34 protein-coding genes and 3 pseudogenes (1 of these 37 only partly in view) are annotated in these 57,671 nt (G+C 40.8%); 6 read left to right on the top strand and 31 right to left on the bottom strand.

Going from position 1 to position 57,671, the window contains the following annotated elements:
- The 7 genes from AC6B99_RS25640 to AC6B99_RS25610 all read right to left on the bottom strand — a co-directional run.
- Positions 1-827, bottom strand: the beginning of a protein-coding gene (locus tag AC6B99_RS25640) for a glycoside hydrolase family 3 protein (RefSeq protein ID WP_496664539.1). Its footprint begins 1,681 nt before the window's first position; only the first 827 of its 2,508 coding nucleotides appear in the window; the start codon lies at positions 825-827; its stop codon lies off the left edge, out of view.
- A gap of 38 nt (positions 828-865) precedes the next feature.
- The gene (locus AC6B99_RS25635) at positions 866-1,975 is read right to left on the bottom strand and encodes a pectin acetylesterase-family hydrolase (RefSeq protein WP_496664538.1); all 1,110 of its coding nucleotides are present in this window, start codon (positions 1,973-1,975) and stop codon (positions 866-868) included.
- A gap of 349 nt (positions 1,976-2,324) precedes the next feature.
- Positions 2,325-3,482, bottom strand: coding sequence for an alpha/beta hydrolase (locus AC6B99_RS25630; protein ID WP_496664537.1), 1,158 nt, complete (start codon positions 3,480-3,482; stop codon positions 2,325-2,327).
- Between the two features lie 29 nt (positions 3,483-3,511).
- Entirely contained in the window at positions 3,512-5,113 is a 1,602-nt protein-coding gene (locus AC6B99_RS25625; RefSeq protein ID WP_056037702.1) for a carboxylesterase/lipase family protein, read from the bottom strand.
- A gap of 298 nt (positions 5,114-5,411) precedes the next feature.
- A complete protein-coding gene (locus AC6B99_RS25620) occupies positions 5,412-6,962 on the bottom strand; it encodes a tannase/feruloyl esterase family alpha/beta hydrolase (RefSeq protein ID WP_056037705.1) in 1,551 nt (516 codons plus the stop codon).
- 837 nt (positions 6,963-7,799) lie between these two features.
- Entirely contained in the window at positions 7,800-8,033 is a 234-nt protein-coding gene (locus tag AC6B99_RS25615; protein WP_496664536.1) for a hypothetical protein, read from the bottom strand.
- A gap of 503 nt (positions 8,034-8,536) precedes the next feature.
- Entirely contained in the window at positions 8,537-9,043 is a 507-nt protein-coding gene (locus AC6B99_RS25610; RefSeq protein WP_496664535.1) for a TetR/AcrR family transcriptional regulator, read from the bottom strand.
- A 126-nt stretch (positions 9,044-9,169) separates the two neighbouring features.
- On the opposite strand from AC6B99_RS25610, the gene AC6B99_RS25605 reads away from it, so the two are divergent.
- Positions 9,170-10,117, top strand: a complete 948-nt coding sequence (locus AC6B99_RS25605; protein ID WP_056037710.1) for an alpha/beta hydrolase — start codon at positions 9,170-9,172, stop codon at positions 10,115-10,117.
- A 19-nt stretch (positions 10,118-10,136) separates the two neighbouring features.
- Here the strand turns inward: AC6B99_RS25605 and AC6B99_RS25600 are convergent.
- The 6 genes and pseudogenes from AC6B99_RS25600 to AC6B99_RS25575 all read right to left on the bottom strand — a co-directional run.
- Positions 10,137-10,586 (bottom strand): annotated as a pseudogene (locus AC6B99_RS25600) (group II intron maturase-specific domain-containing protein); the annotation flags it as partial.
- A gap of 264 nt (positions 10,587-10,850) precedes the next feature.
- The gene (locus AC6B99_RS25595; protein ID WP_063892598.1) at positions 10,851-11,564 is read right to left on the bottom strand and encodes an acetate uptake transporter family protein; all 714 of its coding nucleotides are present in this window, start codon (positions 11,562-11,564) and stop codon (positions 10,851-10,853) included.
- 120 nt (positions 11,565-11,684) lie between these two features.
- Complete coding sequence (locus AC6B99_RS25590) at positions 11,685-12,614, bottom strand: alpha/beta hydrolase (protein WP_056037713.1); 930 nt, start codon at positions 12,612-12,614, stop codon at positions 11,685-11,687.
- Between the two features lie 110 nt (positions 12,615-12,724).
- Positions 12,725-12,958 carry an MBL fold metallo-hydrolase gene (locus AC6B99_RS25585; protein ID WP_327204926.1) on the bottom strand — a complete coding sequence of 78 codons (234 nt, stop codon included), beginning with the start codon at positions 12,956-12,958 and terminating at the stop codon, positions 12,725-12,727.
- Positions 12,959-13,316: 358 nt separating this feature from the next.
- Complete coding sequence (locus AC6B99_RS25580; RefSeq protein WP_496664534.1) at positions 13,317-14,372, bottom strand: HAMP domain-containing sensor histidine kinase; 1,056 nt, start codon at positions 14,370-14,372, stop codon at positions 13,317-13,319.
- On the bottom strand, positions 14,369-15,046 hold the full coding sequence (locus AC6B99_RS25575) for a response regulator transcription factor (protein ID WP_496664533.1): 678 nt from the start codon (positions 15,044-15,046) through the stop codon (positions 14,369-14,371). The genes AC6B99_RS25580 and AC6B99_RS25575 overlap by 4 nt, the downstream gene beginning before the upstream one ends.
- Before the next feature lie 246 nt (positions 15,047-15,292).
- On the opposite strand from AC6B99_RS25575, the gene AC6B99_RS25570 reads away from it, so the two are divergent.
- Entirely contained in the window at positions 15,293-16,462 is a 1,170-nt protein-coding gene (locus tag AC6B99_RS25570; RefSeq protein ID WP_081419088.1) for a pectin acetylesterase-family hydrolase, read from the top strand.
- Positions 16,463-16,745: 283 nt separating this feature from the next.
- Entirely contained in the window at positions 16,746-17,870 is a 1,125-nt protein-coding gene (locus AC6B99_RS25565; protein WP_056041516.1) for an alpha/beta hydrolase, read from the top strand.
- 52 nt (positions 17,871-17,922) lie between these two features.
- Here AC6B99_RS25565 and AC6B99_RS25560 read toward each other — a convergent pair whose 3' ends face one another.
- Positions 17,923-18,147 carry a TetR-like C-terminal domain-containing protein gene (locus tag AC6B99_RS25560; protein WP_496664532.1) on the bottom strand — a complete coding sequence of 75 codons (225 nt, stop codon included), beginning with the start codon at positions 18,145-18,147 and terminating at the stop codon, positions 17,923-17,925.
- A 267-nt stretch (positions 18,148-18,414) separates the two neighbouring features.
- Between AC6B99_RS25560 and AC6B99_RS25555 the strand changes: the two are divergent.
- The 3 genes and pseudogenes from AC6B99_RS25555 to AC6B99_RS25545 all read left to right on the top strand — a co-directional run bounded on the left by AC6B99_RS25555 (position 18,415) and on the right by AC6B99_RS25545 (position 20,993).
- Positions 18,415-19,709 (top strand): annotated as a pseudogene (locus AC6B99_RS25555) (IS110 family RNA-guided transposase).
- Between the two features lie 396 nt (positions 19,710-20,105).
- Positions 20,106-20,315: pseudogene (locus tag AC6B99_RS25550) on the top strand (phage integrase SAM-like domain-containing protein); the annotation flags it as partial.
- Between the two features lie 12 nt (positions 20,316-20,327).
- Positions 20,328-20,993: a site-specific integrase gene (locus AC6B99_RS25545; protein WP_496664548.1), complete on the top strand. Its 666-nt coding sequence runs from the start codon at positions 20,328-20,330 to the stop codon at positions 20,991-20,993.
- Positions 20,994-21,742: 749 nt separating this feature from the next.
- On the opposite strand, the gene AC6B99_RS25540 is transcribed toward AC6B99_RS25545, so the two are convergent.
- From AC6B99_RS25540 to AC6B99_RS25460, 17 genes are all read right to left on the bottom strand, one after another.
- Positions 21,743-22,039 (bottom strand): hypothetical protein, encoded by a 297-nt coding sequence (locus AC6B99_RS25540; RefSeq protein WP_496664531.1) that lies wholly within the window; start codon positions 22,037-22,039, stop codon positions 21,743-21,745.
- 552 nt (positions 22,040-22,591) lie between these two features.
- The gene (locus AC6B99_RS25535; RefSeq protein WP_496664530.1) at positions 22,592-22,780 is read right to left on the bottom strand and encodes a hypothetical protein; all 189 of its coding nucleotides are present in this window, start codon (positions 22,778-22,780) and stop codon (positions 22,592-22,594) included.
- Positions 22,781-23,246: 466 nt separating this feature from the next.
- Positions 23,247-28,001 carry a DEAD/DEAH box helicase gene (locus tag AC6B99_RS25530; protein ID WP_496664529.1) on the bottom strand — a complete coding sequence of 1,585 codons (4,755 nt, stop codon included), beginning with the start codon at positions 27,999-28,001 and terminating at the stop codon, positions 23,247-23,249.
- Between the two features lie 542 nt (positions 28,002-28,543).
- Entirely contained in the window at positions 28,544-30,775 is a 2,232-nt protein-coding gene (locus AC6B99_RS25525; protein ID WP_496664528.1) for a UvrD-helicase domain-containing protein, read from the bottom strand.
- Positions 30,772-33,639 (bottom strand): PD-(D/E)XK nuclease family protein, encoded by a 2,868-nt coding sequence (locus AC6B99_RS25520; RefSeq protein WP_496664527.1) that lies wholly within the window; start codon positions 33,637-33,639, stop codon positions 30,772-30,774. Before AC6B99_RS25520 ends, AC6B99_RS25525 begins: the two co-directional genes overlap by 4 nt.
- Positions 33,640-33,839: 200 nt before the next feature.
- Positions 33,840-36,086, bottom strand: a complete 2,247-nt coding sequence (locus AC6B99_RS25515; protein ID WP_496664526.1) for a hypothetical protein — start codon at positions 36,084-36,086, stop codon at positions 33,840-33,842.
- Positions 36,083-36,592, bottom strand: coding sequence for a hypothetical protein (locus AC6B99_RS25510; RefSeq protein WP_496664525.1), 510 nt, complete (start codon positions 36,590-36,592; stop codon positions 36,083-36,085). The genes AC6B99_RS25515 and AC6B99_RS25510 overlap by 4 nt, the downstream gene beginning before the upstream one ends.
- Positions 36,585-41,078 (bottom strand): protein DpdJ, encoded by a 4,494-nt coding sequence (dpdJ, locus tag AC6B99_RS25505; protein WP_496664524.1) that lies wholly within the window; start codon positions 41,076-41,078, stop codon positions 36,585-36,587. The genes AC6B99_RS25510 and dpdJ overlap by 8 nt, the downstream gene beginning before the upstream one ends.
- A 10-nt stretch (positions 41,079-41,088) precedes the next feature.
- The gene (locus AC6B99_RS25500) at positions 41,089-41,739 is read right to left on the bottom strand and encodes a hypothetical protein (protein ID WP_496664523.1); all 651 of its coding nucleotides are present in this window, start codon (positions 41,737-41,739) and stop codon (positions 41,089-41,091) included.
- Entirely contained in the window at positions 41,726-44,965 is a 3,240-nt protein-coding gene (locus AC6B99_RS25495; RefSeq protein ID WP_496664522.1) for a hypothetical protein, read from the bottom strand. Before AC6B99_RS25495 ends, AC6B99_RS25500 begins: the two co-directional genes overlap by 14 nt.
- Positions 44,962-45,828 carry a hypothetical protein gene (locus AC6B99_RS25490; RefSeq protein WP_496664521.1) on the bottom strand — a complete coding sequence of 289 codons (867 nt, stop codon included), beginning with the start codon at positions 45,826-45,828 and terminating at the stop codon, positions 44,962-44,964. The genes AC6B99_RS25495 and AC6B99_RS25490 overlap by 4 nt, the downstream gene beginning before the upstream one ends.
- A gap of 20 nt (positions 45,829-45,848) precedes the next feature.
- Positions 45,849-48,452 carry a protein DpdF gene (dpdF, locus tag AC6B99_RS25485; protein ID WP_496664520.1) on the bottom strand — a complete coding sequence of 868 codons (2,604 nt, stop codon included), beginning with the start codon at positions 48,450-48,452 and terminating at the stop codon, positions 45,849-45,851.
- Positions 48,445-51,744, bottom strand: coding sequence for an SNF2-related protein (locus tag AC6B99_RS25480; protein ID WP_496664519.1), 3,300 nt, complete (start codon positions 51,742-51,744; stop codon positions 48,445-48,447). The genes dpdF and AC6B99_RS25480 overlap by 8 nt, the downstream gene beginning before the upstream one ends.
- 387 nt (positions 51,745-52,131) lie before the next feature.
- Positions 52,132-52,563, bottom strand: a complete 432-nt coding sequence (locus AC6B99_RS25475; protein ID WP_496664518.1) for a hypothetical protein — start codon at positions 52,561-52,563, stop codon at positions 52,132-52,134.
- Between the two features lie 240 nt (positions 52,564-52,803).
- Complete coding sequence (locus AC6B99_RS25470; protein WP_496664517.1) at positions 52,804-55,977, bottom strand: hypothetical protein; 3,174 nt, start codon at positions 55,975-55,977, stop codon at positions 52,804-52,806.
- Entirely contained in the window at positions 55,944-56,675 is a 732-nt protein-coding gene (locus tag AC6B99_RS25465; protein ID WP_496664516.1) for a hypothetical protein, read from the bottom strand. The genes AC6B99_RS25470 and AC6B99_RS25465 overlap by 34 nt, the downstream gene beginning before the upstream one ends.
- Position 56,676: 1 nt before the next feature.
- Positions 56,677-57,570, bottom strand: a complete 894-nt coding sequence (locus AC6B99_RS25460) for a queuine tRNA-ribosyltransferase (protein ID WP_496664515.1) — start codon at positions 57,568-57,570, stop codon at positions 56,677-56,679.
- Between the last annotated feature and the right edge of the window lie 101 nt (positions 57,571-57,671).

Here is a 57,671-nt window from a genome sequence, read left to right as displayed (position 1 = left end):
GGGAAAAGCGGTGTTTTGGCTGCGCTGTCAAAATAGCGGTAGCCGACATATACGCCCTCGCGGTAGCGGGTATCGTCCTCTTGGCCGAAATCTCCAATCTGGGAATAATCATCCCAGGCAGACCAGGTGGCAGTCAGCTTGCCGGAGGGATAGCTTTGGCCGAGAAGCACATCCGCGAGCGCATCGCCGGTAACCACGCCCAACTGGGACAAAATCAGGATATTCGGCACCTCTAGCACTGGTGTCAGGTCAACCACACCGCCCACATTCAGCACCAGCATGAAGTGACTATAGGTTTTTGCAAGATTCAAAATGTCACGAATCTCAGTCCGGGTCAGCTTCAAATCACCGTCTATAGCATTACGATCCGATCCTTCCCCCGAAATGCGCGAAAGCACGTAAATCGCCGTATCGCACACTGCCTCAAACGGCAGTTCATATTCCGGTTCCTGCATCACCGCGCCCATACCCAGCATGATCGCTGGAACGCCGGTGGCCTGAGCCTTGGACTTGATGCCAGCAACAAACTCCTGATGAGCCTGCTTCTGCACACGATCGTAACGATCCATCCAGTCCTTGGTGGTGATAGTAAACCCAGCATTCTCCAAGCCTTGCTCCACTGTGACATAGAACCTAGAGTTCACGTCACCTGATCCGGTACCGCCTTTGATCGTCTGGCGCGAGCCACTGCCGTACAGGGCGATCTCACCAATATTTCTAAGTGGGAAATCGCCATTTGTCTTCAACAGAACCATACATTCTGATGCATGATTACGTAAGGTATCGATGTGCTCCAATTCATAGGGGTATAATTCCAATAACGTCATTCTCCTTTTATTAAAAAGTATGGTGGCGTAAAAATTATTTATGCGTCAAGAAGTTCCATACCTACATCGGAAACCGTATCATTCACGGCACTCCATAGCCAATCCCGCAGGCTGATGCCGCCTTTGACTGGACGGGAAAATTCGGGATCGTGGATCAGCGTATGCATTGTCCCCATTAACTCTGGTTGTAAATTCTCAGTCGGGTTCTCGAACAGAAAAAAACTAATGCCGGGGATCTCATTCTTCAGCGTATCAACCATCTCTTTGAGATCCTTCTGGAATTTCAGGCAGTGTTCCCTCGTAATTTCCATAGTGCCACGATCAATATAGTGTTGATACATTGCGAAAGCACTATCTCTAATGGAATTAACATATAGATACCGTACATCATCCCCCTTCTCGGCATAGAGGGCGCGCAGCCAATCAAGAGTAATATTTGGACCCTGAAGCTGCTTCCAAATTTTTTCGTTCGACTGCCAGACATTTTGGGCTATTGTATTCCATTGGTCATAAAGAAGCAAAGCACTGTCAGGGCAGACAGTTACATCACGGCAATTAGGAAAATAACTCATGACGTCTGAGGCCAGAGCCGAAGCACCGAAGGCGCCCCCGCTTGTGCCGGTAATTAGCAGTTTTGCGGGTGTTGAAAGATGCTTTACTGCTTGCTCCATAAGCCCGCTGTAATTGGTGTAGCCATGATGATGCAGCACAGCTGGAGATCCGTCCGGTGCTGTATAGTGATAATCGCCATTCCCCACATGAAAATCACCTGTAGCATAGCTGACAAAGATGCAGCTCCAGTTCCGGAAAGGATTCTCCGGCGCATCATCAAATATTCCCCGGTCAAATGCCACATCGTTAAACGGTAATGAATTCTCGTCAAAATAAAAATTCTCACCCGGTACACTTAGTCGTGTTGGCCGCGCTGCCGTATATGCATTAAGTGATACGCCTCCACCTAAGAAGAACACAATGAGGCCTGACTCTGTTCCTTTTCTCAGATATCCCCAGTAAGGAGATCCTCCTGCACAAGTAGCTCCTGGAACCGGGACTCTATACCACTTTCCTGGATTTGGTACACCCTCCAATACTGGTAACTGATGCTCTTGCAGATACTTTTTATATGCATCAATATTATTATCCAACATAAGCTTCGCTCCTTTAAAGTTATTCTCCAATACAAAAAAGCGTGTTCATAATTGGCTCTAAAATAGAGTTAGTCATTCCGCTCTAACTACACTCTCACTTTTCCTGATAACGCTCCCATCCATACAACTACTTTCCAATAATGGAATCCAAACATGCATATTGTATTTGAAAGTTGCAGCCGATTTCCATTCTATAGACATCGCCAGCCGTTTCACGGATTCTTATAATGAGGGTTATCTCAACTGAAATGGGAGTCTAGCTACCAACCGAAGGAACCAAATTGTTAAATTGTGTACCAGATTCTAATTGTTTACAACAAATGTCATAGAGGGCTTAGTCAATTTTGAATCAAAGCTCACGAATTGCTTTGACAATTTCGAAGGCGCAATCCTCACTCTGTGGAACGATGCCGAATGTACTGTTGCCAACACTGCTATGGGTCTGACCTTTATAACGGATAATCCGCACAGCAACATTCGCCTTGGCCAGCTGGCTGCCGTAAAATTCACCTTGAAGGCGAAGTGCGTCAAATTCGCTGGTTATGATCAGAGCCGGCGGCAGGCCCGTAAAATTTTCTGCCAGCATGGGTGACGCATACGGATCTGATGGATCGGCATCTCCCAGATAACCAGCTATCATGATATCCATATGCGGATCATGTTGGGGGTCCTTAATCTCAGGGACGAACCTTTGTGTCTCAGGTGCAACTGTAAATTGAGACGGATCCCATGTGTAGCCAGCGGCAGCTCCATCCTTTGCTAAAAGAACTGCAGGAACCATCGGAATTTGCAATGCAATCAAGGGAAGACCTTCGTCCCGGGCCCGGAGCGCGAGTGCAGTGGTATAATTGCCGCCCGCGCTTCCGCCTCCTACAGCGATCCTGTTCTTATCAACACCATAAACTTCTGAATGTTCGTGAATGTGCTTCAAGACGTTATAGCAATCATTCAGGCCATTTGGATACTGGAACTCCGGTGACAGGGAATAATCAATATCAAATACTACTGCATCCGCTTTTTCGGCAATGTATCTCAAGAAATTATCGTTCCCTCTGGGATGGCCCGCAAACCAGCCTCCGCCGTGAATATGAATGAAGCAGGGACTTAAATTGTTTTCATTACCCGGCACACTATACCGCCAGAGTCCTACCCGGTTTCCGCTAAGTATCAGTTCCTCCAGTTGTACGTCGATATCGCGTTCGAACCACTCCTCTTTGAAGGTAGAATCAGTAGCTGAACCTTCCATCACATTACGAAGGGCAACCAAAAATTGCTCTGGACTCATTTGGCTCATCATTGCATCCAGTGTTGCGTTTGTGTTCTCTGTAATAGCTCCATCAGCCCGGGTAAGTGCTGCCGGATTAATGGTTTCAATTACCCATGGATCCATATAACCCTCCCGCTCTTCGCCGGGAATCTTTTTGATCTGGATCGTAACTCCGTTTAACTCAACAGTTTCATAATTATCCTGCAAGTGTTTAAGATCGGATTCATCATATTTCCTCATAACTATCCTCCCTAAATAATATTGTCTACTTAAAAGAGTGCCAGAATATCGTGAATAGTTTTATAGGGATCATATTTCCAGGTACATTTCTCGTCAAATAACATTGTTTTCTTATCTTCCACGGTGAATTCAGGCCAATCCAGCTCATCCGTTTCCGGAGAACCGGTCCGGGCAAAAGAAGCAAAGGAATGGGCCAAGAGCCGTGAAAGCTTCTCAGCTTCTTCATGATAAACAGCACGAAAAATCAATGGTAATTCAGCTGTATGCCACGCACAAGCCAAACCTTCCATGCCAGGTATCGGAGTATCATAGGTCGTCATATAATGCCATACCGGCGCAGTCTTTTGCCCTGCTTTTGCAATGGCCGATTTATAGGCTCCCCCTCCTAGAAAATGACGCATGGAAACAATTTGCACTAAAATCTGCCATGGACGTTTTTGGTCGTTGCACGCATTCCGGAAGGTCTGGATTAGCGTGTCTACATTACTTTCTGACAGGCCTTTTAAGGATTGCACCTCCGCAAATTCTTGATTAAGCAGTTCTGTTCTTACATCTTCCCAAGTCATCTTTGGATTCTTTAATAAGTCCATATGCAGTTCTTCCTCTGAAGCACCTACCAGAAGCGGCACCTCTGCTGAAACAGCATAGGCTTTATACTCACGTTCAACATTAAATGGAATATGTACCCCATCCGGTGTTGGATAAAAAGGAGTAGTGTCTTCCTGTATCAACCTTAACCCTCGAAGACTATCCGTTATCGTTTCTGCAGGTAATTCCAGAAGCTTTCTCCAGTCCTCTTTTGCAATCCCCAATTGTTCCAAAACTTTCAAGGTTTCTGCCGTCCCTTGTTCTTTTGTTTTGGCTCCGATCGGAATGGATCCGCTAATATTAATTGCTTTTGAAAAAAGGCCTTTTGCAGCAGGCATCGCCATCAGGTGTCCGATTTTTATTCCGCCGCCGGATTCACCAATTAAAGTAACATTAGCTGGATCACCGCCAAACTTTTGAATATTGTTCTTGACCCACTGCAGAGCCATAACCAGGTCTAACTGCCCTACAAGTCCAGAATTAGCGTATGCCTCATCAAACTCTCCAAGATACAGTCCGCCAAAAATATTTAATCTATGATTAACGGTCACAATCACTACGTCTTCTTCATCCACCAACGAATCACAAATGGCTGCGGTTACTGCACCCGAGCCGGATGTATAACCACCGCCATGAATATAAACCATGACCGGCCGTTTTTTCTCATCAACTCCAGGAGTTACCACGTTCAGTACTAAGCAATTCTCATCGCAATATTCTTTACTCTTGTCAAACGGAATGCCTCCGGTAAAATGATTCCCATAATCCAGCAGTATTTTTCTCACTGGTTCCGGTACTCCTTCAAGTGACCCCTGCTCTTGCATTGCAATAGGACCGTATCGCGTGCAATCCCATATACCGTCCCATTGAAGAGCGGGACGGGGCTCTTTGAAGCGGTATTCTCCATCGCAGTTGTCACCATAGGGAATCCCTAAAAAAACACCATTCCCATTCCGGTTAAACCCTTTGATTTTCCCGGTATTAATCTCTACAACCGGATTAGCTTCCTTAACCAGTGACCACCCTTTTTCTCCATATTTCATAGAAGTAACTCCCCCAATCCTAATCCATCACTTTGGATGAAGTTCTTATTTCCTAACATTTTATATCTTTCACTTTTTTCGTAAACCATCCTACTGCTCCCCTCATTTTCATCGGTCACAATATAATTATAGGTCCGGGTATTTAGCGGTTGATATAGAGGAATATAAACATACATATCTCGTTATTAAGTTGTCGGTACACAATTATAAAAAAAGCTGACGCCATTGTATTTCGGCGTCAGCAAAGCTAGTATCTTTGCCTGTATGATAAATTATCTCATTTAACTGAGTTGTACCATCAAGCCAGGTACTCGGGAGCAGGTTTTGGAAAATTCCCAAAGATCCGTTTCTCTTTCCTATAATTTTCCGGATTATTCGGATCTCCCGATTCATATACCGCTTGGTTCGGATAGGCGTATACAGGCCTTTCATATTCGTATTCGTCTAATAAAAAACCATTCAGCAAAGAGCCATTTTTAAAGGCAACAGGAAGTAGCCGTTCTGGAGCAATCCCCTCTTCTACCCATAAGGAAAGTGCGGTAAGCGCGTCATGCTCTCTATCCTTGGGCGTTGCCCGGAATCCGATTCCAATGTCCTGAACGCCTGGACCATCGAAGACATGAGCAAGCCCCGGGATGATGAAATACCGAAAGAACGATTGCGTATTCTCTAGACCGTTCTGCGCTTCGATCACCCGCTCATAGTATTGTAGGGAGTCCGTGTACGGGATAATCGGGTCGGCCGTGCCGTGCAGCATGATGATTTTTCCGCCGGCGTTCTTAAAATCCTGCAATTCTGTGCTATTTGCATTAAGAATCGGGGCCAACTGTTCGTCAACGAAATCTACATCATGATTAAAATCAAACTTCGTGAAGTCAAAGTCTTTGCCGAAAATCCAGCGGAATAGATAAAGGAAACCTTTAGCAAACTCATCCTTATTGCTTTGAGCGGAAAGCCCCAAAGGAAAACGCTCACTGCCATGTACATTAACCGGAGCAAAAATCCGTTCTCCTGTTACTGGGTTTACAGGACCGTTATAGATGATTTCCAATGCACGGATCTGTGTATCATTCAACAGTTTACCGTCTTTAAAAATATTCGTATTAACGGTTATCTGATCAGGCTGTGCCATAAAATGGTCTCCAGGGATGCATCCGCCTTCGGCGCCGTAATGCGCAAGGATCTGCTCCGTAACGGTTGCAGCCTGTTGTTCGTCAAACCCGGCATCCGGATCCTGTGTTAAGGCCAGCCAATTCCATATGAAAGCAATGTGTAAATGAGTACGATTATTGGCTGGTGCCGTTGCCAGAATCCCATTGTAATCTTCCGGATACCGTTGTGCCTCCATAAGGCCTTGCTGACCACCAGTGGAGCCTCCTGTAAAATAAGAAAATTTAGGCGCTCTACCATAAAACGCTTTAATAATTTCCTTTGCAACGACTGTCATAAGGTGCGTTGCCCGATAACCGAAATCAACCCATCTTTCCGGCTTACCTATAAGCATATCCGGGTCCGGGGAGGTCCCCATATCTGTATTGGCTGTAGCATATCCGCGACGGATTCCATTAATCAATGAAAATCGGTCTATGGTACCTGCGTGGCCCCCGTTTCCAGTCCCGAGGAAGTTACCGTTCCAATCGGTGAGTGGCATCCATACTTCGATCAAAATATTCGATTCGCCTTCCGGGTTCAATCGAACGCAAACGCGACAGTACTCTGGAAGTGGTTGCAACGGCAAGTTAAGACCGAAATCCGGCACACCAGCTTGCACAAATTCGATTTTTGTAATTTCTCCATTTTTAATTATCAGGGATTCCAGTTTCCCTCTTGCTTCGTGTTCAATTAACATGTCTATGCCCCCTCTCGCTTTTTCAATCTAATTTTAAGAGCCTCTTCGCTTTTCTAATGACCTATCACAAAAAATGCTTGTTTTTAAGCAGTAGCTTATTTCTGGACGACAAGGTGGACGTTACCGGACCATGTAATGTTCCCTTTACACGCGAGGATTCTTCATCCATGGACAGAAGCATCGCATCGTACACCTTTGAAATATTCAAGCGGATAATCGGACTCATAGCTCATGTAAGGCATTATCGAACGCAAAGACGCTGCTGGCTCGATTTTTCCATTCACGATATTCAGCTTCTTCGTTGCATCTGGTCTAGCCTCACCCTTCTCGGTCTCGTTACTGATATTTCCATTGTTGCAACTGATTAGCAGTAGTGAGCATCCCAACAGAAAGAACAGCAGCTACCCATTTTGATTTCACTTTCATTCAAACTCCCATTTTTAATTACGCTTTCATTATAGAAACATATTACCAGCCATGAAATAACGGATAAGCAACATTCGATATCTCAATCCAAACAACCATTCGGAAAGTGCTAGCTGCAACTCTTTTAATTTATATTCATTTGTGTTATCTAATTTCTTGTCAATATAAACACGAAGTGATGTGAAAAAACTCCCAATAAACTCATAGCGAGTTCCTCGGGAGCCTTACTTTGGTTAACACCGTCACCTTATAGCGCCGGCTTGAAAGCTGTTATTAAATCATTTTCTTTTAGTTATGGAATAATTTCGGTGTACATCTAAGTCGAACCATTCCTATCTTTAATTAGGGGTCCCGGGTTCGGATATAGTGTTCGTCCAAACGAATCATCGACCACATTGTTTGGCTAATTAGTCATTTATTAAATATATTTTGGAGCAACTCAATTTTATATTGTTCACCTGCTTCGGTATTTTCGATATCAACTACACTAACAGTCTTGCCGTTTTCATCCGTCTTCTCGACCGTATACCCATGATTAGTATCGAAGTATTTAATATTCGTATAAATGCCCACTTTCTCCAAGATCTTTGCATATCGTTCCCCCTGCAAATGAAAACGATCGGGCGTACCTATTCGCGACTTCATGGAAGCAGCTGACTTGAGCCAACCTTGCCGTAAATCGAGTACTCTCCCCTAGTTGGAGTTACCAAACCGCAAATCATCTTGAGAATCGTGGTTTACCCCGCTCCATTCCGTCCAACAAGGATTCCGAACACGTTACTTGGGACCCAGAATTCACTAAGAGCTTGGCAAAAAATGCTGGTGTGTCTTTAAACGTGTATTAACCTGTAACGTAACGATTTGCTAGAACCGAAGTGCAAAGTTAAAAAGTTTCATCTTCATTAGGTAGTATTGGTGCAGGAAAATTATATTTAAATCACTTTTCATAAAATAAAATGCGAGCTCTGAAAGATGATCAGAAGCTCGCATTTTATTTTTGGTACAAGGTCGAGTTAATATACAAATTTATTCTTATAGTTTAACCAGAATGTGAAATGTCATCAGTTAAAACGAATAGGTGCAGGTGCTTGCTCCTTCTTTTAACCGTTTCATAAATATCTTTATGATCTGAAGATATTAAATGTAAATTATTTTTCGTCTTTTTCCTCAAAGAGCCTTAGAATACCTTCTGTGGATTCTTGCATTCCTCTTGCAAACCACTCATTTATCCAACCAAATAAACCATAAGTGAGATATGCGTAGACGTAAGCATTCTTATTAGTTTGGTTCTCTCTTGCCCCCCAAACGGCCTGAATATCTTCTAAAATTAAATATGAAAAACCTCTTTTATAAAGAAGAAGATAAAATTCACTATGTTGCTTATAATGTTCGAAAAGGTCGGCAATAACTAATTTAAAATTAGATGCCTTTACTAAATCGGTTGTGTGTCTCCATTTACTCATTTTTTGCTGGATATAATATCGCAAGATATCTTCTTTGCTTGTGAAATTTCGGTAAAATGAGACCCGACTAACTTGAGCTTTTATGGTGATTTCTTTGATAGATATTTCCGGAAAATCTTTTTCCTCAAACAATCGAAAAAATGCTCGTGCAATTTCTTCTTTTACATAACTAGCCTTATCCTTATTTTTCATGTTACACAATTGCCTTTCTGTTTCATTTTTTCTATAGTAATTGACCTAATCAAAACCATACACTACGATCAATGATATATGTGCAACATGTATTTATCAAATAGACAAAAAAGGAGTACTGTACTGATGAAGAAGGAAGATAAAAAAAATAGAAAATGGTTGAAAAGACTAGGCATTGGTTTTGGGGTTTTTATACTCCTGGTCGCTGGAACAGCCATCTTTTTTGTAACAAATCCTGTACAACTTGCTCGGTTAGTTGCGGGAGATGCGGCTGAAGATAGAGCCCAGTGGGTAAAGTCTGATGATGAGTTGTTGGGAACACGATTTACTGTACCACGAGATGGGGTTGATGATGTAGAAACCATTCTATATCGTCCAAAGGGTAGTGAAGATAAAAAATTACCTGTTATATTCATGGTGCATGGTGGAGGATTTTTTGGTGGGGCAGCAGACATGCTAGATTCATTTAATGCTAGAGTTATGGAAAAGTGGCAGGCGATGATTGTCTCGATTAACTATAAAAAACTGGATGAAAAATTTATTCCTTATCCTGCTGAAGAAATTAGAGACACCATCTATTATTTTGCTGAGCATGAGGATGAGTACAATATTGATTCCAGTAAATTTGCGACTATGGGTTTTAGTGCGGGTAGTTATCATGTAGCAAATGCCTCCCTATTACTGCAATCAGAAAATTTTAAATTGGCAGGACAAGTCCTAGTAGTTCCATACCTAATTGATGTTATTCCAATACTTACGCCAAATTTGATTGAGGAAGGGATCAAGAGTGATTCACAAGTGCCTCTTGCCTCAACTGCTTTTGTCTTAGCCGGTCAAGATGAGATTTCTAATACTGCTAAGCCATATATAGACGTTTTGAATAAGGCAGGCATACCGACTCAGGTATTCTCTTACGAGAAGGCATTCCATCCTTTTATGGATACGTCAGAGGTAATGAAACCTGAAAATGATGAGGAACTAAAATATACAACTGAAGAGCAAAAACAACTCGGGCTTCAAGCAGAGGACGATTTGATTGAAGTATTTAATTCATTCTTTTCAAAGTCAAATTAAATTATTATTCAGATAAACACTAACATCTATCTGTCTGATCGATAGTACAAGTTCTTGTTCCAAAAGGTGAACAAAGTTCTAGATAACGTGAAAGCGAGCTTTTCAGCCCTTTTACTTCCCTATAGGAAGTGAAAGGGCATTATTCGTGTTCCGGGACATTTACCATACGCCTCAACGCGTGTTAGCCATCGCGAAACTTGCCCACTCTGGCACCACAAGTGCCCGGAGTTCAAGGATTCGTGTGCGTTCTCGTTCCCATTGCTTTCATTGACACATTCAGAGTCTCCTTCGAATCCCTTGGTCCAGTTTTTGGAACTGTCTCTTCGCCGAGGCTAGGTGAAAATAGCCACAGGAAACTAAACCCTAAGAACTTCCGGTGCCAGGGTCTGGCTACCGCACTTTCCTCCCGTTTCACTTTTAGCTTTCCTTCTGCAAACCGGCTTACCGATTCCATGAGATGCTTCCCGCTCGCTTACTTCAGGGGCAACGCTCTTTCATCTTCAACCTTCCGAACCACACTTGTCATCATCTTCTTATAGGTACAATTGAGGAAGGAAAGACATAAAGCCTACTCCAACTATCTATATTTACAAATACCATTTCTATATGAACCTACTTCAATTCAATTCATATTGATCAAACGTGTTATCGAATTTCTTGACAATATAAACACGAAGCGATGTGAAAAACTCCCGAGAAACTCATAGCGAGTTCCTCGGGAGCCTTATTTCGGTTAAGCTTCCGCAGCGTCACGTTTCAGCGTCGGCTTGATAGCTGATTTTAAATCAGTTTCATTTAGTAATGGAATATTTTCGATGCACATCTCCCCCAGCATCGAACCTTCCTTATCTTTAATTAGTGGTCCCGGGTTCGGATAGATTTTTCGTCCAAACGAATCATTGACTACAATGGCTGAGGCCAGATAGATTCCACACGTTCCAGCTGCCAATAATAGCCAGCCGGGGATATGGGAAAATCGATACGATAAGACTCCCAAGTCCATTAAAGCCAGTATCGGCAGTGCAACATCCAAAATAACTATAACAAGACATAGAAAAAATGGTGATTTAAAATAAGCTGGAGTACAGAGCAGTAAAGAAATAGAAAGACATAACCATGCCCATCCATCGATACGAGAGTCCAAAAGAATCTGATTATGAGCCATATAAAATTTAAAGAGCTGTTCAGAACCTCCGACTAACATAAAGAAAGCACTAAAATAGAGAAACGTATTGCCTCCCGCTGTATTGCCAGCTTTCAGTTCAAAGATCCCCACCACCAATTGGACCACAAAGCCTCCGATAAGCCACCATCCCAAAAGAGGTTTCGCGGCATCTGTTACTTGATTAGTGAATAAAGCAAAAAAACAGAAGCATGAAACAGCCAATGCAACTAATCCTGCCGGGGCCGGATTGGCCCACGCGTTCAATTGATTTTTTGATTCCATATTATTCCTCACTTTTCCAACAACCCATTCGCTTTAGTTTGCGGTCGTTTCTGTATTGGTTACTACATACTTAGTGCAGCTTTCACAATTTTTTCGTTCTAATAGTCGGAGGATTTTCGTTTAAATGTTCCATTCCCGTCCGGACGAAGCCTTGAAATATTGGGCTAATTGTTGTATGAGATACTCCTTACACTCACACATAATTTTTTCCTGCTCAGGGGACCTAGCGATACTCTTCTCAGCAGCATATTCAGGGTGGTTTACTTCTAAAAAACCATGCTTGGCCTCCGGATATTGTTTGAAACGAACAGGAACACCAACCTCTTCCAGCCGCTTTGCGTATTGAACTGCTTGTGGAAGAAGTTCATCCTCTTCACATACAATAATTGTTGCAGGTGCTAGGCCTGCCAAATCTTCATTTCTTGCCAATACAGGCGAAACTAACGCTTCTCTTACATTTAAATCGGGAAAGAGAACTTCTTCAATCAATCCCATCACCTTTCCCGTTTTATCTATTTTTGCATCGTCTGTTCTACCAAAAGTAAAATCTAGAAATGGATATGCAAGAATTTGACCAGCGAGAGAAAACCCGTTTTCTTTTAATTTCATTGCTGCCCCCGCACATAAATGGCCGCCGGCACTGTAACCAATTAAGACAAACTTTGATGGATCAATTCCATAGTCATTTGCATGATCCGAAAAATATAGAACCGTATCATGCAACTCCATTTGAGGATAGGGAAAGGGATGGACATCAATCTTTTTATAATTTATATTGACGATAAATGCAGGAATTCGTTCTGCCATTTCACTGCAATAAGAATCTAGCTGCGAAGCATCTCCGCCTACAAATCCTCCGCCATGTACATTAAATAGAACCGGAATTGTTTCTGAGCCGGCTGTCTTTGGACGATACAAAATCGTCTCCACTCCATCCAATCCAACTCTTGGGACAATAAAGCGCTCTCCAATAAGATTTTTTTTCATTAGTTTCTTTCGTTTTTTTCTTAATACGTATTTTATCAAAGCTATTTTAAGCCTTTTTACCATCCCGTCTATCCTCCTTGAATTCACAATCCATTATGGCTCGTTGCGTTAATTTTTTTAAGTTCAAACGTAACGGTTATCTTGTTATATGCGAACCGCCCCTGTTTCTTGTCCTATGTAGGAATTTCTACAGCCAGAATTCGGTCGCACGCTTGTTCTAAGTCTCCCCGATTGTCTAAATGGGATAAAAATACAGTATCAAACAAGTTATTTCCGTGAGTATGGTTGATATGGCCGTGTGTATTGACGACCAGCAGCGGGAGAGCAGTGATTTCCCGAATGGCCTGCGGCATGTCGGTCAGGCCATAGCTGGTATCAATCAGCATGGCCTTATCGCTCCCTATCACATTCCAATCCTTTTGCCGTAGTTTTGTGACCTACACAAGCTAGCGTAGACTTATTTTCCCTAATTATAGAACAGGGGCCCTAAGGGTGAAATAAAGGAATTTAAACATATGTATCGCATTCTAAAGTTTGGCAGTCCAAAAATTGTTTAAGTAATTAATACAAGGGGACCGGTCCTCATCAAGCACCACAAAAGAGGTTCCCGATATGCTAGAGAACCTCTCTCTTCTTACTTTTTAACAGAATCATGCCTTGTTGTATCTGCACCAGACGAATTTTTTCTTAGCAGCTATTTAGGTTAAACAAGAATAGGCTAACTCCGTTTTATGCCGAAGCTAGCCTTATTATATTCACGAAAATTTATTTATAAAGGACAACCGTTAATTTACTGCCCTTACCTTGCTCGCTGTGAACGATAATATTGCCTTGGCAAAGTTCTACTATGCGTTTTACCAAAGGAAGTCCCAGTCCATACCCTTTTTTGGAATGAGATGCATCCCCCTGAAAAAACTTATCATAAAGATGGGCTTTCGTATGTTCATCCATGCCAACCCCATAATCCTGGATACTGAAATGAATTTCTTCATTAACTATGGCAAGGGTGATTTCGATCATACCAGCTTTGTGGGAAAATTTAATTGCATTATCCACCAGATTGATCCAAATCTGCTGTAGCATTTCTTCATTGCTACTATAAATAACTTTATCTAACTCCAGATTTATGGTGATGTCTTTGTCTGACCACTTGGGCTCCAATAAAATGATGCTCCTTCTGATCTGTTCATCCAGCCTAAATGGGACTTTATCCATCATAATCTCTAGATTCTCGTATTTTGCCAAAGTAAGAACATTGCTGGAAAGCATGGCTAAACGCTCGGATTCCTTAATGATAATATCCAGATAATCTTGCCTTTCTTCCTCAGATAGCGGATTTTCTTTAAGAATTTTGGCAAAACCGCGAACCGAGACAATAGGTGTTTTGAATTCATGCGAAAAGTTGTTAATAAAATCACTTCGCAGCGTTTCAATACCTGACAGTTCTTTAGTCATTTTGTTGAAGCTCTCCGACAATTCTTCCAACTCTCCAATACCTTTCAAATTCACCTTAACGCTAAAATCGCCATCCGCAACCCTATGGATCGAATCAATGACCTTTCGTATGGGATTCAAGGCTTTTTTGCTGAGAAAAGCAGTAAGTGCGGTTCCTATTAAAACACATAAGCCAAAGAGAAAAAAAATCGAGAGCAGACGTTCACCGAATCCTTGACTCGGGGAAGGCGTAAGTGAAATAACACCGATATACTGTAGCAGAATAGTACAGCCGAACAGCAGGAGAAATGTCGCCACCAGCACACCGAAAACAAACAATACCAAAGTTATCGCCAGACTTATTCTCTTATGAAAAAATTCTTTCATTTGGTATGCAGCACCGCCTTATAGCCAAGTCCTCTAATCACAATAATCTCAAACTCTGGCCACTCTCGAAAACGGTTGCGTAAACGGTTGATATGAACAGTAAGTGTGTGATCATCCGTTTCGGAATCCATCCCCCAGATTTCATCCATAAGCTGCAAACGGGTAAAGATCAGGTTCGGATAAGATAGTAACTTAAACAACAAATAAAATTCCTTGGTGGGAAGAAGGTTAATTTCTTCTTCGCGTGTTGCCGTCAGCGCATCATAATCCAGTACAACTTTCCCGATGGTCAGCTTGTGTTCATTGGCAATCCTCGCTCTGCGCAGAAGAGCTCTAATCCGGAGTATCAGCTCCTCTTCGTCTACGGGTTTTGTCATATAGTCATCCGTACCAGCAAGAAATCCCTGTCTTTTATCTTTCGGCTCCTGTTTGGCTGTAACCATCAGAATCGGCAAATGCTCCGACATTACCCGAAGCTGCCGTGTCAATTCATAGCCGTCCATATTGGGCATCATTAAATCAAGTACAACTAAATCAATGTGCTGTTTTTCTATAATCTCAAGCGCTGTTATCCCGTCTTCTGCCCAGCATGTTTTAAAGCCTCTCGTTTGTAAGACCACACACATCAATTTCCTGGTACTTTCGTCATCTTCAACCACTAATATATTTAACATATAAAGAATCTCCTTCTATCATCAATAAGATGTCTCATTTTACCGTTGAAAAGTAAATTGAAAATAAACATATGCAGTTGAGTTTCAGTTTATATTGTACAGCTACACTAGAGCTGTTGCCACATATAGCGACCGATGAAAAGTTTAAGGAGGAAAGCTATTTATTGAAAAAGATAAAGATACGGCTATAGCTATATAAGAAGCAAATCAATTTCAAAAATAAACTTACAGAAAAGGAAGATTAAAATGAGTAATAAAATCAAAAAGAAAAAAATGAAAAAGAGATGGAAAATATCAGCATTAGTTTTAGTAATTATAGCAATTATTGGTGTTGTCGGTTATGTAGGATTACAAAATTTTCTAAAATGGAAAGCACCAGAATTAAGTGGTGAACCAAAAGTAGGAGAATGGTATCGTATAACTCCAGAAGGAACTAAGTCTGCAAACGGAAAGGATTGGCATAGTTTAATAAAAGTAGGAAAAGAAAACAAAGTAATAGTGTATTTCTTTGGTGGTGGATTAGCAGTAGATGAATACACAGCTGCAAGACCTTTAAATGATGACGGCGGTTTTTATGCAGATTATGCTGACGTTGACTTTGGTGTTAAATTTGGAATAGCAAGTAATAATAAAGAAAATCCTTTCAAAGATTGGACAATATTAGCAATACCTTATTCAACAGGAGATCTTCATGCAGGAAGTGGCGAATATGAATATACAGACTTAAATGGTAATAAACAAATTCTTTATCATAATGGATATATTAACTACACTTCTTTTATGAAAGAAGCGATGAAATATATACCTAATCCAGATACACTACTTATCGCAGGTTTTAGTGCAGGAGGATTTGGTACCTCATTACTTGCAGATGATATTATTACACAGTATTTTCCTCAAGTAAATAATGTAACAGTAGCTGTAGATAGTTCATTACTTTTAACGGACACTTGGCATGATGTCGCTGAAAATATGTGGCAAACGCCAAAAGAGATTTCAGATAGATTAGTAAGTGATAATATTACCTTAGACAGTTTAACCAGCCTATCAAAAAAATATGGTAATAAAATAAAAATTCTATTTGGTAGTTCTTTAAGAGATGAAGCATTAAGCACATACCAATCTTATTTTAGAAATGGAATTTTATCCACAACAAATGAAAATGGCGATATCTATGAAAAAGACCTTGCAAAAATGGTAGCTGATTTACAAGAGAACATTCCTAATGTCGGAATTTATATTTGGAATGAGATAGAGAAAAATAAAGATGGAAAAAATTTAACTCCGCATACCATCTTACCTTCTCCTAATTTTTATGGTAAGAAATATTCAGAAGATAAAAGTATAGCTGACTGGATTGTTAATGCAGTAAATGGAAATATTAATAGTTATGGACTAGATTTATTGGATAAATAGTTCAATGTTGTAAACGGGAATTTGGAGTCACTTATTCACTTCACGGTATCTCCAAAATGATGCAATGACAGCATTATTCCAATCTGATGAAAGAAGCGATGAATATAACAATGATATTCCAGATCATAAGATGGACTCTAAATACAGCAATATAGATAGAGGCATTATGAATGTGCCAAACAAAGAACTGTTGGGTCAGATTAATGAAAATTATGAGAGTGTCTTAAAGGATTAGCATTCCCTGCGATAAAAAAACGATTAATGAACACCAGGAGGAGTCAAAATGGACAAGTCGAATGATAACGTACAACTCGAGAACAAGGGAACGATCTCTGAAATGAGGAATAAAAAACCTAAAAAAAGGAACAAAGTTCTAAAGATTATAGGCATCGCTCTATTATCATTAGCTTTAATATTTAGCGGCATGTTTTTATATGTACGTTCGCATCCAGGAATTATTATTGGCTTTATTCAAGATGCATTATACAAAGGAAATCCGATCAATTCCTTTGAACCTTTTAATCCGCAAGGGAAAATTGTTAAGAGTAATGGCATACTCTATGTGAATGACATCAAGTATGCTGATGAATATCCTAATAGTTATTTGGATATATCATATCCTAATACGGATACCACAATTAAAAGACCGACGATCGTTTACTTTCATGGTGGAGGATATTTCGGAGGAGACAAGGCAATGGGAGATCCTATGGCAGTAAATGATGACGCCAATATGCTATTCAATAGGCTCGTGGAAAATGGATACAACCTGGTTAACGTCAATTATGCTTTAGTGCCGGATTATAAATTCCCGGTTCCTGTTATCCAAATGAATCAAGCGATTAACTTTTTGGTAGATAACAGCGAAAAGTATAACTTGGATATGGAAAATGTTGTTGTTATGGGTAGTTCTGCAGGAGCCATACTTACCAGTCAGTATGGCGCAATCATTACAAACAAAGATTATGCGGACAGTTTCAACATCCATCCCTTACTCACTACTAAAGAAGTAAAAGCCTTAGTTATAGATGATGGGCCTATAAAGACTGACGAACTTAATTTTGCTACAAGAGTAATAGTCGGTCATTACCTAGGTATAGGTACAAATGAATTCAAAAGCAGCAAAGTTGCAGATCAATATAACACGATATTACATGTTACTGGCGATTATCCACCATCTTTTATAACTGCCGCCAATGGAGATGGGTTTCCTAAAGATATGAAGGCCTTATCCGATAAGCTTACGTCATATCAGATAGATAATGACTATTTCTACCTTGATAAGGCACATGGTAAAATCGCCCATGGTTATTTAGCAAATATAAGAACAGACAAGAACGCACAGGAAGGTTTCGGGAGATTAGTGAAATTTATTGATAAGTATACAAAAGGCAGTAGCGCAGAATAGAATCAGGCGGGAAGGGGCCGCAGTTCCCCCTTCCTCTCATTCCCATATCAAATTAAGACATTGCTTTAGAACGACGATCCACTTCCTCCAGCAGCCTTGCCATTTCTTCCGGTTCCTGCTTCATTCCCCGTGTAATCCATTCATCAATCCAACCAAACAAAGCTCCGGCAAACCAGTCACTGAAATAAGCAGGTAAATCCTCCTGATCAGGCTTCGGGCCGCATACTGCCTTAATGTTATCTAATACCAAATAGGATAACCCAGAGCGGTAAAGCATTAAATAAGACTCTTTATGCTTTTTGTAATGTCCGAACAAACTTGCAACAATGTTAGGGCTCTCGCTATTTTCAAATTCTGTTCCCCATTCCTTAATCAAACGGAGAAGATATTGTTTTAACACCTCTTCTTTGCCATTGAAGTTTCGATAAAAGGAGCCATTCCTGTAATGAATTAATTTGAGGTTTGAACAAAAAAAGCGCCTCCTGTATGCTGGGTCATGGAATGATGGTCATTCACTGCCCGAATAAAAAGGAGGACGCTCACTATGAAGTATAAACAATCGAAGAAACAGAATCAACGGATTACACGCATTTCCGAAAAAACGTTGGTGGTTGGCGCAGATATTGCGAAAGAAACTCACGTGGACCGCGCCATCGACTTTCGGGGGATTGAACTGGGAAGGGACTGCGTGTTTTCCAATACCCGCACCGGACTGGAGCAACTGGCTCAGTGGATGAAGGAGCTTCAGCGGGAGCATGTCAAGAGTGACATCCTCTTCGGCATTGAGCCTACCGGACACTACTGGTTTAACCTAGCCGAGTATTTGGGACAGCAAGGTATTCCTTTGGTCATTGTCAATCCGCATCATGTACACAAGAGCAAAGAACTGGAAGACAACTCACCGACGAAAAACGACTACAAAGATGCAAAAGTCATTGCTGACTTGGTACGAAACGGGAAGTACAGCCAGCCGAAATTGCCGACACGTGTCTATGCCGATCTGCGGATTCTCATGAATCTTCTCGAGAAGATCATGGTGAATCTCGGACAGGTACAGAGACGAATACAGAACTGGCAAGATCGCTTTTTCCCCGAATATACAGAGGTATTTAAAGACTGGGAGGGTAAAGCCTCGCTTCCTTACGCTAGGTGAGTTTCCGACGCCGAGTGAGATCGTAGCACTTGGTACAGAAGCCATTGTGAAGCGATGGAAGAAAGACGTGAAACGAGCCGTAGGGACGAAACGAGCCAAGCTGCTGGTTGAAACCGCGAGAAGCTCCATCGGGCTTACCGAAGGGCTGCCCGCAGCAAAAATAGAGATTAAAGCGCTTCTGGAGCAGTACGACCTGTTCGCTAGACAGCTCGAAGAGATTCTAGTCGAGGTCGAACGTCTACTTGGACAAATCCCAGGAACGAAGGAAATGCTCACCGTGCCGGGTGTGGCAGTGGTCACCTTGGCAGGATTCTTGGCGGAAGTTGGAGATCTGAGCGGTTACGAGCATGGCCAGCAGATTATTCGGCTGGCTGGGCTAAATCTCAAAGAAAATAGCTCAGGAAAGAAAAAAGGAAAATCCAGTATTACCAAACGTGGACGTGCAAGATTAAGGGCCCTGCTGTTTCGAGCGGTCATGCCCATGGTAGCAAAGAATGCGGAGTTTAAGGCCTTGCACCAGTACTTCACCAAGCGAACACAGAACCCACTGAAGAAAACAATCCCTTGTGGCGTTGTGCGGGAAACTCATACTTGTCCTGCATACGCTCGGCACCAAGCAAATGCCATATGACGCAAACGACGTGCTAGGGCAGGTGCGTCAAGCCCAGTTACAGATGGTGGCTTAAGAAAAACCGAATTCACGTTTCTCACCAAACGGGAAAGACTAAAGACAAAAGAAGCACGGAGCAGCCGTAGGATCGAATTCCATAAGGGCAACGCCCCCGCAAAGGAGCAAGAAACGGCGTCCACCTTTTGAGAGGCAGAACGAAGGAATGTAAGGGCACAGACCCCGAGTGACATGGGAGGGTAAGCCGTCAAAAGAAGGTGTGGATATCCAAGGTGCGATCATCGGAAAAATCCATGAGCTGGGGACAAATGCCCCAATCTCTATTCCCGCCACCGGCTCCTCCAGAAAATATTGTCATTCTTACATGACTTCTCCAACTCTTAATAAGTCAATGGTTGAAAATCTAAGAATGAGTGAGTAAACAAGAGAATTTATTAATTTATAGTGGGAGGGAATTTACTCTTCTTTTAAATGCTATCATATCGTTCCTTACTTCGAAGAAAAGGGGTTATTTCTCAAAGAATTATTACCAAGTCACATACAAGATTACTATCAATATGAGCTTGAAGAAAATGGAGTAACAACCAACACGGTTCTCCATTATCACGCTAATATTCGCAAAGCTCTAAAGCATGCTCTCAAAAATGATTTAATTAACACTAATCCGGCAGATAAGATTGAAAGACCAAAGAAAAATGATTTTGTAGGCAGTTTTTACAACAAGCAGGAGACTAATATTCTGTTTGAAAAAGTTAAAGGCGAACTGATAGAGCTAGCAGTCATTCTTGCCGCTTTTTATGGATTGCGGCGAAGTGAAGTAGTTGGGTTGAAATGGACAGCTATAAATTTTGAAAACAAAACGATTAGTATTAGGCATACTGTAACTCCGGTTTATTTTGAAGGTCAGGAACACATCATTGAAAAGGACCGGGATAAAAACAAACCAAGTCGCCGCACCTTAACTCTTGTACCAGCCTTTGAGGAATTACTGCTGCGTATTCGTGAGCTTCAAGCTCTCAATAAAGCCATATGTGGTAAATCCTACTGCACTGATTACGAGGAGTATATCTATCTGGATAAGTTGGGACAACGAATTAAACCCGGCTATATCACACAGAACTTCACTAGAACGCTTAAAAAAAATGGTCTTCGTCATATTCGTTATCACGACCTGCGTCATAGTTGTGCAAGCCTTCTACTCGCTAATGGAGTCAGTATGAAAGAAATTCAGGAATGGCTGGGACACAGCAACTATTCTACAACGGCCAACATTTATTCTCACTTGGAATACAGTTCCAAAGTATCTTCAGCATCAACAATGAGTGGTATTTTGGTCTTTTAATAAAAAAGATCGCACTGCCCTCAATGTTTCATGAGAGTCATGCGATCTTCTCTTCGTTCTCTCCTTCGGAAAAAGGAGAGAACTTCAGAAGAGAACTCGTTAAAAAGTTCTCTCCAAAGATGTTTTAAAAACCAAGGTTTTTCGGAAAAAACCCTTATAAATCAAGGATGCCGAGGACCGGGATCGAACCGGTACGGTAGTCACCTACCGCAGGATTTTAAGTCCTGAAACGGCCTTTTGAACTCTTTCTCAAAACCATAGTAATATCGAGCATTAATCCTTTAACCATGCGGATTAGAGGCACTTTTTTATATTCATCATCCTCTAAGTCCGAGATATGTCGGACAGATTTATGTTAGCAAAAATGTTAGCAATACGAAGGGCAGAAGTTATATGCTTCTGCCTTTTGTATGATAATTGACCTCTATGCTGCCAGTGGAGAGACAGGTTGTTTTAGATTCATGAAGTAGTGGGAGAAAACCTTATAGGACACGGCCCTCATTGAATTTAATGTTACTAAGTTCGAGTGTTCTGCGGCACTCAGAATAGAAATTATGTGACCAAATCATATTGTTATGAATACCGAATTCTCTCTCCAGTGTTTCTCTGGAATTCCTGTAGAGATTAGTTCGAACTGTTGAATCGGCCACCAAGTCGAAAATCAGCCGGACTGAAGAAAATAGTGATCCCTTGATTGAAGCATAACTGTCGCTAATGGTATATTTACCTTTATCAGCTTTATTTTTTTATTAAGAAGTAGGGTTTAAAATTTTGATATAACCATCTTTAGAATATTTATCCCATGCTTTCTCTGCCCAATCCATTATTTTTTTCATGTGTTTCTTATCGTCAGACGCATCTTTTCCAACGTATTTATTACCTGCATCAAAGGTCCCCCATCTTGTTACATAGTCCAAATGACTAACAGCCCCTGCACCAGCACCTTGAATTAACTCATAGTCACCACTAAGCTTTAAAATTAATACATTGTCAACAGAATCGTCACCATTTGCAATCGTCTTTTTCAATTGATTTATAGTAGGCATATATATTTCTCCTTCCAATCATGGTGATTTTAGAAAATTTATTTTACCATATTTTTCACCAATTAGCAATTTAATAAAACCTCCATCATAGATTATCACATATGTTCCGAAAGTCGACGTAATTTCTCCATTCGTTGTGTCTAATTTATCGACAGAGGACGAATACATCCTTCTCCTTAACGTAATGAACGTCTGCATCGTTGCAGACGTTCTACTGTTTTAGCAACTCTTCTTTAAGCCCAATTTCCAAGCATTTTCTATGAATTCTTCTCTCGTACCCACGAATGCAGTCCCAAGTTCTCGATTAATGATGTCTTTTAATTTACCTTCTTTTGGTCTCCATACTTCGTTGACCGCGTAATAATATACGTTCCATCCATTAGTTGACCGTGTACATTTAATGCAAATTGATCGTCCTTCGTGCTCTATTGTAAATTCAACTTCATCGTTCATTCTAACGGTTTTCCCAATGGTAATATTTTTAATTTGCATTAAGTAGAACCACCTTATTTTTTAATTCAAACCACTATAATATAATATTTTTACATGTGTTTAATGCAGTTGAACTGCAGATATCTTTACGATATCCTCGACCGGGATCAAGAATAGTTCATTGCTGCTCTTGATTCGTATATAACCGTTTATTTCCAGATCATTAACTTCTTTAATCACGCCTTGGTGAACATCTCCGGTATCCAGTTCAACTCGAACGTATTGACCATAGTACTCTTCAATTTCCATCTACCTGACTCCTTATCTAGGGATCTTCTATTTATATTTGAAATTCCAATCAAACTTATTAACCAATTACAGTTCGTGACCATTGATAATCATGGTTGTTGTTAGGTTCCCATAGCCAACCGTTCTAATATATTTATCCCCGCTTATTATCCTCTAGTGATATGCTTTTAATCTCTCCTCATATATTTCTCTTCTCGATCTCTTGCTCATTACATTCGGCTAGTGCTTTACGATACATATCTCGCGCTAAATTTCGTCGCTCAGAGACATGTTCAAAACGATGGGCCGCCTCTAAATAGCGATTGAGTAGATTACACTCTGTCCCCGCTCCTATCCAATTCGATGTCTTATCATATATTTTAATCTGGTATTCTTTCCTTCGGATCTTCCACCTCTCATATTCTGTTTGGCGATACTTTCTTTGGAGTTGTCGTTTCGATTTTATGACTTACATGTTTATGTGCCATTATTCATAAATTTGAACATCGATAGCATTGTCTTCACTTCTAATCTCATATCGTTTCTCAGGATTTCCGTACACGTTGACCAACTGGTGACTTGTTGAAAATGAGTTGTCCTCAAGATAACTACTTGATCCAAAAATCACTTCTTCAATATAATGCGATTCCCACTCAATCCAATCTGGTTGTTCCTTGCATAGTTTTTCAACCCTCTTTATCATTGTAAGATTAGCTACTTTTTCTGTAGCATCATCCGGCATAATTATAAACAGATAATCTCTAGCTCGGCTAATAGAGACATTTACGATATTAAGTTTATTGAGAAACATATCCTTTGAAGTTGATATAGACGGTGGCGGGTTGAATAGTGCAATAATAATATCGCACTCGTCACCTTGGAATCCATGGATAGTCCCTACTTGAACATCGATATTGTTGGGAAGCGTGAAATTGGCCATTAACTTATCAATTAAGTCAGACTGTGCACGATATGGTGCAATCAATCCTATGCGAAAAAACTCATCTCCATTAGCCATTTCAATAATAGAAGACATGTACTTTACGAACTCGAATGTAAAAAGTGCGGAATACACATGATAATTACTTTTGCTTTGTAAACGTTTCGGACGATAAATGCTCTCATATTTACTAACAGGAAATTTAATAATATTTAATGATTTTATATCAATGTAGTTTTCAATATTTAATGGTCGTCTATTATTTGCAGTACGGTTATGATGTAACACTCCACCGTATGCAAACTGGCTGAACACTTCGCCAATTTCTGGAATGCTTCTATATTGAGTGGTAAGAAGCTTAACACCGTATGGATGAGGTATCGTTGTAGGATCAGTAAATGATTTGAGTCCCACCATTGTGTAAATGTTTTCATTTTTCCAAATATCTACAGAGGTGATCGGCTCAATCTGGAATGGATCTCCTGCAATTATAAACTTTTTAGGTGTCTTCTTATAAAGTGGCAAAATAATGTTTACCAATGGTATCATTGATGCCTCGTCAATAATAATATAGTCCCACTTAAGCGCACTTAAATGAAGCCTTGTATTTTCGTCTGGCAGAAAGTAGTCATATGGGAAGCGGGCTATTGTCGTAACTACTACATTTCTTGAGAAGGTACGAATATCGAGTGTTTTATCACGAAAAACACCACTCTGTTCGATAATGCTATCGTTTGAAGTACCAAAACGGACCAACCAATCAGTGTAACTGTGATCTGCGTCCATTTCCATAAGGCGACGGACAAGGACATCTGCCGATTTGTTTGTTGGAGTTAGAACAAGAACTTTTAATGGTTCAGTCTCTTGCATAAAAGGAAGAATAACTTCTTTCACTAAATGCGTTGTTTTTCCGGTACCGGGTGGTCCGAAGACAAATTCTATATTATCACAGAGGTTGAGTTGCATATCAAATTTGTCATCGAAAGCCAGTTTATTGAAAGCTTTTCGTTGTTCCCCTAATAGAAACACAGGATTCTTAGCCTCGATCCTTGCCTCGGTGACGAGTGATAGATCTACTCCGTCAATTAGCGCATTCGTCCTTAATTTTGCCCTTAATGTATAGGATTTTACGTTAACAACTTCAATTGCGACTTTTACCGTTGGTTGATTGGCAAAATGTAATTCAAGCGGAATGTCCGCAAGGTCTTCCATAGACTGAGGGATGTAACGGCTTGGGTGTTTCAAAATAAGGGTTCTTGACGTACCTTCTTCACGTTCTACATTTGAGAAAGTTATAGAAATCTCCCTGCTATTAGCATTGCTCTCTCTGCTATTTAGGGATTCAAGTTCGAGAAGAGATTTGAACCATCCAAATGAATATTTATCTGCATTTAACGCTTTTTCTGTTTGCTCATGTAGGTGGGCAATTTCTGCTATCTCTTTTGCACTTCGTTGTTTTGCCTGCTCAATCTTTTTGCTGTAATCAATAGAAGGTTTTGTGTATTCATCCTCTTCAGAGTCTCTTGCATCTTCGTTATCATAGGTAGTTTCTTTTTCTTTTGGAGCAGCAATAGCTCGCTTACTGATTTCTTTTGCTATACGAGAAACAATTGGTTTTATTGAGGCAAAATCGTTTTCTTCTTCATCATCTTCGTCACCTTCAGGCTGATGAGTTGAAGTGTGTTTAGTTGCACGATAGAGATCTGCAAACCGTTTAATTTCTTCTGGTGGAATATCAGATAGAGCTTCGGCCAGTTTAATTTTTGCACGTTGCTCATCGGTTAAATAATCACTATTTTCATAAACCACATCTTCTTCCTCAATGCCCAAAAACTGCAACAGTTCTTTGGCTTCATTACTAGTGTTGTCATATTTCGGAGATAAAGTTTGTAAAGTTAAATCTTTTGCAGAAACGAGGTTGCCCTCTGTATTGAGAAGCCACGGGATTGTTCGCAGTTGTACTATTGCCTTTGTTTCAAAACTTGAACTGCGTAAATATTGATAAAAATATTCATATGTTCCACTTAAAACACTGTAGAAACTATTCCAACGAGTACAAACTGAAGAAATAATCTTCAGTAATTGACACCAGATAACAATTGAATCATCTGGTGTGACATTTTCCATTAGCTCTTGCCATCCATCAATATGCCGAACAGTCCATTTCTGTCCCCGAGTTGAACGAGACCATGTTTGACGTATTTGTATAGCCTCTTGATGGTTGATTTCACGTGAAAGAAGCTTTGGCACATCCATTGCACCAAGTTCAGTTAAGAAACTAATCAATTCTTTTTTATCACTTTCGCCAACAAGTTGAAGATATTCATCTAAATCTACGAATCTAGTATCTGGTTTTGATTGAAACCACTGGCAAAGAGATTCACTGGGAAAATAAAGGTTACCGGCCTTCCCACGATAAATCGTAGCTTCTTCGGCGGAGCGATAGCTTACAAATTCACAATTCTTGATTAGGTTAATATAATCCTCGATCTCTGACTGCGGACATTCTTTGTAATACTTAAAGAACTTCCGAAAATGCGGAACTGTACCAATATCAGCATCATTCTGATACTTTGGCAAGATAATATTATAAATCTCGTCTCTAAGCGAAGGCTCCTTAATACCGAGACTACGAACGAACTCAACTGTGACTTCATTATCCAAAAAAGATGTATTGATAGTTTCATAGCCGCTTACACCTTCAGAGGGTAAGAACAATATAGGTTGACCGTTTGCATCAAATGCTGAGACAGCCATTCTGTCTTGATTGAGGAATATCGGCTTCTTTTGTACCAATTTAATACGTTCTTTAGATGCCGATATATACTGATAAAATTCATGCAACCACTCTGTGGTTTGTTTCTCAATGAATGCAGAGTCTATTCGAGAAATAATTTTGTCTTGTCCAAACCAATCAGTTGTAATTGAATCCAAATACGAGGAAAGTTGCCTGTCATTACGCAATACTTCAGCCCTCGACAATGAAGAGAACGCCCATTTTGCATTTTCATTTCCCGTTAGCATTGCTAATTGAGAGTTTGTGAATATGTTGGTAGTTAAGCAGTCATTTGCCCATTGAGAATATTCAACCATATACGCATTTTGTTTTAACGTATTCCCATCAGAAACAGGTATTAATACCTCACTACACATTTTTTCTTTTATGGCTGTATAAAATGGCATGAATGAAATCTCATCATTATCATTTACATCGCGAAACGAGCTTTCATTGTAAGGAATAATGTCAATTATCCCATCATTAATAAGCAAATTACTAGTTGTATGACCAATTTCTCTAAGATAAACAAGACTATCCGCTGCCAAGGCCGCCAGCAATTTAATCAGATCTTTATTATGTTGAACACCTGCCCGGATACCCTCACGGCTGTCAGTAAGCAAGAACGGTGCGTGAATAACGAAGTTCAAACCAGTTTCCACTTTTGTCGGGAAGAAGCAAAAGGCTGAATGTTTTTTTGTGGCCAGATTTTGTTTTTCATCGAGAAAGAATCCTACTGAATATGTATGTCCATTGTTGTCTTCCCGTGAAAACAACCACAGTTCATAGTCATAGAGTTTATCACCGTCATTTTGCCTGAGACAAATATGCTCAGCAACTGTGTCGCCGAATTGCTGCTTTTGCTCAATGAATCTACCATATAACCCCAAAGTACCCGGGATTTCAAACGAAATATCTTTAAGATAGGACAGAAATAAAAGTGGGTAAACTAATGAACGAAGTTTCTTTGAAATATCTTTATATGCTTCCGCTGCATCTCGGAATGTGTGGTCAAACGGAAAGACAAATAGTGTTTCTTCTACCTTCCTGCCAGGAATATCTTTGCTAATCCTAGATGGAACAATAAAACGATCTATTTTAAAATAGATGTTTGGATCGTAAATATGTGGTGTTGCTGTGTATTGAAAGACAGACTTAAATCCGACACCGAATTTACCAATTGAGGATTCACGTTTATTAGAGTTGGCGATTGATGTTATTGCGTTAATATCGCCTAAGGAATCGTTTTTCGAATCTACTTCTTCAGTTTTTGGATTGGATACAGTAAACCTTCGTGTCCCATTATGCGCAAAAATTAATTTATCTTTATTCAATACAAAGCGAGCCGACGTTGCTTTTGCATCATCGGCGTTTTGGAGCAATTCGTAAATAAAGTGTGCTTGGTCGGAATATTTCTCGACAACACTAATCTTCACTCCGCGCAAAGCAGGGTCATCAAGAACATCAGCAAGGTGTTCTCGGTGCTTTGATAATTGATCAAAATAAATCTCGTCCTGAGTGTTCACTGATACTTCCCCCTAATTATGGTTAACCGTATCTATTTTTTCGATCCAGGATACCTTTCTTACTTTTTCTCCTACGTATGAGGCAACTGATCTTCCTTGAGGTTCATAAACATTCAGTTTGAACTTTGCATATAACTCAACTTTTCCTGGAGTCTTTTAGATTTCTATCATTAGAGCCCCATATCGTTGTTTATGCATTAAGCAATCACTCCAATATTTAATAACCTCAGAAAGTTCATCATCAACGAGTACTAACTTCGCATATAGTTCAACTTTTCTTGAAGTAGTTTGGCTAACTCCCTCGTTATGGTCTCTGCTGATTCATGCTCACCTTTCATCCGATAAATCCGTCTGCAATTAATTAAAAAAAGCTTATATTCTTCATAAAAATTATCTATATTAAGTAGCTCATTCAAATTAATAACCTCCCTAAAGTAAGTCACTATACTCGCTTTAGTATAACAAATTACCGAAGATTGAGTCTTCCACTAGGAATTATTCAATCTTCGGTGTTATGAGGGACTGTTATCATTTATGTTTTATTAAATCTTTGCTATTTTTTCACCAAGGTTGGCCAACGCAGAACTTGCTGAAAGGATTTCATCTTTCCAAGACCAATTCTCTGATCCTGGAGGGTTCAACTTCTTTGATCCGTGACCAATCATACAAACAACATGCTCTGCACGTGTGACTGCAACATAAAGAATACGTGCTTCTTCTTCATAGAAATCCTGTCGATACTCGTTTTCCCATTCCTTAAACTTCGACGAGCGACCATGCTCACCTGGAAGGACAAGATCTATCCCCCATCCCACTCGATCATAAAAAGTAGGAAGTTGATCATTGGGAAGTAATCTACGCCCAACGTCTGGGATGATGACGATAGGATACTCTAAGCCTTTGGCTGAATGTACAGTTGAGAATCGTATAGCATCCGGCTTTTCATCACCCTCACCAGTATCGGCCTCATCCATTTCCATACCAGATAAGAGCGCTAACTGAAAGCGATCGAAAAATTGTTGGAGGGTTTGGGCCTCAGCATCCATTAGTCCACGCGACCACATCACGAGCTTTTCTAAGTTAGCCACAGCCTGGGAATTGCCTTGTTTACCATAATACTCTCTGACTCTAGTAAATTCATACATATACGTTAAGAGTTGAGGAACTAAATCCACTTTCATTCTTTTGCGAAGTTCCGCAATCCCCTTCAACCACTCCTTACAATCTTCCTCATCCTCAAACCAGTCTCTCAGTACTTGATTTGTACCGTCGCTCCTATAAATCGAGTTTGGAGCGATAAACGGTAAGAACGGTGTCCCTAGTGCCAAGTCCAAAGAGACATCATCAGGATACTTTAGAATGGCTTGAAGCATATGATAGCAAGCTATGATTTCTGGTTTTCTGAAGAACTGACCGCTGGTATCGTTGATCACAGGTATATCGGAAGGAAACCGTGATAAATAACTGCTCAGCTGATAGTTCGAACGGAATAGAATGCAAATATCCCGATACGTAACTTGGCGCATACCTGTATGCCGGTCATGTATCGATTGACCTAGAAAGTCTCTTATTTTTTGAATGACGCGTTCAAAAATAGGTTGTTCCCTATCCTTAAAAACATCAATATGTTCGTATTGAAAAGGGATGAGATTATCCTTTGGCATATGAGCGTCATCTGCCTGGTTTAATTTCTCTTTCAAGAAATCGTATTTCAAGCCCATCTCATCAAACAGAGCCTCTTGTGCCTTGTGTAGAAGCGCCGTAGGACGTCGTGAAGCACTAAGCGATAGTGGTTTTGTGTTGTTCTGATCTGCAATCTTTTGAAGCACGGAATGATCCGCTCCACGAAACCCATATATCGCTTGTTTTCGGTCCCCAACTACCAAGACATGCTCCAATTTTGGCGATAGCGTTTGGATAATATTCATCTGCAGTTCGTCGGTATCCTGAAATTCATCTACGAAGAGATAACGAAACCTTGAGGCCACTAATGGGCTAATTTGATCCTTATATTGTGTCACTAGCGCTGCACTTTTTTGGAGAAGATCATTACTATCTACACCACCTAGTTCCCTTTTTAATTCCTGATACTTATCGTCGAGTTTATTTAGCAGGTGAGCGACTGCATTGCGATAATCCTGTTCCTCGTCCCCTTCTTTTTGATTCAGGGTTTCTTGAACTACAGCCTTAATTGAACGACCGTGACCTCTTATATATTCATACCACTTCTCCACGTGCTGAGCCATCACATGAGGGGTCCAGTGGACGTGATCGCTACTGAATAACATAGAAGTCGCCTGGTCATCTAGCGACTCGTCTAGCGTCTCTTTGAGGGCTTTCAAAAAATGATGACGTGCCATCACAATTTCAGTTTCATGAGGAATTAATTCCGTATATCCGAAGTTTTGAAGCAACATCGCACAAAAACGGTGTATCGTACCAATAAACGTAGATGCTATTCTTTCCTTTTGTTCAAACCAGTGACTTCTCTCTTCCCAATCACCTGTTTTTTCAGCATCTCGTATTCTGTCTTGCACACCACTTTCTAAACGTTCTCGCATCTCATCGGTTGCTTTATTGGTAAAAGTGATTAAGGCAAAATCATCGATGTTCACCTTCTCCTCTTTTACAAGATGAAGTACGGAGGCAACCATAGTCCGTGTTTTACCAGAACCGGCACCGGCCGAAACCACCGTTATCGTTTCTGGTCCGATCACACTGTCAACAATTGCCGCCTGCTCTTGTGATAGAGATATTCCCCCGCGTAGATTCATTCAACCACCTCCCCCAATTGACTACTTATACCCAAACACTCCTGGCGTACGGGGCATGAGTAACAATGCTCACCAGAGTGCATGGGAAATTTATTTGATTCAATATTTTTAACCAATTGGCCCACTTTTGTTGGTAAACTTTCAAAGTGTTCTTTGAGCTTTTTAGTGTAGTTATGCTCGGTTACCGCTTGCTCTTTTTCAATCGCAAAAAAGGAGTTAATCGTCTTTCGCCACCAATAAACGGCTTGATATTGGTTACTAAATAATTGGACCCCATCTATTTCTAATTCCCGTTGGCCATCTTTACCCTCGCTCTCATCTTTACCCGGTAGGAGCCACTCCCCTGAAAGAAAATCTCCAAACATAGCAATATTAAACTTGGCAGATTGTAACATATAAGGAATCTCAAACGTTATTTTAATCGTTCTTTCTTCCACTTCCCCATCAACTAAAACACTAAAGGACTCCTTAGAACCTTTGAAAACGCTACGGAAATAGCTATGCTGCCGATTCGCAAGGTAAGCTAATTGATCCTTCACCTGTATTTCAATTGCATGCCATATGATGGGGCTAAATGCTGGGAACATCCTACGAATTTCCCCTCGTGTCGCTTCCATAAAGACAAGTAGTGACTGATAAAAAGTGTCTTCTTTAGAAGACTTTAAATTCGATTGTTCAATCTGACCATAGATACGATTTAACCATGTGCTTTGAGCGTAGATTTGCAATTGCCATTCATTTCGATACATTCTAGCTTCGGGATGGAGTAATTCTAATCGATATCGCAATGGGCAAAGACCGTAGTGGGCTAACTCACTCAAATCATAGGATTTCCGTTTTGCTGATTTTACTTTTATCGCTTTAACACCTTCATGAGCAAGACTTAAATCAAGTGTATCTAGAATGCCTTGTACTTCTCTTTTACTACCTAACAATCGTTCCACTTCTTGCATATAGGTACTAGGTTGATAGGAACGGTCTCCGTCTTTTTGGGCGTAACTTAGCACAAGTTGTTCTGCTGCAGCGCGTACAACCGTCAAGAACATGAACCGCTCGGTCATGAGATGTTTTCCTCTTCCATCCACATAAAACGGCCATGGTTCAGGATATAGAACAGGTACATGCACATTATCACAGCCTACGTACAATACCGCTTTATAAACCATTCCATCTAAGGTCTCAGGCGTTACAATACGAAGTAAGTCGGAACTTAATTCTTCTTCATCATCCTGACTCTCTTCTTCTTCATCCGTGTTCTCCCCTTTAGTAAGAGCGTGTATCGCATCTCCAAACTCTTCAGTGGTAAGCGGAATCGAAAAATAAGTACTTAGTTCCTGAAATACTGTCTGGATCTTCTCCAACACGAGTCGTTCAGTTTTACGAAGAGCCTTAGGTAACATTTGGTTCAATTCTTCTTGCAAGATTTCGATATGCTTTGCTACTGATACTTCTTTTTGATTAAATAAACGGTTGCATATTCGATCGAGTAATTCAATAACCTCACGCCACTTTCTAACCGTTTCTTTATCCACTAGTTGAACCGGTAATCGAAAGACGGTGTCTTTCTCACTGTCTTGCTCGAGTTGCTTTAATACAGACAACCATTCATCCTTCAATCTACAGGTCGTAAAGTATTGATACTTCACTGCTCTAAAAATAGGTGTTGAGTCTTGAACTCCTGCTCCTAACCATCCGGATGATAAAATCGACTCCAATAAATCGGCTTGGAGATGAAGACTATTTTCTTTCCAGATTTGGTACAAGTTTAAAATAAACCTTCCTACAGGAGTAAGCAGGAGTAATCGAGGACTTGTAACCAATTCTACTTTTCTCGTTTTTCCCGTTGTACGATCTCGATAGTATAGGGGATTCATGGCCATATAATCCCGCAGTCGATCAATAAATTCTTTAGAGCGTCTCATCACAACGGCCACTTCTTTAGGTTCATATCCACTGTCGAACCAACGTCTCAGTTGAGTGATACAACCTTGCAATTCCCTATCTCGATTCGGATATTGAGCTAAACGCACATTCGAAACGGGATCCGGAAATACAGCCTGACTCACATTCTGTAGAAGGTGTCCTTGAAGAAATGCTACGTCTGTATTCCCACTAATTTCTGGCGTGTCCAAGGTAAAACGGCAATGAGAAGCTACCATTTGATAGGTCTCTTCAATGATGGAGAAAGCTTGTTTTTGACGTTCCCTGTAGGGGACGATAAACACAATTTCCTTCCCTTGTTTACGGCATTGCTCGATAAACCACTGTTGAAGGTCCGTAAAATAGGTGAAGCCTTCCATAATGATGAGATCAGTCGGGGAAGATTTAGCTTGTAGATAGTCCCTCGCTGCTGCTTCAAACAATCGTTTACCTACCTTCTCCAAACGAACGTAGAAGGAAGATTGAATATCTTTCAGATGTGTCTCGATAATGAGATTGACCAACTGCTTCCTTTTTTCATCAGGAAGTGTGGCGTGACGAAGATCAATCCCCAGAGCTGCTAGACCATATAAGATACGAGTCCAGGAAGCAAAATCATGACGCAACAAGTCGCGAAGATGTGTGGTGCCTTTTGATACTTCATTCATAGCGCGATAAAGCATGGTCTTCTCTTCGCCTCTTGAAGATAGCGCATATTTTTGTTTCGTCCATGCCCGAACAATATTGGCAAAAAGGATCATTTTTCGTTTTTCGCCTCGATCATTTTCCAGGCGTTGATGTTCCGGGATTAAACCTTCCCGTTCTCTAACAGAAGCCAATGCTTTCGTAGCTGTGATATAAGTATAGTTACGCTCCTTAACAATATGCTCTTCAATAAGGGAGCGGTCTGGACGTTGGTTTTCATAGGTATATAAGGTAAGCATCCCATTCCTCCAGATCGTAATTTTAGGCAAAATAATAGCCTCACGAGATTAATCTCTAAGGCCTATGCCAATAGTATCACATACGGGATTTTCTGGAAATGGGAACAAAATAAGAACACATACTTCCGAACGAATATTTCAATCTTGTCTACTATATTAACAAAAACAAGAAGCGATGCGGTAACACATCGCTTCTTACTTTAGTTCCTATTACTCAAGTATTCTTCTACCGCTACTAGAATCCCTGTTGTACCAGAACTACGCGGGTAAACCACGTTATTCCTTAAGTAAGGTTGAATACCATAGAAGATAGCATGACTTAAACATGTCGTAACAATCACAACAATATCAGATGATTTTACATGTGATTTCGCTTCTGCTGTTAGTGCATCATCAGTACAGATAACGTATCGATGACTCGGATTTCGTGGACCCAATTTCTCTACTGCGCGTCGTGCTGTATGCTCCCGTAAAGTGAAAATCGCTATTTTCTGCGGTGGCAAAGAGGCAAGTAAATCCGCCGTTTGCTCTTCATTCATTTGAAGTGCATGAGATAACCTCACCAGCAAGTTCGAATCTGCCCCCATCAAACGTCCAAGTTCATACCAACCATTTAGCTGCACCGTTTCAAGGGTTAGTAACGAATCTCCTAGTGCCCCTGACCAATGATTCCACAAATCAACTAGCTTCTGCTGAGGAATGCCGTAGTCGAAATATAACTCTAGTGCCGCCTGAAGGAACTGAAGTACCACTTTACTGGGGGAAAGATTAAACCAGGCTACCATGCGTTCAAATTGGGTATCCGCCAGATTGAAATCCAAATAAACAATACCTTCCGATAATTTCTGAAAGTATGTCATTGATGCTTGGTTCTTCTTTGAATGAGCTAGTATCAGTTCAGAGCAATAGTCATATAAACTGAGTGCGGCGTCTTTTGGGAAATGAGTTGGATCCATCAATTCGGTCAAAAACATGGATAATGCAGTCTCTAATAAACTTCTTGCACTACCATGTAAAGGCATCATAGCAAGTTCCGCAAATTGTTCAGCCAGTAAGGTAAGGACACTATCAGTCCAAACCATACCACCTCTGGTCGTATCCATTTCTCTGAGCAATAATTGGCTCTGTTCAACGTCATCTGTGTTTGATAAAAATTGCGCAAACCATCTGTGCCAGGTCACCTCATCGCTTCTTGAAGCACTTTGGTTCAAAGGCTTCGTTGCAGTTGGCGCAATCGCTTTGGCGTTCATCCGAGCTTGAACCAACATCACATCGGCCCGGCACTCTGGGTCACGTAATAATGCTTGTTGTTCTTCACTTGGCAATGCATCCCATGCCAACTTTGCTTCCTCATACACGATTGGCGCATCGGTCATCGTAGCGATTTTACATAAGTACTTGGTCTTGAACGTAGTTAAACGACTTTCTTTTAGCTCCTCATAGGCCTGATCAAAATGTTGAAGTTGAAAGGCTGCAAGCACCCTATTCTCTAACGTAAGTTCAGGTTCATCGGGTTGTGGCGTTAACTGTCTTGATAGATACTGGATAATCGCTATGGAAGTGCTATCTTCGACATGATTTAATAAGCGCTGAAGCCCAGCATGATCAGACTCTAGATAAGCGTTATATGCCTTAAGCCTACTGAATGACTCATCTCCGCTACTTACACTCTTATGGACTAATGCGCCTAGACGATAACTGGATTGCATAAACAAGGTAAGACTCTTCTCAAAATTTTCGGCCAGATCAGAAGGAGCAATAACCGTGTAAGCGGCTCGGAGCATCATTTGTTGAATGCGTGCCGGGATATAATTTAACTGCGTGATACTTTCATAATCCTTGGAGTACCAAATATCATCCCAGCGATGTTGGGCTGCTAGCCATTGCATTTTAAGGAATAAGTAGTTATCTTCGCTGACATAACTACCAAGACGTATGGCCTCTAATGTCCTATATGCTTCTTCCCATTGCTCAGTCGCAACTTGTTCTTGGAACTGATTTCGGAGCGTAAATGTACTATGTTCCGTGTCCGAAGAAATGATGGTCGGACGTTTTTCATCAAGCTTAATCCAAAGGTTGAGCATGTCCCAGATTTTCTCGCTTACGGTAAGATGGGATCTAAATACAAAGTATCCCTCTGGAAAATGCTGACCCCCTACTTTTTCAAGTGGGCTCTGTTCACCTGTAAATAGCACTTTTCTCGGTATTGCCGGACGGCAATATCGGCCAATAAAATGCTGAATTTCTTTAGTATGATCCTCCGCTTTTTTACTTCCCTTTTGAAGGATCATCCAGGTTATTTCATTACCTGTTTGAATGGGTAAGACCGCAGTCTGTTCATTGGTTAAACGAGAAATCATACGGTGATACACAACGTTTGCGTGGCTTAGGGTATGGTGCTCGATATAGACATTCACAAATGAATCATCATTACTGCGAATCATCATAATGGTTTAGCCACCTCCCACAACTGCCTTGCTTCATTCCAAGGCTTCAAAACCTCAGAAGATTCCACATTCAGAATGACCTGGTCCGAACCTGAATAGGAACCTTGATCTGAAAACACCAAAGTGCCATTTAGCGACAGTCGTTCCGTAAATAGCCCTTCGAGCTCCAATCCAATGATTTGATGCCTTATTTCGATTTTCTCATCAAACTCCATAACCGCTCTTTGGGTCTGTGAGTGCTCAGTATTACAAATAATACGTACAAGTGCTCCTTTTGCAGCAAGCGCGTGAAGGATATGAGACAAATGGATCCATCTCCGCCGTACACGCGGAAACTGATCAGAGTAAGACTCGAGTTGATTATCCAAAAGCGCGATATCACTTAACTGGTTTACGACAAAGTAAATTTCATTACTTGGCCTCATTAGTTCTGCCACTAGGGATGAGGCTATTGTATCTTTTAAAGCTTTTTGTCCAGTACGGGCACTTAACGTTCTTCTAAGCATAAGACACCTCTCGTACGCGCAAGTCATAATACCAGTCCATCCCGTGATTATGAACGGAATCAATATAAGGGAAGAATATCTCAAACTCCGTCTCGATTGGTGAGTTCAGAAGTTGCAGCATATCCTGCTGGAGATGTACTCTCTCTTCATAACTCACGATCAACTTCACTCGACTTCCACGTCCCATCACATCCTGAACTCGTGCTTTCCAATCGGTCTCTTCATAGCGAATGGTCGTATACACGGGTTTCAAGAGATGTTCCGTAATGATTCTAGATGGCTTCATGAATTTCTGGAAAGGCGAATAGAGCTCCAAACATTCTGGACAGGATTCGTGGCAATCACTGAGCAACAGCGATTCAATAAATAAATACCGTTGCTTTTGCTGTTGTTCTTCATCGCTTCCAACAAGGCCTAGGAGTAAGTCTACCTGCTCCGCAATATGTTCAAGTCTCAGGCATGTCACAGCAAAAATATTAGCACTGATGTGACACCCTATTCTTCGACTCTCCTCATGCCAAAGATCATGCAATTCCTTTATAAAACGGTCAAGTTCCGTTGTGTTGTGACTACGTAAATATTTACTCACAAGGCTCACAACAAACTCGCGATTTGGTGGGATCCCGGCACGTTCTAGAGTATTTAATAGATGCTCAAGCAACTCCTGTTGCTGCTCTACACGACGCTCCTCGCGAATCTGTGCCACAATCTCTTGTAATGGCCACTCATCTAAAAGTGGAAGCACCGCTTTTAAGGATGTTGTTACTTTATTTCTTGCACACATACGCAGACTTTTTAACACGTATTCTTCGAACTTACCTGTCGAATGTCGCATGACACTGGCCAACTTACTAATGATTCCTAAGCCACCTGACTCGGTCTCAGACAAGTAAATCAAGTTGCCTTGGATATCTACTAATAGATCTTCAACATTGACACCCGGTAACATCTCACCTAAAGCCCGATAAATAGCCGCCGCTAAAGTGGTTGTAGTTGTTGCATTTACCCACTCCGCAAAAGTATCATTTTGCCTTAGATCTCCACTTAAAGGCTCCAGTAGTTGCAAGAAATGTTCCATCAATTCGTTATCTTGAATGAGCGAGTACAGATTTAAGAGTACTTTACTATCTTCTGCACTATCTCGATCTTGATCTCCTGCATCCACAATGGTGGAATGGAAGATGACTTGTAGTGTTCGCTTACTAATGGCTTCCGCCTTTTCTTTAAACTCCCAAATGGCTTCTATTAGACTTGCCTGCCTACTAACCGCTGTGGCCACTACAGAAGATAGGATGATCTGAGTCAACCATTCAATTTCAAACGTATTTAACCTAGTTGCGATTCCAGGATTTGTTCTCACTACATGCGCATAAAAGGTTGGTATAGACTCTGCCGCAATTCGCTCCCATTGCTCATGGTTAAACAATGGTGCCAAATCATAGTCATGAATTTCAAAGGCCAACGCATCTACATATCGCTGGAAACCAAGTGCCGCGGGCTTTTGCTCGTAAGTGAATTCAAAAATACGGCTAATAGAACCCATCTCAGACTTCTTATACTTGAGCTCAGAAGTTACACGTGCTGAATAACGTGTAAATACCACATAATTATTCTCTTCACTTGTATAACAAATCGCTTGCTTTAAAAGTGGAGCCAGCGCACTTTCTGTATGCCATGTGATTCGAGTATCGATGCCCGCTTCGGTACTCGGCTGGATATGCGTGCCCCAGTCATGAAAGCCCGTCGAACGATCCGAAACATCCGTTGGAATTTGCTGCAGTTTTATCATGTAAGGCTCACAGATCGGTAAGTTCGTTTCGTGACCCAATACAGTATCCATTACTGGAACTTCCGTGATCCGTTTTGCTTTCAGGTCCTCCCCGTCTAACTCGATCATGCCCGTTTCACTGGTAATCCAATGTGCTTCTGTAATCCATTCTGCATTTACAAAGCGCTTGGATACATTCCCCGGTGCAAATTCAATCATACCTGGTACGAGCCCTAATGACTCTTCTTTCCCACTAGGTACATGGAACGTTAACTCAGAAACATCCAATGCTGTGAATAGCGTCCGAGGGATAAAACCACGAAGCGGCTCTCGCTTTTGCTCGTCATCTGCCAAAGCATATTTTGATGACAGTTGTAAGTACAGGGTCGGTAGTAACTCAAACCAAAATGAACGTGGCGGTGTCCAAAGCAGCCTCATTAATTCCGCTTCAGTCACTAGTATCGCGTCAGTCGCGTAAGCTATCCATTCTTCATCGTCGCCATTCAGTAGTTGCTTCAACTCATCCGTGATGAGTCGACTCTCTCTTGGATGCCTCTGCGAGCCTTCTTCCGTGAATAAATACCGGAGATCTACTGTGCTTTTAGCTGCCGCCAACTTATCCGTTAGGTACTCGAGCAAGGTAAAGGCTAGCTGAATGCGTTGCACATAGGAGTTTCGCAAAGGTAGAGAAAGATCGTTTAGTGTTGGTTGAAAGAGTTGCTCAGGGTAATCATACACAAACCGATCTCGCCCATAGGCAGACGTGACGACAATTGTCCATGGGCGCATCCCCCGTGAACGACCCGCACGGCCCTTACGCTGTAAGAACGAGGCTAAGTTCCGTGGTGCCTTGTGCTGGATCACAGCTCCAACTTTAGTGTCGTTATAACCGACTTCTAATGTACTTGTAGCAATAACCAGTTTAGCTGTATCTTTAACCCCTTTATGCTGTGAAGAGGTAATATCCAGTGTCAGTGGCTGACGCAAACTATTTTTATCAATCAATTTAGGAATGGTCCATAGTTGACCTAGCGCTACTTGGGCAGGAATAGTCCCATCATAAACATCTTGATAGAGATCTAAATCTCGATATTGACTAAGTGTTTTATACTTCTCAGCGTCCACTTCAATGTGATACCAACGATTAATAACATCTAGTTTATCCGTGAAACCGAATAACTTGGAACCAATAGCCCCTCGCGATACATCATCATCCAATGGATCTAAGATACGGCCAATTAACATGGACGTTTGTACAGATGTCGATAAAATTGATGTTGCTGAAAACGGATCTCCTCGAACGATAAGGTTGTACTCCATACCTTCAGAAACCATTTCGTCTTCATCTGGTGTAACATAAGTAACTAATTCCTCACTGAGCCCAGTCAATTGGGAGAAGAAAGATTTTGGATTCGAAAGTGTTGCAGATAATCCGACGAAGTGTGTTCCGCGCGTAGCTCGGCGCATTTGTTTACGCCAACGGCGAAGCAAATAAGCGACATGAGCACCGCTCACCCCTTCATAAATGTGAACTTCGTCCATCAGCACAAATAAAGGGGGTTCAATAGAGCCCACACCAAAAAGTCGACGTTCCGAGATATTCGTCAATTTACGGTTCAACATTTCGGTCGATGTAAACAAAACATCAGGAGGGTGAGCAATCATCCTTTTTCTTGTAAGGATAATTTGCCCGGATCCAATATGAAATCCGCAAGCTTGATCTTCACAAGATAAACGCTCTCTTTCTCCTGTACCACCATATTTAATTTCCCACTGCACATCTTTCTCATCCCAAAGCATCGCCGAACCGCAAGTTGGACAGGAAAGAGACGGGCAAATATAGCCTTTGTCTTGTTTCTTCCACTTCCGATACTTACTATGAATGACATCATCGGCTGTTTGCGGGGTATCTCCATAATAAACACCTATCGTGAGACTCCGAATACTCAACGATGTGAAGTGATCTTCTAACACTTTTATTTCTGCAACTGCTTCACGGAACTGGTCTTTTAATAGTTCGACACGAGGATAAATACCTATGACCTTCGTCCATGTACGTGGATCTCGCTCTAAGAGCGCTGCCAGATGACTAAACACGGGGAGGTAAAAGGCCTTCGTTTTACCTGATCCAGTCCCTGCGCCAATAATCGTAGCTTGATCTTTAGGCAGTCTTGTCCATTGTAAGAGATGGCGTAAAGAGCGTACTTGAAAGGAAGCAAGTTCAAATGCACCTTCACGCAGTAAAACGCGTACTGCTTGTTGCGTACGATTGTCAATCTTAATCGAACTGAGATCATAGAGGATCTCAGTTATTTGTTGGTCTCGTTTTGGGTATTTCCGATAGGATAATAACGGCTTTACATGACTTACTAAATTACGGCCAGACTGCCAGTCCTTCGGACTAAATCTTTGCTTCAAAAGTAACAGTAACCGAAACGCTTCCGCATAACGCGTACGGAAGCGATTAAATTGAAGCGGAAACATGAGTTTACGATCTTTAAGATTTTCAATGATAGCTGGAATGGATGACGTATCAATACCTAGTTCATCGACCAAATCAGCTATCACTTTTGAAGGCGGTTGTTCAATTAGGGGTACCATCACTTCATACGCGTCTATTGAACCGCCAATGAAGCCCCATTCTAACAAATGATTTTCCTTACGTTCTATTTGAGATAAAAGCTCTTCACATAATAGATCAAACCGCGAACGGGTCAACTTGTTCACCTCATTTAAAAGTCATGAAAACATTAGACGTTAAACGTTGAGCCCGAATCCACTGCAACACTTCATCATTTAAATCTTCGAGAGTTGCTGTACCAGCAGACATCTTCTCAAGAAAATGCTGAATCTGTGGGCTCGCCCCAAGCGATGTAATAAATTGTTTAGCCTCTTCAAGAACATTTTGATAGTGGTTTATATTTTGTTCGGAGAGTGGCCATGTTTTCTCTATACTAGTAAAAGTCTGAAGAAGGCTATCAATTGTGCTTTCTTGACGAATGCGACGGAATACTTCCAACGCTTTTTTACTATCTTGATGTTGTTCTTTTGCAATTACAGGCCATTGAGCCTTAGCCTCACGTTGAAGAGGCTCAAAAGAGCGCATAATTTTCCCGAACGTTGCTCTCGGTTCATGTCTAATATGAAGCATGAGATCTTTTAATCCTTGCATGGTTTCGTTTACTTGTGATAAATGCCATTGTCCAGGATACTTCTTGTTGACCATTCGAATCGCTCTTACTTCTTTCACGATTGGAGGAAGCTTTTCCTGAATAAATTGACCGAATTCTTCACTCCGCCTATGACGGTCCTGAACTTGTTGTGCTTCTTTAGCCTGCTGAATCAATGCTTGTGTAGTCTTTATTTTATCTCTTAGCATAGAGAACCTCCTCATTCAACAGTTGAAGTTCGTCATACCAAGTTTTAAGTGCTTTCTTGGTTTCTTCTTCCACATTGCTAGCTTCACTTGATGCCTGACTCGTCTGAGCAAGGCGCTGTTTATATGTGGACTGCAATCGCTCCAAAAGTTGATTAAAACTTACAATAGTCTCTTGGTAAGGTAGAAGTGCCGCGACTGGATCTTGGGATAAACCAATAAACTGACCTACCTCCCCATTTCTTTTCGTAAGCAAATAAATTGCCTGTAAATGAGGTGCAATTACACTCGGATTACATTGATTCGATTGCATCCAGTTAAATGGTGATGGATCATAGTTCTCTCTCTGTGCTGTAAGCCAGTTCAACATCTCTTTTATCTCATCGAAGAGCAAACCAACATCATGAATATCCTCCCCGAGTAGGTTTTGCATATGTTTGGAGAACTGTTCCGCCTTTGCATGCTCAGATCTAGTCGCCTCAGGTAAAGATCTCACGATATCATGCAACAAATGAATGGATTGATACCATGCATCATTTTTTGAATTCGATCGTTCTGGGAGTGAAAGTTGCTCAAACGTCCAGTTATCTTCAAAAGCTTTCGTTATCACAGGCAAAACTTTTGCAGCATGCAAGTAAAACACGCTCGTATTGGTGCCTCTTATAATCTCACCTTGAACTAAATTGAAGTACCGTAAAAATCGCTCACTGAATTCTTTGAGGTCACTAGGAAGTAACTTTTGCAGAGCCTGCCATTTAGGATCACGTGAATTATCTACTTTTATCGGTAGAATCGATTGAGTTAATTTATGATACATCCCTTCTGCTGATAAACCTGCTCCAGTAAGTGAGCCACTTAATGTAATGGCAACGAGTTGCCCCAATGTCGTATATTCATCCATCTGTACAGAGGAAGTACCCGTTTTAAAAGGATCCCGGATGAATTCAACTACTTTATTCACTTGCTCACTCATCCAATCGAATAATGCTAGAGCATACTCTTCAGCGCCATTAAAGTCCCATGATTTTGCGCCTCGTTCTTTCCATGCAGCTATTGCTAACAATGCGTATTTTAATGAATCGCTTCTTTCAAAAACGAGCGTAATTCCTGCGGTAGCATGGCCAAAATAATCTTCAATGACGACGCGTTTCGGATTAAAGTACTCCTTAACTTGCAAAGCAGATACATCATTATCTTCCCATCGTATAAATTCACTCAGTGCTTCAAGCAAATCTTCTAGTAACTTCGAGACTAGCTTTTCACCTCGCATCCATCTTTCAATCTGACCTTCGGTTTCTCGGAAACGTTTCTCTTTCGGATCCTCAACGTCCCGAGGATTATTAGGTTCAACGACTGGTTTAGTTATACCACCACCGCCACCATCATCAAGCTTAGGTTCATCCCCTGGCATATCTTTAGGATCAGGACGATTTACAACAACTCCATTACCAAACCCTGATTTTTTTCCCTGCCCAATCGCTATTGGTCCCTGATTGTTCCCCTTATTCCCATTTTCACTTGATGGAGGAGCTGTGATCGTATTCCCTCTTAGAAGTGGTAAACCAAACGAGAGAAAAACATCCTCAGAAAGACCACCAACCGTTTTGACCCCATCCATTGTAAAAGAATCAAGTGTACGATTCCCCCAGATCCGAAATAATGACATATACCGGTTTACGTTATCTGGAGCAGATTCACGTTTTAATACAGCATCATCATTTGAATCTTTCCAAGCAACATCTAGTCCAAATGACGTATAATCGGGTGGAAACATTTCTTGTCCATGAATGATCATGGAGTGAACATACTTTAAGATGACATCTTGTAGAAAACGCCTCGGCGTTCTTAGTTCTTTTTTCTGATGGAAATTACCTAATGCCGTTTGGTTAAACGGGAACAAAGTCATCGTATGTTCGCCGATCTTCACATGCGCCCATTGATGCTCGCTAAACACGTCCGCAATGGGAAGTTGCTCTTGCTTAGCCCCATTTAGCAGCCAAGTATCCACCAATTGAGGTTCTACATAGATAGCATTCAAGTAACGAATTGTCATATCGACGATATCTGAAACTTCACCAAAAGCATCATCTACATAGACATTGGCCGTCACACGTTCCTTAAAGTTATCGTTAATCGAGTTATCATAATACCAGTTTGTAACACCTACGATAGAAATTAACCTACAAAGAGATTCGTCATATTCCGTTCCCTGATGCGTATAAGCGAGTACATCCATAAGCGCTTTGTCGATACCTGTAAAGGATGTGATATCTTCAATAAGCAGTGTTAAACTTTTACCATTACGTTTTAATTCTTGTCGAAGTAACTTGAAAATATCTGCCAAGTCTGTCCCACGGAATTGTGTACATTCTTGAACGACCCGATCCAGAAAATTGTTCAAATAAGCAGCATACCGTTCCCGTTTTCTGAGAATCACTTGCTGTTCCATCGAGTTTGTTGAGTCTGCAACAGATTCAACAAAACGAAGCGCTCGCTTCCCAACGTCAGAACGCTTTACCGTTTCCAATTGAGAAAGTGAGATGCTGAAATCACTTAGCTCGAATCGAGGGGTGACATCTGTCATCACTTCATTTCTTGCTTCAGAGGCCAATTTCTTCTGAATACGCTCGATAGGTCCGTTTTCTCCCATCAGAAAACTTTGCGTATCTTGGTCTACTAAGAAGGCATATAAATCTTTACGATCTCGAGAACCAATGGTACTGTTCTCTCCATCTTCCTCTACAGCAATTGCAAAATGATGAATAATGCGTTGTTTTAAACCATCCTTGCTCAGATGCTCGTTCGCTTGGACTAATTTACGCAACTTCTCTGTCATATCACTCTCTTGGAAAGCCTTAGCATTAATGATCTGCTCTAAAGCACCACGAAGAGTACTTTGAGCTCTTGAAATAAATAATACAGTTTCTTTATCTTTATCAATCATACCTGAAAACGCGAGCTGCTCTTTAACCCACCGGATTAGATGTGATTTACCCGATCCGTTATCACCCGTTACCATTACAAAGTGATGTTGATCCATGTGATTAAATATGGAACTAAAGAATTTCTCTTCATTTACGAAATCTACTTCTTCTTTTTTTAAATGTATTGGAACATATTTTAATTTTTCAAATGGTTTATGTGTAGCTAAAAAATACGCTTCACTCGTATCTTTCGCTTCTACTTTAATGACTTGGTTTAACCGCTTTGCAATAGCAAGATGTTTCATGCTTTCAGACCTCCTACTATTTTAATACCAGTTACGGCAGAAGACACCTCATGTAATTTACTCGGCGTTAAATGCCAAACATCTCCAGCATCCCTTGTTTGAACAAGCTCAACGACGCCTTGCGAATGGAGTGATCTCAACCCTGTCGATAGCGCATAGGACAGTTGCTGGGATTCGTTTAGCTCTAGATAAACTTGCTCATTATAAATTCCTCCGTCAAGTTCAGGAACTGCGAGAGCTAACCAACTCATAAAAGCTCGGAAAGGTAGCAATTTCCTTTTATCAAGCGAAGTATCGAACATTAATTCCTCTTTCAAGCGAAGTGCAGGATTGACTAAAAAATTACCTTTATGCTCAAATCCATAACCTAAATAAGAAGCCCAGTTCATCCAACCTTTTGTATTTGTCGTGTTGTACTCACGATTCCTATCTTCATTACTTAACCCAATGCCGCTTTTTGACTTGGATGTGACATCAAGAAAGAAGCTACTTACTAGTTTTTCTGATTTATAAGCCATAATTGCTTGCCCTTTTGCTAAAGCCCAAGCCGTAAAGCGGTGAAACACCAAATCTGGCTGTTGATGGGCATTACGAATGATTTCACGGCGGAATGTCACAGGATCTTTTGCCGCGTTAATAGCCATATTGGAGATCACTTTGCGTTCAGTGTTCTCAACAATGAGATTTCCCTTTGAGGCAAAGCTATAACATTCTGTTGCTATATCATCACTTTTGTTCATGGCAGGCGGTTGTAGCAATTTAAGAAGTTCACTCTTCGTATAGGAGGAATACTCCACCAACTGACACATTGCTCTGACACGCTCTGGTGTTTGCATGTTTTTTATATTATTATCAAAAGGCATTCAAAGCCCTCCTTTTACAGTTAATATAGTGCGATATCTGCCTTACGCTGATGCTTAGCAAGAAACTCATCCAGTGGCAAGGATAAATGATCAAGCACATCACGAATGGACTTCCCTTCGTCGAGAATGTTCATATCAGGGTCCACTATATGAATAAAAACTGTCTCTTCGGATTGATGGTACAGCTTCTTCATCCAGTTATAAAAAAGGTTTGCTTTGGCTGGGTCAGAAGGATAAATAATGGCTACAGGTCCATCTATCTCTTTTGCATATGGATATTGTAACTCCTCTTGTTGGAGAAATAGATAATGCCTCTTCTCACTCTCATTCGGTGATTGCTCCATAATCGTACGAATAACGTTGGAATTAAGTGGTGGTAATACGATGGTTCGCACATTCGTATTGATTAGGGCTTGTATAATGACTGGATAATCATCACCTTTTACATACTGCAACGACGTTGTCATTAGGAGGTGACGAAAACCAATTAAATAAGGAAATAAAGTATCTCCAATAGTAGCTGTTTCTTTTTTAAAGTCAGAACGAAACGTGAACTTTATCTTTGACGCATTATAACGCGAATATTGACCATTATTCACACAAAAGGAACATCCCCCACAGACCGTCTCACTATACGGGTAGGTTTCAACTAAATAGTCGGAAAGACAACGATCCGTTGGATGAAACAAATATTCTTTTATAACTTCAAGTTCCTCTGTAACTCGATCTTTTTCTTTCTCACGCTCTGGGGTGATCTCATTTAATAGAGCTTTTGCATCGTTCAAACTGTTATATACTAAGACACGAACTTTTAAGCGAACAACATTTGATGTATCTACTTCAGCACGTTCAAAATCAACTAATTCGAGTAATCCATTACGCACCAAAAGTAAGACCGTGGCGACGTTCCAATTTTCATTTCTCACACCGGAAACGGTATCTTTGAGTTTTTCTCGCTGAGTGGCCATATTAAGCCACATCTCATCTGCTCGTTCTCCAAATTCTGCATTTTCAAAAAGAGCCATCCACCGATCTACGAGAAGTTCCGCTGTAAGAAATTGCTTAGAAACTTGACCTCGAACGATTTCGAGATCATTTTTGATGTAGCATACTAAGCTAACGGATGCAAAGCCATCACGTCCACTACGCCCTACCTCTTGATAATAACGATTTAAACTCTCGGGAATACCGCAATGAACAATAGTGCGAATATCTGCTTTATCTACACCCATGCCAAAGGCACTTGTAGCGACCATAATATCAATGCTATTTTCATTCCATTGACGAAGAAGCTCTCTACGATCATTATCTTTGGTATCGCCGGTAAATTGATTAACCCGCGAATAACCTTCTTCCTTTAAACGCTCGATCCATTTTGTAGCTTGCTCAATGGTATTGACATATAAGATCAGTGGTCTAGGCAAGAAGCCTATTCCCCTTGTTATTTTCGCAAATCGATCTTCTTCATTTATAGCTTTATCCACCATATAGGCAGGCTCATATCGAAGGCTATCACATCGAATTTCCGTATATTTACCTTTTACGGCAAAAAGATCTTTCAATACCTTTGAGGTCCAAGGTGTCAGTGTGGCAGACATTAAAATGGTCTTTACTTTCCCACTACTTCTCTCTAATAACTGTTTATGATAGGCTGATAGCAGTTGGAATCCTGTCCGAAAACTGTTTCCCCAGTCCACTACAATATGAGCCTCATCAATAACAAACCGGTTAACTTGGCCCATAAATGCTGATGTTAATAGTATCTGACCGAGTGGACCTAACACAAGTGACTCTGGAGAAGTAAATAAGAGAGGAATTGTTCCTTCTTTTACCCCTTCAAAGATTAAATCCTTCTCAGTTTGCGGCATTTTCGATCGATAAGCCTGGGGCCTATATTTCTCTTCCCTAGCAGTGAAATATTTACTGGCAGCATTTTTTTGATCAATAGCAAGCCCAACTGTAGGTACAACAACAACGGTGATTCCTGATGTTTCACGAACGCCTCCTTTAAGCGTTCCACCCTCCGTGTCAAAAAACGTAGGAAGAAGACTGACTAGACTCTTTCCACCACCTGTCGGTAAACAGATTGTTAGTGTTTCGCCCGGAAGCATCTGCATGGCCGATTGGACTAACTGCTTTTGCGAGGGGGATTGGTAGTGAGTAAATCCTGTCATACTATGAAGAACACCGTCACCTAAAACCTGGTCCCGTTGCTTCCGTACTTTTAACTGATAAGCATCATTTACGGCTTCAGGTGATCTCATCCAAGTTGGATAACCCCCATTGCTTTGTGTATTTACGTCCGTCTCCCCATCACTGTACATCACTAATCCGAACTTCTCTGAAACCGGTTGAATGCGTTTAATCCATTCTTCACCCATCACGATCTTTCGATGGAACGTTAAGATCAGTTGACGAAGATGACTCGCGAAATCCATCACCGTTGCCTGATTGGATACAATGCCTACCATGGATTGAAGCAGTCTAATCACACAGGAGGTGGCGGAACGAAGTTCCGCCGATACTGTCTTTTCATTTCTAATTTTCTGTAGTTGCTTAAGCGCGGTTTCTGGTGTTAAACAACCTTGAAGCGCTTCTTCAGCGATTTCATAACACCTATTCATTCCGTTTCACCAACCTCACATAAGCTATAGATTCCAATCGCATTACCGGATGACGTAGCCCTTCCAGTAGAGCTTGATAAATGTTTGATAATCGTCTAATTGACGCATCCGTGTGTTTCTCTTGTCCAAAATACAAGTTTGCTGCTCGCATCGCATTGAGTCTACGTCCGAATTCATCCTGAGCACGAGAAACATCAACGCGCTGTGCAACGTACTGTTCGAATTTTTGCTTGCTTTGTTCACTCGTTCGACTGACAAGGTCTGACCAAATATCCGGTGGATATTGTTCAATGAACTCCTTAACCTTGTTGCCATCACGCTTGCCCAAATGAGTCGGCTTTTTAATGGTACCAGACAGCATGCTAAGTACCTCTGAAGTTCGTTCATCTTCTTCTCCGGGAACAAGTCCCTCGGCCGTTATAAAGTGCTCGAGTGGTGTATACCCTTGCGCATGCACGAGATGTTCCAACGGTTCCTTTAGAGCAAGTAGATGATTAGGGTTTAGCGAAACGGACCAGGTGTAAACAATCCCTTCCCAACCAAAATCGGCATGAGGTAATTCCAGAGCGGTTGATCGACCCCAGTCTGTCTCTTGCGCATTATTGACGATGGCATCAAACATACTATTGCCCGGGGCGAAAAACGAAAGCTTTTCACGAGATACAGCCACTTCACGCATAAATGTACCGCGAATCTGGCCGACTCTGCCTGCCTTATCCAGTAGTTCAGAATTATCCGGTTGTAGCAATAAGGTACGAACCATAGATTTGGCAACAGCCTTACTTTTATCGAACAAGACCACTTGACCACGTTCAATCGTATTCCCATGTAGCCCTGTCATGTTTGCCCATTTCATCATCGTATCTGCAAGCTTGACACCACCGCCTGCATCAAATTTAGTAATGAGATTTAAGAGCTGCTCTTGGACGTGACGATCTAATTGCCGCGCCATATCAAAATATCGTTCTTCCTGTACACGCTCACGCATTTTGCCTAACATATCATTCATCGAAGGCATTACGTCTTGAAGACCATAACGCAAGTCCCGAGCAAGTGCCGATGTCATTTCACTTTGAATATCATGGATCGCAATTTCAATTCCACTGAGTGATTCGTTAAAGATATGAAGTCCATCACGCCATATCTGGAATAGCTGTTCTTCAATGGTTCCTTCCGAGTACATCACGATAGATAATACATTCCCCGTGCGACCAATACGATCTAGACGACCAATTCGCTGCTCGAGCTCAGAAGGGTTCCAAGGCATATCAATATGTATGATGCGGTCTGCCATCTGGAAATTACGTCCTTCGCCTCCAAGAGGATTGCACAACATAAACCTGCAGTTTGGATCGTTCTGAAAATCATCTACTGCAGCCTGTAGTTCCTTATCTGTCATCCCTGAGTAGAAGCCCCGAACGGCGTTTTTATTGAAGTGATCTGCTAAGGCTTTCTCAAGTGGTAGTAGAGTTTCGGTCCATGTAGCAAAAATTACTACTTTCTCGTCTACCGTTTCCTGAAGAATATGATCCATCACCTTCATGAGACGACCTTGAATCAATTCCGGATCATCATAGCATTCATTCACCTTTTTAAGTTCAGACTCAGATGCCTGGCGCCAGCGAGTCGTGTTTGCTTTAAGGCTATCCAGATATTCCTCTTCACCGTTTTGAAGCGGAAATTGTTCTACCATCCCCTTACCCTTACCCTTGCCATAAACCTTATCTGTAATGGCATTTTTTCGAGCGGCAATAGCCGCTTCAAGTGCCCAGGGGGAGCTAAACATGGCAGAGAGTAACCATCGCTGATAGTCACCAACATTCAAACTTGGACCTGACTCTTTGATAAACTCCAAATAATCAATGAGTGCATCGTACGTATCACTCTCGTGATACTGTTCATCTGAGCCTTTCATTACATATGTATCTTCACGAAGTGTCCGATCACCCAAGTGAAATTCTATTTCTTTCCGACGATGGCGAAGTATTTTGCGTTCAATTTGATAATGCTCTCCTAAATACGCAAGAGCAAGTTTTACTTGAGACAATCCTTCGTCTTCACTTCGAATGTCGATGGAATCCACGAGTTTTTGGAAATTTGAATCTTCCAATGCCTTGGCGACATCGTCGAGATCCTCTTCGAAATCTTCTGCCAGTTCATCCTCATAATAGACTGGAAGGTCTTGCATCATGCGATGAACCTTTCTACGTAAAAACGCTTGTTTTTCAAGCAATTGTCCGAACTGGTTTTCGGTCATTTTGCTATACTTCTGAGGATCAAGTAGACGGACAAGACGTAAAAACTCAACTTGCCTCGATTGAATAGGTGTCGCACTTATTAATAACAAATGGGGTACCGTACGACTGAACTTATAAATGCTCTCGTACTCTTTGTCCATGGTGAGCAACCGGTGGGTTTCGTCAACAATACATAGATCCCACTTTCTTTGAAGCAATTGCTTACCATCCCTGGAATTCACCTTCTCGAGTGGAAAGAGCAGCAGATTCTCATGCAACTGTTCGGTCTTCCCGTCATACACCTCAAAGTCCGTCCAGAATTTATAACTTAATTCATTACGCCATTGATACAGTAGGGATTCAGGTACAATAAGAACAATACTTATTTGACCAAGCCGCTTCTGTAATCCTTTCATAATAACAGCCGCTTCAATGGTTTTACCAAGACCAACTTCGTCAGCCAACATAAAACGACATGGATCTTCCGATATGGCACGCACGATAGTATCGATTTGATGTTCCATCAAAAACACACGGGAGCCGATCAAAGTTTCAAATCCAAACGTCGCATTTCGTAACGTATGTAGGGAATCCGCCACAACTTGACGATGAAGATACCATTGTGGATTATGGAATTCATAATTCTCGAAACTAGTCAATACGTCCATATCTCCACGCGTTATGGGAACGACTAACTCCGCTTCAGACATACAGCTAATCTCACTATCGCCTTCAATTTGGACAAAGTAATAGTGGTAACCCTTCCAATCAGAATGGGAGAACGATAAAATGGTCCCCTTCTTACGTGAAATTACAAGATGAAACGGAGATTGCTGCAATATTTGGCTTCTTTTAATTCGATTAATTGAAAAGATTTCTACCCTTGGAATCCGATATGCTTCATGCATCAAACTCGAATCAATTGGAAAGAAGAAATCTACCATGACCTCATCTGGCATGGCATTAACGCGAACGACTCGCCCTATTGCGAACCGTCTTGGCATTTCGGGGTATTCAAATTCTACAGGGCACCGTACATACATGCCGATCTCCATGAGCATCTCCACCTTTATATACCAATTCTAGCTGCTGTGTACCTGTCTAAGTTTATAACGTATCTCGCTACTTTGGAACTAATATTACACCAGACCAAAGGGCCTTTTCACTAGTTTAAGGCTGTAAAGCAAGGGACTTCAGAAATAATTTTACCAAAATAAAAACGGAGTTATGGTTAACTAACATCACCATAACTCCGCGTTAAAAGCCGTTGATCACACCCGGGCTCTATTACTATTAAATTATCCAACATTAGTTCATTGAGGTTTTATGCGCCACCCCAACCTAACATTTCCAAATCTATCATAACTTTCAGAATGTGTCAATGCTTTTGTTCCTCATATTGTTCCTCATATACCATTCTCTTTTTATCTTCTTAAATAAGCCTAAGATATTAAGCTCTCTTCCGCCAATTTCTCTGCATACTGTTCGATAGCATCAATAATCGCTGATTCACCAGAACTACGTGGGTAGACCGGGCTTGAAGTTAAGTAATCTCCTGTTCCATAGGTCAAGGCATGGGAAATATGCGTCGTCACCACGACCGAAATATCTGAGTTACGTGCGTATTCTTTTGCGCGATCTGTCAATCGGTCGTCCAAGCAAAGACGTATCTTTAAGGATGGGTTTCTTGCTTTAAGGTAATCTGAAGCACATTTGGCTGGTTTTTCAAGTAAGGTAAATATGGTGATTACTTGTCTATTAAGCTTACACACGGTATCTTCTTGTTCTACACCATTACTTAAGGCTGCTTTGAGTTCCTCCATGGTTTCATAATAACCGTTAACCCATTCCCCTAATCGATACCATTTTTTCATACGCGAAACCCGATAAACAGGCGCACCTAATATAAAAATAAGTCATGTATAACAATAGTAAATTTTATACTATGAATGACTATTTTGCTATATGGAAGAGGTGCCTGTTCTTGAAATATAGGACACAATGATCATCTTGTACGTTTTTAGAAACATAAAAAGAGATGATTTCAACAATTGAAATCATCCCCCAAGTTTTTTTCTGTCTAAATTCTCGTGTTGAACAAAGTTAATACTTCGTTAGTCCACTTTTTTAACAACCATCTGTATTTCTACCGATTCAAACAAATTTGGGAATTGGATACTAAAGTCATCGACTAATTTCCTCCACTGTTTTTGTGGCAATATGCTTGAACCTTGGTTAAACAGTTTATACACTTGCTTCCGGACAGCTGGTCTAATGTCCGTTTGTTTATTTACTCGTTCCATTATTTCTACTGCCGTTAAGGACTCCGTTCTTAAATCGAGCTTAAGCTTTCCGATTATGACATCTACTTCTTCTAATCGCCTCTCCATTTCATCAATTTCTTTTTTCACTTCATAAAAATCAATAGTCTCCCAAGCCTTCAGATGCGACAACAGTGCATCATCGATGATTTGGCCCTTACGCATGGACTGATACGTCGTAAATAGGTATTCCCATAACCCTTTTACCTGTTCCACCTCTGCATTGGTATTGTCCGTCTTGATAATGTGTTTTACCACAAGGATTGGTGTCTTCAAGAAAGATTGATACATTTGCTCGAAACCCTCGTTAAGTAATTCCCAATGCTTGTATTGGTCCTGTAAATCGCTCCAACCAATGGCTAGCGTAAATTTGGGGTCATCTGTCGTGCCGACTAATTCAAAACATATTTTTTGGAGTTGTTTATCAAGATACTGTATTTTTTCAACCAACTGATTAATATCTTCTCGAAGGGCTAATGTTTCGGCGTATCTTGTTTTTAATCCGCTTTCCTGAATCACTCTCTCCAATTCACCTAGACTAATGTATTGTTCAATGGAAGAATGTTCTTCCATCTTCTTTATTCCCATCAATACATATGTGTCATCAGTATGCTCCACGGCTTCTAAGTAAGTCATATATTTTTGATATCCTAGTTTTATTTTCATACTTTCAGACTCTAACTTCTTTTTGTACTCCATGAAATCATTTTTTAGTACAGTAAAGAATGAATTGATCGAGATCACACCTATGCTATACTTTTCAAGTTTTTTACGAGGTGTAAAATCCAAGATCCATTTTTCAAAATCAATTGTAGATTGAACAATTTCTTCACTAGGATTGATCATATTGTCTCTCAAGAGATACCAGTCTTGAAAAAACTGCTCGCTTATCTCTATAATCTGGTTGTTAAATGGTGATTTCAGACTTTGACTCCAAGAATATTGTGACAGTTTCGTCCACTTTCCGACCCATTTTTTTAGAAGTAGCGCAAGATGTGCCAGGGGGAAACCTAATTCTAAACTTAATTCTTCCTTCCAAGTCATACCTACGCTTTCTGTTTGATAAATCCACATAGCCGTCTCTATTTGATCAGCTATTTTAGTAAAGGTCCTGGCTCTCTCTGAAGGTTTTTCTTGCTGTACATTAACGACTTCAAGAACCGGATATGAACGTTTTACGTAAATGCCATCCCCGGAAGGTTCAAAAGAGATCGGGTAACGTGTCCTGTTCTCGACTTCTTTTCTTTGCACGATTGATGACGGTTTTGAAGTAAACGGTCGTAGAATATTTGTTGCCTTTACAGCCTCATGTACGATGCTGGCAATCCCTAATCGAACAGACTCCAGAAGTTCTACATTAACATCTTCCCCTTCTACCCAATCTCGAACAATGTTTGCCGTTTGCTGTGTATGATCAACCTGCATCACCATCGGTTGACTCCGTTGATCATACTGATGAATATTGTGGAGTTTGACCGTAATGGATTCTTCTCCTGCTTCGAATTTCTCGAGCAAATATCCTGGTAACGTAATCGTATCTTCTTGCTCACTCACATACCATTCAGCAATAGACTTCACCATTAAGTCAGAATGTTCTGCGAATTTTTCGCGTGAAATGAGTGGTTGTATGGTATGTAGTCTAGTTCCTTTTTTCTTATAAAAAGCTCGTAATATTTCCTTCGTATTTAATATCATATATCGTAGCTTCCCTTTACCAATTGGAATCGCACGAAACATTCTTCTAATCATTGGTTCATTAAACGGAAGCAAGACAACCTGCTGCTCAACTATTTGATTTGGGCCGCTGGCCGGTATAAAACTCAAACAATTACGATAATGGGGGCAACTCACCGAACAGGTGTAACCCTCGGATCCTTTTAGTTCATTTAAGTATTTCGACATATAGGGTACGACTTGCTCCTCATCTAAATTATAAAATGCTTTTCCTGATTCATCAGATAGCCAGAGTTTCCTTACCCTATCATCAATCGTGTCTAACGTTTGGATCCTTTGTGTCAATTCCATCCCTTTAGAAGAATCTAAAAGAGCTCCCGGAGTCAAACCTACAACAACATCCCAACTGCCTTCTTCTAGTGTAATTAATTGGTCAAGTACATCGGATGCATAGATATTTACAGATTGAACCAAATCATCAATGAGTAACAATGGACGTATATTTCTTTCTTTAATAATCAAGGAAAGTTTTTTGAATAGGGAACTAATTTCTTGGCCTTCAAATAAAAAATGGTCTAGCTTTTTAATAAGCGATTGCTTGACTCTTACATAATCCATCGATAACTCTAAGGTTGTTTTTGAAAGAAGTTCCTCAAATTGCTGCTCACTAATTAACTCTAGTGGTGATTTTATATTTCCACGCTCGATTTGTCTTGTGAATTCTATTACATTTTTTTCAATTATGGGACGTAGCAACAAGGCACAGGGAACAATATCTTCATCGGAGTGGAACAACTCAGCAAGTGTAGACCAAACCATTTGATTAATAATTGTGATTGGCTTACTCAATAAGATATCCCATCTATTCTCATCAATTTCAACATCTGAACGTATCCCAAGTGAGTTATAACATTTCTTAATCAGAACCTGCGGGTTTAGTTCACTCCGTGATATCCTAACAACTGGTCTTTGAATTCCTTGTGTTTTCCATTGATCTTTTAGCCAACATAGTAACTCTGATTTACCAGAACCTGTTGAGCCAAAGATAAAATACACTCGATTCCCATTCGCATCCGTTTCCGTTAATTCTTGAAATAATTCACTTTCAGTAACCTCACCGATTAACTGATTCTGAAAATACCTATGCATAACTTGAGGGAAATGAGTACTTCTAAAATAATCAGGAGAAAACTGATAGCGTTGGTCGGCTGTTCCAGCTAACAACTTAAGGGAGTCAGTACTTATACAAGGTAACACTGCTACATCACTCCTTTCATGTGTATCCAGTTCCATTCATGATTCGGACCATACGACTTAAATGGCAGATCTTGTTTTTGAGAGAGCTCGATGTAACCAATGCTGTTCATATAAGCAAGTCCATAAATAAAACCTGAATATACGTTTCCTTCTGCTGTTAGACAGGGTAAAATGGGTTCAACATGGATTTCACAGTATTGATGCAGTGGCCCTTCCCAAGAACCGATATGCTGAACAAGTTCCTTTAACAAGGAAATATGTGGGAGCGCATAAAATCCAGTATACACTCTTCTTCCTAGACCAAAGCATTCCATCATTCGTTTCCAGGCGTTTATTTTCTCATGTCCGACTAGTGTCTTCTCAAACTTACTATTAATAGGGTGATGCATATTTATTAAAAACATTCGGTCTGGTTTAACAAATAGTTGATCAAATAATGTTGTAAATACATGGTTTAACGAATCGTCAGGCTCACTTCTCGACATTTCTCTTAAATTTCTGAACAAACGAAGTCGGTCCCATTCTTTTTCTAAGGGGATAATGCCATCCTCCGTCCTGTTAACGTATCTTACCTCCTCTAGGAAGGTAATGACTCCCTCTATCAGTGATCTAATATCTCCATCTTGTTTATACTGAAATTCATTTTTTAATTCCCCAACCGTTTTTCCAGGTTGATGTAAGATGGACTCAAAAATCGTTTGAATTTCTGGTCCGTAGCACATTTGAAATAACAATTTATACCACTCCTTTATTTCTCTTCATTTCATTAATTGTTTCTTTCAAATGAAAGTAATTATGGATGGAACGCAATCTCATATATTCTCTAGGTGACGGGATTAAGATCTCACTCGCATTATTTTTACAAATTGGACATAGACAAGGTAATGGGTTTTCTAATCGATTCATGGAATTAGGCTTCGCACGAGACTCTGCTAAATAATAAGTTCGAAAAGGATTACTATAAAAAACTTGATAATATGCTGCCGCCATCGTTGGTCTAGATGAGTCACATGAAGCAATCCCTAGATCAATCATCGTTTTGATTTGCAATAATCCTGTCACTCCAAAAACGTGTAAGTTTGAGGCACCTACTATGCTAGACGCGAGTTTAATTATTGCTATTTGTTCTGTAAAACCTTTTGATAGTAGCGATCCAATACCAAACTTTTTATACCCCATTTTTTGCAATTCATGGATGGAGTAAATAATACTCGCTTCATCGTACCCCTGGATGACTCCCATACAACTGAATCTATCATCCTTACAGCTATTTGTAAGCGCAATAAATTCCTGCGCATTAAATAATGTTCGCTCCATTGAATAGTACTTCTGGCTTAATGTTTCTTTATGTAGCATAGGTTCATCAAAATGAACTAGCGTTATTTCTGTAGATTCTGGGCACCCATCATAAATGGAGGTTTGAATATCAAACACCTCCTTCAATGAAGGACGTTCTTTCTGTCTTACATAATAAACGGAACCACAATCAACTAATAATTTGCTAGGTCTCTTTTGAAATCTCTTAAGAGTCCCTCGATTGTCAGGAACTGCACTGACAAGCATAAAACAATCGGGAAAATAATCGATGAAATAAGCGTCACTATGAGACCAACTGATGTAGAAATCCAATTTCAATCCCTCCAAGTATTCACTGTCACACGCACAACATTCATATATTTAATTACGTGATATTACGTGATTTACAGATCATAACATAAATTTTTAAAGTC

The sequence above is a fragment of the Paenibacillus liaoningensis genome, assembly GCF_059609455.1.
Note: the sequence above shows the minus strand (reverse complement) of the source record. Positions and strands in the feature narration are given on the sequence as shown.

Bases quoted from the DNA above. Each gene is read 5' to 3' on its own strand.
- AC6B99_RS25500 (WP_496664523.1), bottom strand. From the start codon at position 41,739: ATGCTAAGAGATAAAATAAAGACTACACAAGCATTGATTCAGCAGGCT.
- AC6B99_RS25595 (WP_063892598.1), bottom strand. From the start codon at position 11,564: ATGGAATCAAAAAATCAATTGAACGCGTGGGCCAATCCGGCCCCGGCA.
- AC6B99_RS25510 (WP_496664525.1), bottom strand. From the start codon at position 36,592: ATGCTTAGAAGAACGTTAAGTGCCCGTACTGGACAAAAAGCTTTAAAA.
- AC6B99_RS25525 (WP_496664528.1), bottom strand. From the start codon at position 30,775: ATGAATCTACGCGGGGGAATATCTCTATCACAAGAGCAGGCGGCAATT.
- AC6B99_RS25490 (WP_496664521.1), bottom strand. From the start codon at position 45,828: ATGCCTTTTGATAATAATATAAAAAACATGCAAACACCAGAGCGTGTC.
- AC6B99_RS25560 (WP_496664532.1), bottom strand. From the start codon at position 18,147: ATGCTTTACCGCTCTGGGTTATCCTATTTGGTATTAGATAACATTAAG.
- AC6B99_RS25570 (WP_081419088.1), top strand. From the start codon at position 15,293: ATGAGTAATAAAATCAAAAAGAAAAAAATGAAAAAGAGATGGAAAATA.
- AC6B99_RS25475 (WP_496664518.1), bottom strand. From the start codon at position 52,563: ATGAAAAAATGGTATCGATTAGGGGAATGGGTTAACGGTTATTATGAA.
- AC6B99_RS25605 (WP_056037710.1), top strand. From the start codon at position 9,170: ATGAAGAAGGAAGATAAAAAAAATAGAAAATGGTTGAAAAGACTAGGC.
- AC6B99_RS25480 (WP_496664519.1), bottom strand. From the start codon at position 51,744: ATGGAGATCGGCATGTATGTACGGTGCCCTGTAGAATTTGAATACCCC.
- AC6B99_RS25540 (WP_496664531.1), bottom strand. From the start codon at position 22,039: ATGCCTACTATAAATCAATTGAAAAAGACGATTGCAAATGGTGACGAT.
- AC6B99_RS25610 (WP_496664535.1), bottom strand. From the start codon at position 9,043: ATGAAAAATAAGGATAAGGCTAGTTATGTAAAAGAAGAAATTGCACGA.
- AC6B99_RS25620 (WP_056037705.1), bottom strand. From the start codon at position 6,962: ATGTTAATTGAACACGAAGCAAGAGGGAAACTGGAATCCCTGATAATT.
- AC6B99_RS25590 (WP_056037713.1), bottom strand. From the start codon at position 12,614: ATGGTAAAAAGGCTTAAAATAGCTTTGATAAAATACGTATTAAGAAAA.
- AC6B99_RS25565 (WP_056041516.1), top strand. From the start codon at position 16,746: ATGGACAAGTCGAATGATAACGTACAACTCGAGAACAAGGGAACGATC.
- AC6B99_RS25520 (WP_496664527.1), bottom strand. From the start codon at position 33,639: ATGCTTACCTTATATACCTATGAAAACCAACGTCCAGACCGCTCCCTT.
- AC6B99_RS25535 (WP_496664530.1), bottom strand. From the start codon at position 22,780: ATGGAAATTGAAGAGTACTATGGTCAATACGTTCGAGTTGAACTGGAT.
- AC6B99_RS25625 (WP_056037702.1), bottom strand. From the start codon at position 5,113: ATGAAATATGGAGAAAAAGGGTGGTCACTGGTTAAGGAAGCTAATCCG.
- AC6B99_RS25635 (WP_496664538.1), bottom strand. From the start codon at position 1,975: ATGTTGGATAATAATATTGATGCATATAAAAAGTATCTGCAAGAGCAT.
- AC6B99_RS25575 (WP_496664533.1), bottom strand. From the start codon at position 15,046: ATGTTAAATATATTAGTGGTTGAAGATGACGAAAGTACCAGGAAATTG.
- AC6B99_RS25515 (WP_496664526.1), bottom strand. From the start codon at position 36,086: ATGATGATTCGCAGTAATGATGATTCATTTGTGAATGTCTATATCGAG.
- AC6B99_RS25630 (WP_496664537.1), bottom strand. From the start codon at position 3,482: ATGAGGAAATATGATGAATCCGATCTTAAACACTTGCAGGATAATTAT.
- dpdF (WP_496664520.1), bottom strand. From the start codon at position 48,452: ATGAATAGGTGTTATGAAATCGCTGAAGAAGCGCTTCAAGGTTGTTTA.
- AC6B99_RS25580 (WP_496664534.1), bottom strand. From the start codon at position 14,372: ATGAAAGAATTTTTTCATAAGAGAATAAGTCTGGCGATAACTTTGGTA.
- AC6B99_RS25470 (WP_496664517.1), bottom strand. From the start codon at position 55,977: ATGGAACTGGATACACATGAAAGGAGTGATGTAGCAGTGTTACCTTGT.
- AC6B99_RS25495 (WP_496664522.1), bottom strand. From the start codon at position 44,965: ATGAAACATCTTGCTATTGCAAAGCGGTTAAACCAAGTCATTAAAGTA.
- AC6B99_RS25615 (WP_496664536.1), bottom strand. From the start codon at position 8,033: ATGAAGTCGCGAATAGGTACGCCCGATCGTTTTCATTTGCAGGGGGAA.